Consider the following 57,671-nt stretch of genomic DNA (forward strand, 5'->3'; position numbering starts at 1 on the left):
GCGAGGTCCTGGTTGGCCGCGTCGACGGCGCCCATGAGGACCCCGGCCACCACCATCACCACGAGCGCGTCCAGGGTCCGACCCCAGAAGTGCGGCCACCCGGCCTTGCGGACGTAGTAGGCCCCGGTGTCCGTGTGCCGGCGTACCGGCAGGCCGTTCACGGCGTCGATCAGCCCGGTCGTGGACGGTGGTGTGGAGCGGCTCATGATGCCCTTCTGATCGGTTCGGCTGCCGTCCTCCGGCGGTCCGCCGGCTGGGCGAGCGGCCGTCACGAGAACGGGGCCGGGCCGCCGAGCCCACGGACACCATCGGCCGGGCCGGCCACCTCCTGCACGGCCGCAGCCAGCGACGGCGGCGTCAGACCTGGACGGTACAAGGTCGGACGGCCGGTCCGCCTTTCCCGCCTGCCCTCTGCGGCTCGGGGACCCGGCTGTGGTCAGCGGATCAATCGCCCAACCAATACCGAACGCGCCCGCGCCGGCACAGATCTCCCCGCGATCGCCGGCAACAGCCCACGCCGGATGACCGAACCAGAATCACGAACCTGGTGACGGCGCTCGGCGACATCGACACCGTGCTCCGCGACGCCGAGACGGCCGACGAGGCCGAGGTCCACCGGCAACTCGGGCTCCGGCTCACCCGCTGCCCGGAAACACAAACGGTGCGGGCAGGTGTTGACCTTGCCGCGCACCGTATTGGGCGAGGAGACGTCGAAGGCCCTACCGCTGGCTGAGTAGTCCAAGATCGGTGCGGTACCAGGATGTTCCGATGATGACGTGCAGCTCGTGGCCGCGGCAGAAGGTACGGGCTCCACGTACCTCCATGCCGTCGGGCAGGACGAGCCGAGTCGGTTCACCGGCAGGTGTCACCGTGGCGGCATCGATCTGGAACGGAGTGACCAGGTCGTACTCGGGTCCGTAACCCCGGATGAACGCGCCAGTGGTGCCGTCGGTCAGCAGGGCGTGCGCGCTGCGGTAGGGGGCCGGGCCGTGGTCGGTCGGCGTGTCGCCGGTGACGGAGACGAGGTGGAACTGGGTGTAGGCGCAGGTCCATGCCGTCTCGTCGGCGAGGTTGAGGGCGTAGCAGTCGAAGATCTCCGGCATTGCTGGTCGTTGCGGATAGAGCCAGTCCGGTTCGAGGTCTGCGGTGAAGCGGGCGAGGCCGTGCGTCTGGGGGCCGCTGCCGGCCATGGCCTCGTCGAAGTAGCCGGCCCAGATTGCGCCAGAGGGGGTGGTCAGCAGGTGCCCGATCGCGTCGCCGAGGTCACCCTGATGTTCTCGTCGCCCGTCGCAGGTCCATACCTCCGCGTTGGCGCCATCGCGGTTTCGCGAGCGGGCGAGCAGGATGCGGTCGCCGGGTAGGGGCTGCACGAACCAGGGTTGGACGCACCCGTCGAGCTGCACGGACCGGACCGGCTGCCGGCCGCCGTCATGCACCGTGATCAGACGCCGTTCAGGGTGCTCCCGGCTGGCCCAGACGGCGACGGCCCGATTGTCCGGGCCGACACCGACCGTCTCGGGTGTCCGCTCCCACTGCCGGTCGGTCCGGTCGGGGCTCAGGTAGCCGGCGTGGCGCAGCGGAGCAACGGGGAGCCGGAGGACCTCCAGCCGCCGGCGCAGGCTCTCCTGGTCATACTCATGTCTGGTCTTGGGCACGGAATGTTCCTCCTGATCGTTGGTACGGGTCTGTTCGCGTCGATGGCTCGCTGCTGCTGCGGCAGCCTTCAGGCGGGGACGGCGGTGATCTGGGCGCGGGTGGCCAGGGCGAGCTGCAGCAGTCGCTCGTCGGCGCGCATCTCGGCGTCGAAGTCGCCCAGGTACACCGGGACACGGTGCCGGGAACTGATCAGACGGTCGAGTACGGGGATCACCGGCTGCGCGTGTGGGCCCATCGTGGCGAGGGCCTCCATGGCAGGCCGCGCGTACGCCTCGATGATCCGCTCGATCGACTCCGGCAACTACATGACACCCTCGGCCGCTGCCCCACCAGGGCGTCGGGCGTCCTGGAAGCGGCCAGTCGGCAGAGGTCCGAGGGAGTGGTACTGACGTAAATCAATGTATCGTTTCATCGATGTGAAGTGATGGGTCGCTGGCGACCTGTCGGGGCAACGCCGCCTCCACCGTACGAAACCGACGATGTCTAGGGAGAACGACAATGAACGAACATCGGGAGGGGCGGCTAGGGACGCGGTGGCGGCGGGCAGCCCGAACCGCCGTCGCGGCGGCGGCCGCCGTCGGGCTCACCGTGCTGGCCCTCGGGTTCACGGCGGGCGCGGCCACGGCGGGCGCCAGCCCTGCCGACCGGGGCACGCCGGACGCCTCGCTCGCCGCCGCGTCGGTGTCCCGGGTCGCCGCGGGCGATCTGCACACCTGTGTGATCCGCACCGACGGCGCACTCTGGTGCTGGGGCAACAACTTCTACGGCCAGCTCGGCGACGGGACCACCACGCAACGGACCGCTCCGGTCCGGATCGGCGACGCCACCACCTGGGCGCATATCGACGCCAGCATGAGCACCACCTGCGGGGTACGCACGGACGGAACGCTGTGGTGCTGGGGCAGCAACCACAACGGGCAGCTCGGCGACGGGACGACCACGAGACGGAGCAGCCCCGTACGGATCGGCGACGGCACCACCTGGGCCAGCGTCAGCACCGCCGCCAATCACACGTGCGCCGTCCAGACCACCGGCACCCTGTGGTGCTGGGGCTCGAACCGACACGGGCAGCTCGGCACCGGCGCTACCCCCCATCTGGCGACCGCCCCCGTGCAGGTCGGCACGGCCACCACCTGGGCGAGCGTCACGACCGGGTACGCGCACACCTGCGCCATCCGCACCGACCGGACGCTGTGGTGCTGGGGCAGCAGTTCGGACGGGCAGCTCGGTCTCGGCATCCGGGACTACCGGGCGACACCGACGCAGGTGGGCACCACGACCACGTGGAGCGGCGTGACGGCCGGGTACGTGCACACCTGTGCCATCCGCATCGACGGGACGATGTGGTGCTGGGGCGAGAACGGGTACGGCCAGGTGGGCGGGGGCGCCGGCTTCCAGACCACCCCACTCCAGGTCGGCACCGCCACCATCTGGGCAAGGGTCGAGACCAGCGTCGACTCGTCGTGCGCGACGCGCACCGACGGCAGCCTGTGGTGCTGGGGCCACAACGCCTCCGGGCAGCTCGGCGACGGCACCACCACCCACCGGTCCACCCCGACCCGGGTCGGTAGCGCCACCACCTGGACCGACAGCATCGCCGCGTCCTACCACGCCTGCGCGATGCGCACCGATGGCAGCCTGTGGTGCTGGGGCGACAACTCGTTCGGGCAGCTCGGCGACGGCACCACCACCCACCGGTCGACCCCGGCACCGGTGGCCCTGCCGGGCTGACCGCCACCGGTCGACTGGGCCGTCGGTCCGCGCCGCTGCCACTTCGGCGACGGCGCGGACCGACCGATTTCGCGGAGCAGGTCCGGACATCCCGACCCCCAACCGCCCGGCCCTACGCTACGAACTCCCGGCCCGCCACCTTGCCATCCGCAACCATGACGCGGACGGGACAGTCCGTTCGGGTATCGAAGAGAGATTCCGATCAAGAAGGCGCCAGGCAGTTGATTCATGCGCGGGCTGGGGCCGTCGGAAAGCACCGACCGGCGACCGGGCTGCTAGCGTTCGGCGCCATGTGGACCGGGGAGATCGTGGCCGGGCGCCCGGCATGGCGGCACATCCCGTCGGGCGTGCTGTTCCGGAAGGTTCCGGGCGGCACGTTTCGGATGGGCCTGTCCGACGCGGAGCTGGACGCGGTACGCGCCATCGAGCGCAGCGGTGGGGTCGAGGACACCATCGAGCCGTTCCTCGCCAGTGCCGGAGACGCACAGCCGGTACGGGAGGTGCGGGTCGAGCCGTTCCTGATCGCCCGGCACCCGCTGACGGTGGCGCAGGTCCGGCACTGGCTGCCCGGGTACGAGGACGAGTACGCCGAGGCGGACACTGGCACGGCACGGCTCGAAGACGACCTGGACGACCTGCTCGAGCTGTTGCCGTTCCGGTTGCCCAGCGAGGCGCAGTGGGAGTACGCGGCCCGGGCCGGCACCACCACGCTGACCTTCCGCGGTGACGGAAAACCCGGCGAGGACCAACTGCTCGACGACTTCGGCGACGAGCCGCGGACGGCCGCCGGGGAGAACGCGTTCGGGCTGGCGGCGATGGGATCGGCGAACGAGCTCTGCGCCGACGTGTGGATCCCCGGGTTCGCGGACGCGCCGGCAGACGCGCGGCCCCGGACCGGCGAGGGGCCCCGAACCGTACGTGGCGGAGCCGCCGACGTCTACCCGTGGCAGGGCTGCGACGAGTGGCTGCTGCTGCTCTCCGCCACCCGGTACGTACACGCCCAGTTCACGGCGGTTCGCCCGGTCGCACCACTGCCGACCCGCTGAAAGTCGTCTCAGCCGATGCGGGGTGCGGAAGGCTCCTCGCTGCCCTTGCAGAAGTGGCTGCGCGGCAGCCCATCGCCCGTTCGAGGTAGGCAAGCCCGAGCCTCCCCGACGGCGTCGGATAGCCCGCACCGACCGCGACGACCACGGAGCCCGACCATGAAGCTGCCGCCCGGAGCCACCGGCTTCAACCCGCCACCCGGCGCCCAAGCGGATCTCAGGGCCTTCACCGCCGTCTGCCACCACGCCGCCCGAACCGTCGACGCCACCGTCATCGGCGTCACCCCCGCTGGCGTCACACCGAGCTTCCACACGGTCGACATCGCCGGCGCCCACGACCACATCGCGGTGCTGCGGCACACCATCCTGCCGCTCATCGCCTTCGCCCGCCCCCAGGGCGACGGCGACGTCATGGTGACGTTCGTCGACCACCCCGACCTCGCCGCCGCCCTCACCACCCGGACCGACGCCCAGTCCCTCACCGCCGAGCAGCTGCAGACCGCCCTGTCACAGGTCGACCTGAACGCCCTCAGCCCGCATGAACACGACCAGATCGACTACTGGAAACCGACCACGGTCGGCGAGCTGCTGTTCAACTTCTGGGACTGAACACCAGTGGGCTGAGACAACGAACAACAAAGATCTTCTAGCCGGACGGGTGACGGGTCTAGTGACAGCGATCCGTGACGCATCAACCGGCCGCCCATCGGATCCCGCCCAGCAGATGGGCCCGGAAGTCCGGCTCGTCGTACGCCTCGGCGGTGTGCCCACCCGCGGTGTAGAACGAGCGCCCACCCGCGATCTCGACGCACCACGCGTGCGGATGGTCGGCGCCCATCGTCCCGCCCTCGTACGAGGTCTCGTCCACCGACAACAGGACCCGCGCGGTCGACCGGACGCCGCACCGGTGGTTGTACCACTCGTCACGGCGGGTCCACGTCGATCCCAGATGGGCGGTCGCCGGGTGGTCGTCCGGCGGGCGACTGTGGTTCCGGACGAGCATGGCCGGATCTGTGGGCCGACCGTCGTTGCCGCGACCGGCGCCTCCTCCAATACTCGCTGCATGGGAGCTCCGCCTTCGCGCGTCGACGGCACCCGGGACGTGCTCATCGCGGCGGGAGACGGCGCGGTGCTGCTGGACGTTGCCGGGCCTTTGCAGGTGTTCGCGCTCGCGGCCAGGTGCGGGGGCGACTACCGGGTCCGGCTGGCCTCGCCCGGCGGCCGGCCGGTGCACACCCGGGAAGGGATACGCCTCGGCGTCGACACGGCCCTGGACGCGGTGACCGACCCGGTGCACATCCTGATGGTCGCCGGGTGCGACACCGCGCCGACCGGCAGCGCGCTGGTGCCGCTCGCGCAGGCGGTACGCCGCGTGCGCGAGCGGTGCACGGTGCTGGCCTCGGTGTGCGTCGGCGCGTTCGTGCTGGCCGAGGCCGGCCTGCTCGACGGCCGCCGGGCGACCACCCACTGGGCCTCCTGCCGGGAGCTGGCCGACCGGTACCCGCGGGTCACCGTCGAGTCCGACGGCATGTACGTGCGCGACGGCGACGTGTACACCGCCGCCGGGGTCACCGCCGGCATCGACCTCGCCCTGGCACTGGTGGAACGCGACCACGGCGGTGCGCTCGCCCGCCAGGTCGGCCAGTGGCTGGTGGTCTTCCTGCAACGGCCGGCCAACCAGTCGCAGCTGTCGGTACGCGGCCGCGCCCGGTCGTCGCGCCACCCGGCGCTGCGGGCGGCGCTCGACGCGGTCGCCGAGCAGCCGCACGCGGACCACTCGCTGGAGGCGATGGCCGCCCGCGCCGCGGTGAGCCCGCGTCACCTGTCCCGACTGTTCATCGAGGTGCTGCGCACCACGCCCGGCCAGTACGTCCAGCGGATCCGCGTCGAGGCCGCCCAGCAGCTCCTCGAAGCCGGTGACGACCCCGTCGAGGTCGTGGCCAAGCAGTGCGGCTTCCGCAGCCCCGAAACCATGCGGCAGGCCTTCCACCGGGTCCTGGGGATGGCCCCGACCGCGTACCGCCACCAATTCCAGGAAGGTGCGAATCATGCCTGACAATCCGAGCCGGCGGCAGCTGCTGACCATCGGAGCCGCACTCGCCGCGACCGGCCTGACCATGGGCGGCGCCGACCCGGCCGCGGCCCACCGCAGGTCACCGGCCAGCGACGAGGAGCCGCTCGACATCGCGTTCCTGGTCTTCGACGGGCTCGTCCCGCTCGACCTGGTGGGCCCGCAGAGCGTCCTCAGCGCCGCCCGGCGCGCGGGCGGACCACCGGCGCGGCTGCACTTCGTCGGCCCGGACCTGACGCCGATATCCGCCGGCGACAGCGGCATGCAGTGGGTGCCGACCGCCACCTACGACACGCTCCCCCGGCCGGACGTGCTCGTCGTGCCCGGCCCGGGACAGCCGAGCATCCTGATGCGGGACCCGCGCATCCTGGCCTACATCCGCGCCGCGCACCAGCACACCCGCGTCACGTTCGGCATCTGCACCGGCGTGCTGCTGCTGGCCGCCGCGGGCATCCTGCGTGGCCGCTCGGCGACCACCTACTGGGCGTTCGCCGACGAGCTGCCCCTGTCCGGCGCGCGGTTCAAGCGGCATCGCTGGGTCGTCGACGGGCGTATCGTGACCAGCGCCGGCGTCAGCGCCGGCATGGACGCCGCGCTGGTGGTCGCCGCGCGGTTGTGGGGAGAGCGCACCGCCGGGCGCGGGCAGGCGTTCCTGGAGTACGACCCCCAGCCGCCGTTCGACTACGGCAAGGTCGAGAACCTGCCGGACGCGGACGAGAGCCACCTCTGGAGCCTGTTCCAGGCGGAGCGCGACCGGGTCCGCGACGTGCTCACCTGAGCACCGCTCCCGGCACGGCGGGCGGTGGCCGGCGCCCGGCAGGACCCGTCCCGCCTGTACCCCGCCCGGTGCGGCACCGACCCGTGGGTGTCCCAGTCCTGTTGCCGGGCGATGCGCCACGCCGTCGCGAGGGACACCCGGTCGCCGAGGAGCCTCATCTTGAGTTCGGTGATCCGCTCGTGGGCCGCCAGCGCCGCGCGGTCCGTACACCCGCCGAGACGCACGTCGCGCAACAACAGTTGCAGCGCCTCCGACCGGATGGTGTTCGGCGCCACCAGCTGATGGCTGCCGTCGACGGCGAGCGCGTTGTCCACGAGATGCAGCAGGGTGGGCGCACCGGGCAACGGTGCCGCGGGCCGCCGGGGAGCATGTCGCGCCGGCTCAGCGGCCGGCGCACGGCGCGTCGGGCCTGGGTGTCTCGGCGGGCACCAGCAGCGGCCGGTACGTCCGCACGGAGTCGACGAGCACCCCGAAGTGCGAGGAGGCGTTCCCGTCGAGGTACCGGGTGGGCACCGTGACCTGCTCGATCGGGCAGCGGTTGCGGGCGGCGGCGACCAGGACGGCCATCTCGTAGTCGAAACGCTCGCCCGGGATCGTCAGCAGCCAGCGCACCAGCTCGTGCGGATAGGCCCGCAGACCGGTCTGGGTGTCGGACGCCGCCACACCGGTGGTCACCTTGAACAGGGTCCGCGTGACGGCGTTGCCGATCCGGCTGCGTAGCGGCACGTCACCGTCGAAGCGACGTACGCCGAGCACGATGGCCCTGGTGTCGCGTACCCGTTCGGCCAGGCGCAGAATGTCTGTCGCCCGGTGCTGGCCGTCGGCGTCGGCGCACACCACGTCCTTTCCCGGGTGGGCTCGCAACACGTACCGGCAACCCTCCTTGAGCGCGCTCCCCTTGCCGCGGTGACGGTCCAGGCGCCGCACCGCGCAGCCGAGGTCGCTCACCCGCCGCAGCAGTCGCGCCGAGTTCGGGCCGCTGCCGTCGTCCACCACGACGACAGCCGTGTGTGGTGTCGCCGTACGCAGCTCAGCCACGAGTTCGACGAGCCTCTCATCCGGCTGGTACACCGGCAGGACCACGACGGCATGTGTCATGCCACCCTCCTCGTCAGCGCGCGACGCGTGTCCACCGCGGACCCGGTGCCGGCACCCTTACCCCCGGCGGGCGATCCTCACTCCGTCCGCCCGCGCGCGGTCTCGGGCCGCCTCGGCGGTGCCGGCGGACGGCGTCGTCGGCGGGTGAGCGTCGCCACCAGCGCGACGAGCCGCCGCTCGCGGCGCAGCAGCGCGGCCGGGCTGCGTGCGCCCAGCAGGCCCAGCCACGCCGCGGCGTGCAGCGCACGCGGTGACCAGGAGGAACCGACAGTGCCGGCGTCCGGCACCGGGATGTCGAGCATCGCGCCGGTGGGAAGCCGAAGCAGCCGCCCGGCAAGGAACCTGACGCGGGGCAGGTGCCACGGGTGGGAGACCAGGCCCAGCGGCTGTCCCGGGCCGAACGGGACATCCGCGAGCAGTCCGTCCTCGACCGCGTAGAGCACGTTTTCCAAGGTGCTCGTCGACCGCGTCTCGGCCATCAGGTCCGCGTACCGGCCGAGCCCGGCTGCCCGGGCGCGGCTCAGCATCAGGTCGCCCTCGCGGCAGCCCGGCGGTGGCATGTCCTCGCAGCGGTGTCGCCCCGGCCAGCCACCGCTGAAGACGACGCGAGGTCGGGGAAGCCGCGCGGCACCGCTGCGGTAGGTGGCGACGTGGGCGACCGCCGCGTCGACGCGGGCGGCGCTCGCTGGCGTCAGCGTCCACCGCCCGTCGACCCGGTGCACGCCGCACCCGAACACCAGCAGCACCGGCGCGGTCGGGCGGTGGGCGGACGGAGCCGCCCGACGCCACTGACGATGAGTTGCCGACATCCTCCTGCCCATCCCGTGCAGGGGTGGCGTACCCGCTGACGGTCGACGCGTTGCGGTGCAGGCCACTCGCTGCGCGGCCCCACACCGGGCGAGGCTACTCCTCACCCACTGCGCGGCTCGGCCACTCCCGCCAGCACCGTGCCGGCGGTCGGCCCTCGTCGGCGGCCGGCGCGGCACCCGTCTGCGGGTACGGCCAGGTGGTGTGCGGCGGGCCGTACCCGACGGGGTCTTCCCTCGCGGACGTCTCGGCAATACCGTATGGGAGCGCTTCCATTTGTCCCGCTGGATGCGTTGCGAAACCGCCCACCACCGCCTGGAGGCGTCAGTGTCCATGAAACGAAGAGCTCTCGCCGCCGCCGCTGCCGTGCTGGCCGGCGCCGTCGCGGCCGGCCCCGGCGTCGCCGTCCCGGCCGGAGCCACCCCCACCACCGCACCCGCCGCAGCCGCGGTTCCCGCCAACGACTGGCTGCACACCGAGGGCAACAAGATCGTCGACGAGGCCGGCAACGAGGTTTGGCTGACGGGAACCAACTGGTTCGGGTTCAACGCCTCGGAACGGGTCTTCCACGGCCTGTGGTCCGGCAACATCACCCAGATCACCAAGTCGATGGCCGACCGGGGCATCAACATCGTCCGGGTGCCCGTCTCCACCCAACTGCTGCTGGAGTGGAAGGCCGGAACGTTCGGCCCCGTCAACGTCAACACCTACGCCAACCCGGAACTGGCCGGCAAGAACGGCCTGCAGGTCTTCGACTACTGGCTTCAGCTCTGCGAGCAGTACGGCCTGAAGGTCATGCTGGACGTGCACAGCGCGGAGGCCGACAACTCCGGGCACATCCATCCGATGTGGTATAAGGGCACGATCACCACCGAGCACTTCTACCAGGCGTGGGAGTGGGTCACCGCGCGTTACCTCACCAACGACACCATCGTCGCGATGGACCTCAAGAACGAACCGCACGGCACACCGAACCAGCCGCCGCGCGCGAAGTGGGACAACTCGGCCGACCAGGACAACTGGAAGCACGTCGCGGAAACCGCCGCCCGACGGATCCTGGCCATCAATCCCAACCTGCTGATCCTGGTCGAGGGAATCGAGGTCTACCCCCGCGAGGGCGAGAGCTGGAGCTCGCCGAACACCGACCCCGACCTCTCGCCGAACTACTACTACAACTGGTGGGGCGGCAACCTGCGCGGCGTGCGCACCCTGCCCATCAACCTGGGCGCCCACCAGGACCAACTGGTGTACTCGCCGCACGACTACGGTCCGCTGGTCTTCGAGCAGCCCTGGTTCCAGAAGGAGTTCGACAAGACCTCACTGACCAACGACGTGTGGCGGCCCAACTGGCTCTTCATCCACGAGGACGACACCGCGCCGTTGCTGATCGGCGAGTGGGGCGGCCGACTCGGCCAGGACGCTCGGCAGGACAAGTGGATGACCGCACTGCGTGACCTGATCGTCGAGCACGGGCTGCACCAGACGTTCTGGGTGCTCAACCCCAACTCGGGCGACACGGGCGGACTGCTGCTCGACGACTGGAAGACCTGGGACGAGCAGAAGTACGCCCTGCTCAAGCCGGCGCTGTGGCAACACAACAACAAGTTCGTCGGGTTGGACCACGCGGTCCGGTTGGGCGGCGCGGCCAGCACGACCGGCATCAGCCTGGCCGAGCGGTACGCCAACGGCGGGGGCGGCGACACCATCGCGCCGACCGCCCCGGGGCAGCCCGCCGTCAGCGGCATCACCGCCACCGGCGCCTCGCTGGCCTGGGCCGCCGCGTCCGACAACGTCGGCGTCACCTCGTACGAGGTGCTCCGGGCGACCGGGACCGGCGCGGCGACCGTGGTGGGCACCGTCTCCGGCACCAGCTACACCGCCACCGGGCTGACCGCGAACACCAGCTACACCTTCAGCGTCCGGGCCCGGGACGCCGCCGGCAACACCTCCGCCCCCTCGCCGGGACGTACCTTCACGACTATCGACGGCGGTGGCGGCGACGCCGGTTGCACGGCGACCTACCGGGTGACCACCTCCTGGTCGGGCGGCTACCAGGCCGAGGTGGCCGTGAGGAACACCGGAACCAGCGCGACCAGGAACTGGACGGTCACCTGGACCTCGCCGAGCGGCACCTCGATCGGCTCGCTCTGGAGCGGCCGGCACACCGTCTCCGGCTCGACGGTGACGGTGCGCAACGAGGCGTGGAACGGTGCCCTGCCCCCGAACGGGACGACCACCTTCGGCTTCACCGCCAACGGCCCCGACACCGTGCCCGGCGACATCTCCTGCGCCGCGTCGTCCTGATCGGCCTCGACCGGCATCCGTGCCGGTGACGCGACCGGCCGGTCACCCACGCGACGGGTGACCGGCCGGAAGCGCCGCAGCCGCGACCACGACACCCATCGCCATCCGCCGACCTGGCCGGGGTGCCGCTCCCAGCCTCTTACCTTGAGCCTTCCTCGAAGCTGATCTTGCAGCTCAGGGTGGGTGCGGCGCGCCCGGGGATCAGCGAGGGCGAGGCTCCAGGTAAGGCAGCGGTCATGCTGCTCGTAGCGGCACCGCTGGTCAGTCGTGGCGGCCGTCGAGGTCGGGTCGCCGACCCAGGTGCGCCAAGAAGTTCCTTCTAAAGTGTTCCTCGTTGCCGCGTCGGTGATCGGAGCCACCGATCTGGTACTTCCGGTAACCCCACTCGACGTGAACGGAACTGCCCTCGCCGCGGAGACCCTCGCAGATCGCCGGACGCAGTTGACCGGGCTGGCATTGCCGGTCGCTGACCGGACGGCGGCCTGTGCTGGAGGGTCGGAAGCCCGCACGTGCGGCATTGACGTAAATCATTGGATGGACGAGGGTGTCCAGACGGCCGATTGCCACACCACTGGTCGATCCGGTGCTGAGGTCATCGTCCGCCTCAGTCCTGGCAGGCCCCCAGGCCAGCCGGCACCTCTCATGCGAAGGAGTGCACCCCCCATGGGGCTTACGCCAACGCCAACCCGCAAGATCGCCATTGGTGCGACCCTCGCCGCAACCGTCGCAGCCCTCACCGGCATCGGTATCGTCGCCGCGCCGAGCAGCAGCGCCGCGGTCGGCTGCGGCGTGCTCTTCGATGACTTCAACTACTCGTCCCGTACGGACGCGGCCCTTGTCCAGCGGGGCTGGAGCATCCGGAGCAGTCCCGGCGGCCCGGGCGTGAGTGGTGCGCGCTGGCTCGCTGACAATGTGTCGTTCCCGACCGTCGACGGGCAGAAGGTCGCCCAGCTGCGAGCGGTCACCGACGGCACCGCGGGCGGTACGTCGCACGCCGAGTTCTCGCAGAGCAACCGCCGCTTCTTCGAGGGCACCTACCTCGCCCGGATAAAGTTCGCCGACGCCCCGGTCAGCGGCCCGGACGGCGACCACGTGAACCAGACCTTCTACGCCATCTCCCCGCTTGCCGCTCCGCGCGACCCGATGTACTCCGAGCTGGACTTCTCCGAGTACCTGCCCAACGGCGGCTGGGGTGAGCCGGGCCCGATCAACTACCAGACCAGCTGGTACACCTACGTGGCCGATCCGTGGTACGCCGACAACCAGCACAGCAAGCAGGCCGGCAGCATCAACGGCTGGCACGACGTCATGGCGACGGTCTCCGGTGGTCACGTGAAGTACTACATCGACGGCGCGCTGGTCGGTGACCACTCAGGCAAGGTCTACCCGCGGCAGAACATGTCGATCGACTTCAACCAGTGGTTCATCGACCTGACAGGGCGCACGGGGGTCGGCACCAGCACCTGGATCCAGTCGGTCGACTACGTGTACCACGCCAAGAAGCAGGTGCTGAGCCCCACGCAGGCGGCTGCGGCGATCAACGGGCACCGGTCCGGAGGCACCGTGCACGTGGACAGCGTAGTCACCACCAACGACTGCGACCCCGGCGTACCACCGGGCACCAACCCGCCGACGACCCCGCCGGTCACGCCCGGCGCGACGATGCTGCAGTCCAACTTCAGCGGTCGCTGCATCGACATCCCGGGCGGCGACCCGGTCGACGGAGCCCGCCTCCAGATGTTCGACTGCAACGGTAGCGCCGCGCAGAGTTGGGCGTTCCACGGTGACGGCACGCTGCGGGCGATGGGCAAGTGCATGGACCCGGCCGGTGGCGCCCTCGCCAACGGCACGCCGATCCAACTGACCGCCTGCAACACCAACCCGGTGCAGCGGTTCACCCTCACCTCCGCCCGGACCCTGGTGAACGTCTCCTCCGGCCGATGCGTGGACATCAAGGACTGGGTCGGTAGCAACGGCGCCGCGCTACAACTGTGGGACTGCGCCGGCACCGCCAACCAGATCTGGGGCAAGCTCTGACCGGCTGACAGCAAGAAGAAGGCCCGCACCGGCTCGGTGCGGGCCTTCTTCTTTCGGCGATGGGGGCGGGCTTGAAAACCGACCCGCACGCCGCCACATACCGCAGGTACGGTGCGCTCGCCTGCAACAACCACCGGCTCGGGTACAGCGGCTGCCTCTGCTGATGGTGAGCAGGTCCGCCAACCGGTACGCCCATCGCGTGTTCCGGTCGGCAGCCGGGGCCCCGCCGCTCTGGCGGTCTCCACCGATCGGATAGGTGGCATGACCGACCTGTAGCCGTTCAGCCGCAGGTAGTCGAGATGGTGGTAAGCAACGTGCTGGCGGGCGCCAAGGATCGAATCTGCACGGTGAGCGCGGACACCGCTGGTACCACCCTGGATCTCCTCAACATCCATCGTGAGTGGCGTCTTGCCGTGTCCGTGCTGCGGGCACCTGACCTTCGCTGAAGGACCGGGCTCCCCTCAGTCCCGCGGTCCCGGGTCGAGCATCCAGTGCTCCGTCGTGGTCCAGCCGAGCAGCCGTCGGCCGGTGCCCGCCCTGCCGTCCGCGTCGAACTTTCCACCGCTGATCACGTGCGCGAGTCCGGTCACGGCCGGCGCTAGCCGGGTCCGCACGTGGTCTGGCTGGGTGGCCAACCGCTTCTCGGCGTAGGCCGCGAAGGCCTCCTGCCCCTCCCAGGAGGATAGCGACAGGAAGAACAGCATTTGCCGCCACGCGTGCGCGTTGTTCTTGACGGTGCCCAGCGGCCGAGGGTTGTGGTGGATACGCGCCGTCAGCCGCAGCACCGTATCCATGCACCGCTTCGCTAGGTACGTCGAGGGCAGGTCGATGCCGAGCTCGGCGATCGTGGCCAGGTTGTGCGTGGTCAGAATCTGCGCCTGTTCGATGATGACCCCGTTGGCCGCGACGTTGAACCACGACCGCTTACCGGAGGCGCCGACCCGGTCGCGGCACAGGTGATCGAAGGCGTCCGAGGTCCGCGTACGCCGGATCAGCCGCCTGCTGGTGTCGTCGATCGCGGCGATGGCCGGGTAGTCGATGTCGTAGTACCGCGCGTACAGGCTGTCCGCGAGCCGCCGGCCAGCGAGTTTGGCCGCCTGGAGGAACTTCGCCGAGAACGTGCCCATGAAGATGTCGGCCGCGAGCTCCTCGACCCACGGCAGTTGCAGGCTCGCCTGCTTCGACAGCGTCGACAGTTCCCCGACGAGCGGGTTGGGCAAGAGCGTGGCCGGGAACCCGCAGACCGCGGCGGAGGCCAGCCGGACCAGGGTGCGACGCGCCTGGTTGCGGGTGTCGCTGGTGTCGGTCCGGGCGGACGCGACTGCCTGGACCCAGGGCAGCTCGGCCACGCGCACCTGGTGCTCCAGGTTCAGCAGCAACAGGGAGCGGCGATTCCGGAAGGCACGGTACGTGGCGTCCGTCAGAATGCGCAGGGCCGGGTCCGGGTACGCCGAAGCCGCAGTCGCCGCCGCCAACCGCGGGGTGAGCCGTGCCAGCTCCTCCGCCGAGGCGATGACGCCGCGGTCGATCAACTGCTCCAGGGTTCCGGCGGCGGCGCGGGTGACGACGCGGGCGACGGGGCGTGGTGTCGGCCAGCCCGCCACCACACCCGCCGGGTGGGCCTCGTCAGCGTCGACTGGGCGTAGCACGTGGTCGACGTCGCCGATCCCGATGTCCTGAGGTAGGCCGGCCAGCCGGGCGGCGACCAACTGCGCCAGCTGATGGTGGCGGGGCCGCGCCGCCTCGCGGGCCTGCTGCTCGCGTAGCGCGGTGTGCTCGGGGCTGCCTGGCTGGCCGCGCTTGCGCAGCATCGCATCCACCGCGCTTTGGACCAGGCCACGCTCCCGTGGCGTCAGCTCTGCTCCGGCCACGCGTCGCTCCAGCGCAGTTCGCAGTACGCCGATGCTGCCCTTCGGGTTGCGATGCTTGCTGCATAGGGTGTGCTCGGCGGTGAGCTGCTGGTAGCGGGCCAGCAGCTGCACGGCTCGCGGCAGCCAGCCGTCCAGCGTCACCGCGCCGATCCGGCCGCCGTCACGGGTCTCGCACCACAACGTCAACAACTCGTCGGCGAACGGATTCCACACCGTCAGCGCCTCGCGCATCGTCTCGATCTGCGCGTTCGGCTGCCGCTGCTCCAGGATCCGGCGCACGTCGCCCGCCGTCTGCCGATACACGACGTCCGGGTCGCCGGCGCGCTGATCGCTCGGAGCCGGGGTGAACCGCAGCCGTTCGGCGAACGGTGCGATCTCATCCAGAACGCCCAAGGCGGCGTCGCGCTCGCCAGCTCGCAGCAACCACGCCACCACCGGCAGCGCCGTCTCTTCCGCGTACTTCACCCGGTAGCGGCCGCTGTCGAGCAGCTCGCCCAGCTCTTCCAATCCCGCGTCGGTCAACCAGGACCAAAACAACGCCCGGCGGTCGGCGGGCAGGCCCAGCCGCTGCGCCCGGTCGGTCTCGTCCGGGCGCAGCGGACCGCCCGCCGCCGGCTCCCCGGTCGCGAACCCGCCGTGGACCACCTCCGGCGTCACCCATGCCGGCAGACCTCTCACCGGGGTACGCGAACCAATGTCCAGCCCTCCCCCGGCCATCCCGTCCACGACCTGCTGCCAGCGGCGTACCCGCAGCTCCGCCCGCTGACGGGTGGCCTCGTCCTCATGCGTCCCGGCGGTCGTCAGGGCACACGCCAGCTGGCCCAGGGGGAAACCCACGCCGACACGGATGTCGTTGTCGCTCACGCCAGCGTGGCGGGCCCCGCCCCCGCGCCCTCCGGGATGCAAGCCCGGTGCTCTCCTCACTGAGCTACACGCTGATGCCGCGACACACTACGCAAGTCACCGCCGCATACGCACCCGAGATCCGAAGCAGCGATCACCGACTGTCGCAATCCAACTCTCGCCAATGCGGAGGCGGAGGCGGAGGCGGAGGCTGTGGCAGCCCACGCTTCTCGGCGACCGGACGGGCTAACCCCCCGGCCCCGTCCTGCCTCTGGTCCGCGTGGAACCGCCAAAACGTGGTGACGCTACCCAGCGTTGTCCAGCATCCTGGTCGCCGTGCTCGTCGTGCAACGGGCCCCGCCACGCCCGGCGTCGTGGTGGTCGTGTGCACGAACACCGCGAGGAGTAGCGGGCCGCCTCAGGTCACCAGGCCCCGGCGGTACGCGTACACCACGGCCTGCACCCGGTCGCGCAGGTCGAGCTTGGTGAGGATGCGGGACACGTACGTCTTGACCGTTTCCTGGCTGATCACCAGGGCTGCGGCGATCTCGCTGTTGGACAGGCCCTCCGCGATGAGCCGGAGCACCTCCAGCTCGCGCGGGGTCAGCGCGCCGCCGTTCGGGTCGCCCTCGGCCGGGCGGATGCGGGCCGCGTACCTGCCCACCAGCTGCCGGGTCACCTCCGGGGCCAGCAGCGCGGCTCCCGTCGCCACCGTGCGGATGCCGTGGAGCAGCTGCGCCGGTGGGGCGTCCTTGAGCAGGAAGCCGCTGGCGCCTGCACGCAGTGCCTCGTAGACGTACTCGTCGAGGTTGAACGTCGTCACCACGAGGACCTTCACCGGCTCGGGGACCCCGGCGCCGGCCAGCAGGCGGGTCGCCTCGATGCCGTCGAGCACCGGCATCCGGATGTCCATCACCACCACGTCCGGCCGGAGCCGAACGGCCAGGTCGACCGCCGCGCGCCCGTCGCCGCACTCGCCGACGATCTCCATGTCGGGCTGGGCGTCGATGATCGTCGCGAATCCGGCGCGGATCAGCTCCTGGTCGTCGCAGACAAGCACCCGGACCGGCGCGGTCACGACGGGTTTCCGGCCGGGATCCGGGCCCGCACGAGGAAGCCGCCGCCGGCTTGCGCGCTCGCGCTGAAGTCGCCACCGAGGGCGGTGACCCGCTCGCGGAGCCCGGCGAGGCCGCGCCCGCTGCCGCCCGGGGACGCGCTGCCGGATCCGGAGCTGTCGGTGCTGATCTCCACGGTCGTCTCCCCTTCCCCGTGGTGAACGCGAACTTCGGTCCGGCTGCCGTGCGCGTGCTTCAACGCGTTCGTCAGCGCCTCCTGCACCACCCGGTACGCCACCACCTCGGCGCTGCCGGTGGCCGCCACCGACGTGCCCTCCCGGACGAACTCGACCGGCTGCCCGGCCTGCCGGGAATGGTCGACGAGGGCGTCCAGGTCGCCGACGGAGGGCGTACGCGGATCGCCTGTGCTGTGATCCGGGTTGAGCAGGTCGAGCAGCTGCCGCAGGTCGCCGACGGCCCGGCGGCCGGTGCCGGTGATCGCGGTCAAGGCCTGGTCCAGCTTGTCCGGGGCGCCCGTCAGGTAGCGCGCCGCCTCGGCCTGCACGACCATCGCCGTCACGTGGTGGGTGACGACGTCGTGCAGCTCCCGGGCGATGCGCGTGCGCTCCGCAGTACGGGTGGCCTCCTCGACATGGCGGCGGCGTTCCGCCTCGGCGGCCCGGTTCTGGCGCAGCCACGCCCCGATGCCCCAGGCGAGCGCCAGCAACAGGTAGAAGGTGGTGAACCCGGCGACGCCCTCACCCGATCCGAGCCGGTCGAGGGAGATCGCCAGGGGCACGTACGCTGCCGAGGCGAGACCCGCGACGACCCAGCGGCGCCGCTCCAGGTGGGCGCCGGCGCTGATGAGCGCGATGGCCAGTCCCGTACCCGCGATGGTGTGGTAGCCGCGGAGCTGGTCGATCGCGAAGCCGAGCGACACCAGCGCGAGGCAGACTGCCGGCCACCGACGGCGTACGGCCAGCGGCAGGCACTCCAGGGCGACGACACCGACGGTCAGCGCGTCGTACGGGCGGTCCGGCAGGTCGCCGAGCTGCGTGCCCTGCCGCTCCAGAGCCGGGACCACCGTCGCGAGGGCGAGGGCCAGGGCGAACGGGAGATCCCGGACCGTGATCGGCCACTGCCGCCACAGATCCGGGAGCCTCCGGAGCTTGATCACTGGGCGACTGTAGCGGTTGCCGGGGCCTGCGCCGTGCGGTGGCGGCGCGCGACGATGTGCCCGCGGCGCTTGGCCAGCCAGAGGAACACCACGGTCAGCACCACGCCGGTCAGCACCGCGTACAGGCTGCCCTCCGGCCCGAAAGCGCCGCCGCTGAGCGCGACCGGCCCCGACGTCGAGGCCTCGAGCAGCCCCTTCGACTCGCCGTTACCCGACACGGCGACGCTGAAGATGCCGCCGGCGGCGAAATTCCAGCCGAAGTGCAGGCCGATCGGGACCCACAGGTTCCGGGTGGCGGCGTAACAGGCGGCCAGCATGAACCCGGCCTCGATGGCGATGGCGGTCGCCCCCCACAGGCTGGCATCCGGGTTCACCAGATGCATCGCGCCGAACACCACGCCGGTCAGGGCGAGTGCGATCCAGGTGCCCGTACGCTCCTCGATGATGCGGAACAGCACCCCCCGGAACAGCAGCTCCTCGGTGACCGCGACGGCCGCCATGAGCCCGAGCAGACCCAGCGCTCGCGTCGGCGAACCCCAGCCCTCGACGTGGTAACCGCCGAGGAGGGCGATGTTGGCGATGACGGCCGCGAACATGGCGAAGCCGATGAGCGTCCCGCGGCCCAGCTTCCCGCCCCAGCCGTCCTGGCCGAGCTCGGTCGGCTCACGGCGCTCGGTGCGCCGCACGACCCACCGGTAGACGACCACGCCCAGCACCGCCGTCACAGCGCCGATCACCAAGGCGAGGAAAAAATTGCCCTCGACGGCGGCGACGCTCTGCCCGCCGATGAGGGCGACGGCGGCGACGGCGAGAAGCTGTTTGACGAAGCGCATGATGACTCCTTCGCAGACCGCGACCGGAGCGCCGCGGACACAAAGAAACCTATGGAGTTCCGCCGCCACAATCGTCCCCGTGCGGTGGACACTTACGGGTAGCTCGCATGGGGGACAAGACCCCCTCCGGAGTCCGGCCATCCGGTCGGACATGGCGGGATCCGCCGCTCGCCGCACCCCGTCCGGTCGTGGGACCTAGGTGACGTGGAGCGTGCTCATCTGAGCGGCACCGTCAGAGCCAGCCGTTGTCCCGGGCGGTGCGGAACACGTCCGCCCGGTTGGCCAGCGAGCACGATATCCACGAGCTCGCGGCAACGGCCGCTGTGGCGGTGCATAGCAGCTGCTGGCACGGCATTTGCGGAAGGCGCGGAGTGCGGGCCCGGGTGCGTAAGAGATCAGCGACGCGGCCGCCGACCATTGAAGGGCAGCCGAATGCAGCTCCGTGTCGCGGCGCCCTCGGCATGATCCCGATGGCCGCGACCGCGGCGACGAGGCCGGCGACCAGGACGAGGGCGGTCGGCTTGCGCATGGTTTTCCTTCCCTCGGGGCTTCCGGCCCCGGGCGTGCCGGCCGAGAAGGGTCAGCGGCGGGCGACCGCCGGGACGGTGCCGCGCCCAGCCGTCGGAGCGGCGCGGCGAACTGGGGCTCCAGCGCATCCGTCCGGCCCTCGGTCTGCGTCACAGGTCGATGGTGCGAACGTTCGTGGACGCCCGCAACCGGGACGGTCCTCGGCGCTCCCGGCTCGTCCGCGGCGGGTCCGCGGACGCCACCTACCACGGTGTGTCGAGACGGCCCGCGGGCCCACGGAGCGACCTCGAACGAGCTCGATCGATCCCGAACAACCAGCCGGGCCAAATCCTCGGGTGCCGTTGCTGTAATTGATTCTCACGGCAGCCGGAAAGGCGATCGGGTCGTCCGGTCTATCGGACGTGACCGGCCGAATCCCGTACCGAGGAGACACCCACATGCCGGACAGCCAGGAGATCCGCCCACCATTGTCGAGCGCCGTGTCCCGTCGGAGCACCCTCATCGGTCTGGCGTCGGCGGCGGCCTGGCTGATCGTTCCGACCACCGCCACCGCAGCCCCGTCACGGCTGCCCGGCCGTCCCCTGCTGGGGTTCCGGCCGGTGCCGATCAGTGACGCCAACTCGGCGGCCGTGCCGGCCGGCTACCGGATCCGCGTAGCCGGAAGGACCGAGGTGGGTGCCAATCCGGCGACTGTCCAGCTACCGGAGATCGTGACGCCCGATCGCACCCCGGTCACCTTCTCCGGTCCGGCTCGGGCCACGGATCCGGAGCTTCGGTCCGGACCGAGGGTGACGGCGCTGTTGGACGCCGCCTCGATCCGGCCTACTCCCTGGGGCACGTATCTGGCTTGCGAGAGGGACTTCGGCGCCTACTTCGGTGTCCGCGACACCCGGTGGCGGCCCACCGAGACCGATCTGCGCTACGGGCTGGGCCAGGCCCTCCGGCCACGTCCGGCGAACGAGCTCGATCCTCGGTTCGACCTCGCCGCTCACCCCACCGAGCCGTACCGGTACGGCTGGGTGGTCGAGCTGTCCGTCGACCCGGACGGCACCGCGCTGCGGCCGGTGAAGAGGACGGCGTTGGGCCGCTTCGACCACGTCGGCGTCACCGTCACCGTGGCCGACGGGCGGGTCGTGGTCTACAGCGGCGACCAGGAGGACGGCGGCTACCTCTACAAGTACGTTGGGGCTCACGACTGGCAGCACGAACGCGGCAGGGGACGTAGCCCGCTGGACCACGGTGTCCTGCATGTCGCATCGTTCGCCGACGACGGAGCAGGACGCTGGCTGCCCCTGACGCACGGGCAGGGCCCGCTCACCGTCGAGAACGGCTGGCGTGACCAGGCCGATGTCCTTCTGCGTGCCCGCATGGCCGCCGACGCGCTCGGTGCCACCGCCCTGGACCACCCGCGACACGTCGCGGTCGATCCCACCGACGGCACCGCGTACGCCGCGATGGCCGGCGGCGGCGGTGACGTCCGCTGTCGCCCCGACGCCGATGCCGGCCGGCCGGGACGGGCGCTCCCCCGCCACCCGAACCCGTACGGGCTCATTCTGCGGTGGCACGAGGACGGGAACGGCGCGAGCGCCACAAGCTTCCGCTGGAGCCTCCTGGTGTCGGGCGGTGATCCGGCTCGGGACCGAAGTGTGCAGCTCGACGCGACCAACATGTTCGGTCGCCCGAGCGGGCTCTCGGTCGATCCCGACGGTCGGCTCTGGATTCAGGCGGGCGGCGCCACCGGCGACCAGGGCCGATCGGCATCGGTCCACCGCGGTTTCGGCAACGATGCGATCCTCGCCGCCGACCCCGCCTCCGGGGAGATCCGGCGCTTCTTCACCGCCCCACGGAACCGAGAGATCACCCGTGCCGTCGTCGCCGCCGACCAGCGGAGCATGTTCGTCACCGTGCGGGCACCCAGGGGCACACCAGCCACCAGGAAGAGCCGGTCGAGCCAGGTCACGTTCGTGGTCACCCGCCGCGACGGCGGCGTGATCGGAGCGTCCTGACCGGATCGGTCAGATCACCCAGACGACCGGAGAGGCAGTAATGGTCTACATCGTTCCCCGCTCGACGTGGCGGGCCGTGCCCCCGAAGCGGCCAGTGACGGATCCGTGGACGCCCTGGCTGGGCGGCGTCGTCATCCACCACCACGGACCGGGCAGCGGCTTTCCCAAGGCAGCCCACCAGGAGTGCTACCAACAGGTCTGGGACATCCAGGACCAGGCCATGAACAAGTGGATCTGGGAGAAGCTGCTCGGGAAGGACGAGTTCGACGACATCCCCTACAACTACCTCGTCTGCCAGCACGGCTGGGTCTTCGAGGGACGGGGCGCCAAGGTCCGCTCTGCCGCCAACGACATCGAGACGCCCGGGGCGAACAAGAACTACTTCGCGATCATGGGCATGATCGAATCGGGGGACCAGCCGAGCCAGGCGATGCTCACCTCGATCCGGGAACTGATCGGACACCTGCGTCAGCATGAGCAGGCAGGCGCCGAGATCAAGGGCCACCGCGAGGTGGCCACCACGGAGTGCCCGGCCAATCTCTACCCCTACGTCCGCAACGGGTCCCTGGAACCGCCGTCCGCCCCGCCGCCCGGCGGCGGCGTAGGCGGGGGCGTGAACATCTACACCCGCAGCCAGTGGGGCGCCCGCCCACCCCTGGCCGTCGAGCGGGTGCCGCTGACCGCCCGCACCGGCTTCACCGTCCACTACTCGGCCGGCCCTCCGAGCCAGACCCCGAGACAGATCCAGAACTACCACATGGACTCGAACGGCTGGGACGACATCGGATACAACTTCCTCGTCGACCGGGACGGCCGCATCTACGAGGGACGTGGCTGGCAGACGCAGGGAGCGCACGCCACCGGATACAACACCAGCCATCTGGGCGTCTGCTTCATCGGGCGCGACGGGGAGGCCACCGCCCGTACGGCGTCGGCCGTCCGGGCGCTCTACCACTACGCGAACCGGCTCTGCGGTCGTACGCTCGACAAGACCTGGCACGGTGGGCTGCCGGGACAGTCCACCCAGTGCCCCGGGTCGGCGCTGCGGGACTGGGTGCAGGGCGGCATGCAGGGCGACGACCTACCGATCACCGACGGCACCGACGGGGCGTCCGGCGGCATGACGTCCGTGCGTACCGTCGCGGCGCAGCAGCGGGCGGTGAACGGGCTCGGCTACAAGCCGCAACTCACCGTGGACGGGTTCTGGGGGCCGCTGACCGAGGCCGGCGTGCGCTGGTTGCAGGCCAGGATCGGGGTCGACGCGGATGGCCTCTGGGGGCCGCGGACCGAGACCGAGTACAAGCGGCACACCGGCGAGGCGGGCGCCGGTGGCGGCATGACCTCCGTCCGGTCGGTCGGCTCCCAACAAGGCGCGGTCAACCGGCTCGGCCATACCCCTCGGCTGAGCGTCGATGGCGTCTGGGGGCCGCAGACGGAAGCCGGGGTGCGCTGGCTGCAGACGAAGGTCGGCGTCGGCGCCGACGGACTCTGGGGGCCGCAGACCGAAGCCGCCTACAACGGCCATGCCGACGAGGGGGCACGGATCGCCGTCGACGGCGTGTTCGGGCCGGTCACCATCGCGGCCGTCCAGCGCGCCATCGGCACGGCTCCCGACGGGGCGTGGGGTCCGGCCTCCATCCGGGCGCTGCAACGGCACCTCAACACCTGGTCCGACAGCGCCATCACCGTGGACGGGGCCATGGGCGCGGCCACCGTCAGTGCCCTGCAGAGGCATCTGAACCGGATGGTCGGAGCCGGCCTGACGACCGACGGGATCTGGGGACCAGCCACCATCCGGGCCATGCAGCATGCTCTCAACCTGGGCAAGTTCTGACGGGCCGCGACGATTCAGGCACCCGGGCCGCCCGTGGCGTCGACCAGGGCCGCCCGCGTAGCCGTGGCCTCCTCCTGGAACCGGGCGGCGGCCGCGTGGTCGCCGGCCATCCGGTGCGCCCTTGCGAGGGTGTCCAGGCCCGTCGCCAACCAGGTCCGCGAGCCGATCTGTCGCCACAGGCCGACGGCCACCTCGGCACGCCGAAGCGCCAGCGCCGTACGGCCGCTCGCGAGCTGCGCATCCGCGAGTGCGCAGAGTGTCGCCGCCTCGCCCCACACGTTGCCGAACTCCCGGTAGGTCCAGAGGCTGCGGGCCAGTAGCCGACGGCCCTCCCCGTGGGCGCCCTGGCGCACCAGGACGTCGCCAAGCCAGCAGGTGGCGTGCGCCGCACTCAGCCGGTCGCCGAGATGTTCGCTGAGCCCGGCCGCCTGCCGGAAGTGGTCGGCGGCGGCCGGGTAGTCGCCCAGGGCGCGGCGGCTCTGGCCCAGGCACCGAAGGGCCTGGGCCTCACCGGGTCGGTAGCCCGCCGACCGGCTCAACCGCAGGCAGTGCTCGAACCGCACCAGGGCCGCCTCGATCCGCCCCTGCTCCAGGTCGATGACTCCGACACCGTTCGTCGCGTAGATCAGGCAGTTGACGTTGCCAGCCACGCGGGCCAGCTCGGCGGCGCGTTCGAAATGGTGCACCGCCGAGGGATACCGGCCGAGCAGGCGGTGCACGTATGCCAGCCCGGCCGTGGCACTGGCACGGTCGACGGCGTCCTCACCGTCGGCGAGCAGCAGCGCCTGCTCGAAGTGACCGAGGGCCTCCGGATACCGGTCAAGGATGGTGGTGAGTTCACCCAGGCAGCGGTGGAGCTTGGCCGCGGCGTGCCGGTACCCGGCGTGCAGTGCGGACTTGAGTGCCCGGACCTGTACCCGCTCCCAATCGTCGAAGTGGCTGCGTACCTGGAATAACGTCGTCATCGCGGTCGCCAGGCCCGCGGCCGACTCGACCTCGGTCCCGTCCAGCATCTGCTCGACGATCGCGGTGAGGAACCGGCGCTCGTCGTCGAACCACGCCAGCGGGTCCACGAGCAGCTGGTCGGCGCTGGTCGGTGGAAGTCGCCAGGACACCAGTTCGGTCTGCGGGCTGCGCTGAAAATCGGCACGGAGGGTGTCCGCAGCGAGTTCGGCGAGGTGCAGACTCGCGCTGAGCAGCCGGGCGAGCGCCTCCGTCCGGCCCTGGTGCGGGACCTCTCGCTCGGCCCGCTCCCGGCCGAGCGACCGCACCAGATCGTGCAGTCGGTAGCGTATTCCGCCGGGCCCGACTGATCCGACCTCCACGAGGTGGACCTCGACCAGGTCGTCGAGCACGGCCTCCGCGTGGGACAGGCTGGTGTCCAGCATCGCGGCCAGGGCCCAGGCGGCGAAGTCAGGCCCCGGTGACAGGCTCAGCATCCGCAGGGCGTGCTGTGCCGCCGGGGTCATCGCCTGATAGGTGAGCTCCAGGCTCGCGCGTACGGCGACGTCGCCGACCGCCAGCTCGTCGAGCTTGCGCTGTTCGTCGGCGAGCGCGCGGGCGACCTTGGCCAGGGGCCAGTGTGGTCGGGCGGCCAGGCGCGCCCCGGCCACCCACAAAGCGAGGGGGAGACCACCGCAGGCCTCGACGATGAACCGGGCGGAGTCGATCTCCGCCGCGACCCGGTCCCGACCGAGCATCCCGCCCAGCAGGGTGAGCCCGGCGGCGGGGTCCAGGACCTCCAGCGGCAGCCGGCGGCCGCCCAGGTCGGCCAGGGTGGTCCGGCTGGTGACGATGGCGGCGCACCGCCTGCCACTCGGTATCAGGTCGCTGATCTGCCGGGTCGTCGCGACGTTGTCCAGCACGACCAGGACCTCCCGCTGCGCCAGCAGCGTGCGGTACAGGTGGATCCGGCCGGTCGGGTCCGTGGGTACGGCCCCACCTCGGACTCCGAGAGCGCGGAGGAAGGCACCCAGGACCGTCATGGGCTGGGCGGGCTCGTCGTCGAAGCCCCGCAGGTCCGCGTAGAGCTGGCCGTCGGAGAAGCGAGCGGCGAGCAGGTGCCCGCTGCGTACCGCGAGGGCCGTCTTGCCGCCGCCGGCGGGCCCGGTCAGCAGCACCGTCGCCGGCCCCGCGGCATCCTGGCCGAGTAGCCGGACGGCCTCCGCCAGTTCCCTGTCCCGGCCGACGAACAGTGGCAGGTCCGGCGGCAGCAGGCAGGGGGTCGGCGGTCGACCGGCCGGCACGTCCGAGCCGGGAGCGGTGCGGGTCGCGCGACGCTGCCTCGTGACCGCGGCCGACGGCTCGGACGCCGGTTCGGCAACCGGTGCGCCCCGGTCGGCTGGCGGCTCCGGCTGCTCGGACAGCGCCAGCGCCCGGCGCGCCTCTACCCACCGTTCCACGGCCGCGGCGTCCCCGCCGCAGGCCCGCACCAACGAGGCCACCAGCTCCTGGCTCGGCAAGGAGGTCCGGTTGAGGGCGGTGGCCATGGTGCTCGCCGGCAGCTGGTCGCCGGCTCTCCGCGCTCGCCGCTCCAGAGCCCGGTAGGAGAGCCCGGACCAGATCTTGACGGCACGTAGCCGGGCGACGAACTCCGCTGCCGTCCGCATCGCGTCGGGTGGAGGCGGTGGTGTCGTCACAGCGGTCACCATATCGCCGCTCGTCGTGGTCAGCCGTACCCGCGACGGCGGTGGGCGACCACGGATCCGCACACCGCGCGGAGTCCCTGTGCGGACGTGCTCGACCAGCCGGTCGTCACGTACGAATTCGTACGTGTTCGGTTGGCTCGCGGTCACCACCGCTCCGTCGCACCGTGTTCTGATTATTTGCATCGGCGCTACCGGGCCCCCGCAATTGCGGGGGCACCTTCTCAGGGTGCCGACCGATCGCGGAAAGGACTTATCGATGAGCCGAAAAATGCGACGCGGAATGTTCACACTGCTCGCCACGCTGGCCGCCGTCATCTGCACTGCGAGCCCCGCCGCCGCCGCAGACGGGAAGCAGCTCGCGACGGACGCGTCCGGCCCCAGTGACAGCCCCGCCTGGCACTGCACCTACGGCAGCGCCAACGCCCGTGCCTGTTTCGCCCCGCACGGAGAATGGTTCAGGATCTCGGACGAATGGGAGGACGGCTATCCCGTCGTCATCGAATGGCGGTTCTTCGACGACGAGGTGAGCCCGATCGGGGCGATCGTACGCCAGGGGACGATCTGGAATACCGCCGGAAGCGCCGCCGGTTGGCGCTACGTGAACAAGAGTTTCCCGGAGAACCAGCCGGGCGTCACGCTCAAGACCGTGGTGTTCCGGGCCTGCTCGGGGAACTACCCGAGCAACGCGATCTTCGGCAACACCTGCTCCGAGTGGGTCAGCATCGGCGCCTGACCGGTTCTCGCGGGTGATCCGGGTCCGGGTGCTGGCGACGCCGCCGGCGGCGGGCAGGCCCATGGCCGCCGGGGTGGTGGCGGCCGGGTCCATAGCCACCGGGGGGTGGCGGCGACCCGCTACCGGCGGTCCGTGCGCCGCCCTGGCGGGGGCTGGCGGTGGCCGGGCCGGACCGAGTCGACCGCCGCCGTCGGCGGAGCCGGGAGGGGCCTCGGGCCCCTCCCGTGCCCGTCAGAAGTGGTATGCGGTGTGGTATCCGGGCACGAGCATTCGGCTGCGCGGGGAGACCCGGCGCACCGACGCGACGAACGCGTCGAGCCGCTCGCGGTCGGCCGGCGCGACGGGCACGGGGTTGCGCAGCTCGGTCTCGACACGACCGGCACGTACTCGGCAAACGTTGGTGCGGGTGGACGGTCCGACGCCGCCTCGACAAGATCGGCAGACGAGATCCCCATCCGCGACGACAAACAACCGCGCGGCATCCAGCTCTGCCCGGCCCATGGTGGTGTCGCTCATGCCTGACCACCGCCCAGCAGATCGGCATGAACCGCGACCACCATCGTGTCCAAGGCGGCAGGAGGGTGCACCACAAGCAGGCCTTCAGCGGGGTTCGCGGCCAGGAGCACCCGGTCGTCGGTGGCCGGCACGAGCACCAGAAAGTGCGCCGACGGCGGTGAGAATCCGGGCACGTCGGTGGCGGTGTCGATGGTGAAAATGTCGTCGAAGGCGGTCCGCGTCGGCTCGGCCATTCCGATCGCGGCGGTGACGGTGACCGCGACGAGGACGGCGGCGTTGAGGATCACAGCAGGCCCAGACCACGGACGCGGCGAACCGGGCGGCACTCTAGCTGGCTGCCTCCGATCCCGCCGCGCGGCGGATGTCGAGCAGGTGGTGTTCGCCCTCGTGGAGGGTGTGTCGGCCGAGCCACAGCAGTGTGCGGGCCTGCGGTCGCGGCCACGGGTAGACCCCGGTGCGGGCGAGTTCCACGGGGCCGAGCACGCCGATCCGGGCGGCCAGGTCGTCGGCGGCCGCGCCCAGCGCCGCCAGCACGGTCGCGGGATCCTGCTCGTTGTACGCCTCCGCCACGGCGCGCTCGTCGCGCCCCATCGGGGCGAACTCCGGTTCCTCGACGCGCAGCGCCAGCGCGAGGCGTTCGGCCTGCACGCTGAGTACGTCGCGGACGTGGCAGGCGTACTCCAGCGGCGACCACACCCCCTCGGCCGGCCGTCGGCGCACCTGCTGCACCTCGGCGAGGACGGCTGCGTACCGCCCGCCCAGGGTGCGCAGGAGCGACGGCAGCTCGTCGATGGAGACGCCGGCATAGTCGAAGCCGCACTCGTCGCACCGGTCCACAGGCCGAGGCTAGCGGCGTTGCCGCCCGCCGTCATGCCCACGGGCACCGCGCGGCGCTCGGGGATGGGTCGGCCTGAGAAGGTGGCGGCCGGCACCGCCGACAAGCGCGGTCGAAGGAACGGACCGAGGTGGCCTGGTCAAAGTCGCGGGCTTCCGGCCCAGGGCCTTGACCGCACCCGAGCGCGGTGCATGATCAAACGCGGAAGCCGAAGACGTGCACGAGGAGCCACCCATGGGATGCGACATCCACGCCTACGTCGAAACCCGCACCAACGGCACCTGGGCCTACGCCGGAGACAACACCTTCCCTGACAACGAGTTCCCCAAGGAAAAGCAGTGCCCGTTTGACGGCGCCCGCGACTACGGCCTGTTCGGGTTCCTCGCCGACGTCCGGAACTACTCCGAGTCGCCGGTCATCGCCGAGCCGCGTGGCCTGCCCGCCGACGTGTCCGCCGAGGTTCGCGCCAAAAGCGACGACTGGGACGTTGACGGGCACAGCCACACGTGGCTGACCCTCGCTGAACTGCTGGCGTTCGACTACGACCAGACGTTCGCCGATCAGCGTGGTGAGGGTGAGCCGCAGGTGAAGACGGTTCGTGGGTTCCTCCACGACTGGTACTTCGGTCGGCTCGACCTGCTGGCGAAGCTGGGTGCCCCGGAGGACGTGCGCATCGTGTTCTGGTTCGACAACTAGGGCGTGTCCTGCCGATCTTGTAGTGGTTGGTCGTTGACGATGTGCTGGTGGTGCGTCGTGGTGAACTGACCGATGAGGCGTAGGCGGTGATCGCGCCGTTGCTACCCGAGCCTGGTGGTTCGCGGGGGCGGTGGCGGGATCACCGTCAGGTCATCAACGGGATCTTGTGGAAGCTGCGCACGGGTGCGCCGTGGCGTGACCTGCCGGAGCGCTTCGGGCCGTGAAAGACCTGCCACGAGCGGCTGCGTCGGTGGACCGCTGATGGCACGTGGGATCGGATCCTCGCCGCAGCGCAGGTGCATGACGACGGCACACCGGTGCAGTGGACGATCAGCATCGACTCGTCGATCGTGCGGGCGCACCAGCATGCCGCTGGCGCCCGCAAAGAAGGGGCTCCCCGACAAGTGCGGCGACGCCTGGTGCGCAAGATGGCGAGGCCATCGGCCGATCCCGCGGCGGACTGAGCACGAAGATCCACCTCGCCGTCGACGGACGCGGCCGTCCGCTGTCGATCCTGCTCACCCCGGGCCAAGCCGGCGACAACCCCCAACTCCTCGCGCTGCTGGACGCGATCCGGGTCAACGAGCCCGGACCCGGACGACCCCGCAAGCGGCCTGAGGCGCTGATCGCAGACAAGGGCTACGCCCACGACTCCACCCGCCGAGCCCTACGGCACCGCGGAATCCGGCACGTCATCCCCGAACGATCCGACCAGGTCGCCCGCCGTGCCGCCAAGGGCAGCGCCGGCGGGCGACCCCCAGCGTTCGACAAGGTCATCTACCGCAAACGCAACGTGGTGGAACGCTGCTTCAACCGCCTCAAACAGTGGCGCGACCTGGCCACCCGCTACGCCAAACGCGCATCCTCCTACCGAACCAGCCTCGTCCTCATCGCCGCCATCATCTGGCTCCCATGATCGACAAGACAGGCCCTACGAGAACTTGACCGAGCCCGCTCGGTTGCTCCAGCCGTCGCCAATGGTGCCGAGGTTTGGTGCCTGATCGATCCAGGTCGAGGAGGCGCCCCCGAAGTTCACTAGGCCGAAGAACTTGACGTCGCACTGGTTGTAGGTATGCACCGAGCTGACCCGGTTATTCCAGCCGATGCTGCTGAGATCGTCCCACTGCCATTCGCTGTCGTAGGTGCCGGTGCACTGGCGGGACTGGGTCCATGTGAATGTGCCCGCAGCAGTGTTGTAGCCGGTGTTGTCGTAGAAGATGGCGATCGTCAGGGCCGCTGCTCCGACATCGCTGAGTTGCCGGGCCTGCTGTTGGTCGCTGGCACAGGTGATTCGGCCGGTGTCCAGGTTGCCGATGCAATGCCGAGTGGAGGTTTGGTTGGGGGCAGAAGCCGCAGCAGGGTTCGAAATGCCCACGACAGCGATGCTCAATAGCAGGGCGAAGGTACCGATCAACTTCCTCATGCACGCCTCCCAGGCGAACAACGTTGGGGCTAGGGGCGGAACGAGACACGGTCGAGGACGACTCTCCACAACGGAGATCGACCCAGTAGCTACGTTCCGTCGATCACACTGCCACACTGAGTCACCAGGGGGTACCCTGGGTGAGCAGTTAATTGGATTAGGTCGATGAGGTCGATCGGTGGCCTGGCGTTGCTTGATGCGGATGTAGCCGGCGCTGGCGTCGTCGTCGCCGAGATGCACCATCGTGCCGGCACGTGGCGACGGCAGAACCGGCAGCGGCAACGGCGGGCGACGAGAAACTCCCCCCACGCGGCTCGCTCCGCCCCGGCTGTCGATCAGGCAGCAACACGGGCGGAATGACCGGAGCCACAGAACGCTCAGCCACGACAACCGCCCCCGCTCGAGACAGGCTCGATCGAGGGTGTTGCTGAGATCAGATTTGCGTGATCAAGCGTGCTTGACCACCAGTACGCGAAACACAGCATGGATGCTGCAATTGGGGCGACGAAGCGCACCCAACTGGACCGGTTGACCCGGGCCCTGGCCGGTCTCGAGCCGGCCCTGGTGAAAACCGACTTCGGCCAGGTGGCGGGCGAGTGCAGGCCCCGGTGGCGTGCCTGGCGTCCGAGGTCGCCGACCGGTACCTGAGCCTGAAGGCCGCCGGCCGGCTGTGACCGGCGGAGCCTTACCGTACCCGCCGGCACTGTGGACGAACTGCCGGTGGACCCGGGCAGGTGGATCGTCGGGTACCGGCAGACCAGCCGGTACCCGACGATCCGTCGGCGCTACGGTCAGGGCGTCGGTACGTTGAACCGCAGCCCGAAGCTCGGTCGCAGGACCGGCTGCCGGTAGGTGTACTGGATCGCGGAGCTACCGTCGCCGTTCTCGATACCGATGGTGGCGCCGCCACCACGCTCCAGGAACGTCCCGTCGTTGTCGGTGTAGGCGAAGCTGTAGCCACCGGCCTCGTCGATGATCACCTGGAAGGTGACCCGGGTGAGCGGGTCCTCGTACGAGTGCACGTTGCGCCACTCGATGACGAACTGGCGGTTGGGTGCGGCGCCCCGGACCGAGGTCCGCACGCTGGCGCCTGCGTCCACCACCCAGTCGTGCCAGAACGGGTAGAGCGCGGCGTTCGGTTCCTCCGGGCTCTCCACCGACGGGATCGGCCAGGCGTCCGGCGACGGCTCACCCGGGTCGGCGAAGGTCACCAGACCGTTGATGTCCACCCAGCCGGTGGTGTACGTCTGGCCGTACAGGGTGACCGGGAAGGGCAGGCTGACCTGGGTGTACGCGTCGTCCCCGGTGATCGGCAGGACCGTGGTGTCCGCCGGGGTGTACGCCACGGGCTGCTCGGTCACCGTGTAGCCGGCCCCAGCCATGGTGGTTGCCAGGGCGAAGTCGACAACCTGTTGGGTGTTGGTGCCGACCACGACCTGGTGGACCGAGGAGCCTTTGCAGGCGCCAGCGGATACCGTGCTGATCACGGCGTACGATCCGGCCGGCACGTTGTTGACCTGGTAGGTGCCGTTTGCCGCGGTGATGGCCGACAGGCCGGCCACCGTGACGCTGGCCCCGGAGACCGGCGTGCCCTGGCAGGTGACGACGCCGGTGACCGAACCCAATCCCGGCGGGTTGGGCTTGAACGTCACGCCCTGCCCACTGGCCAGCCACGCCTCCCTGTGCAGGTACTGGAAGCCGAGCGACCCGCTGGCGTTCTCGATGCCGACGGTCGCCTCGGCGCCCTGCTCGACCGGCTTGGCCGGGTCGATCCCGCTGTAGGCGAGGGTGATGTCCCCGCCCTCACTGAAGATCACCTCGAAGGTGGCCCGGGTGTTGGTGTCCCCATAGAGGTGGACGTTGCGCCATTCCACCACCCACTGCCGGTTCGGCGCGCTGCCGCTGATCTTCGTGGCGATCTTCGCCTGCGAGTCGACCACCCAGTCGTCCCAGTGCACGTAGACGGCGGCGTTCGGGGAGCCCTCGGCGGCCGGCGACGGGAGGGTGCCCGGCACCGAACCGATCCACCCGAAGTACGCCGGGTCCTTGAAGCTGATCAGACCGTTGGCGCTGATCCAGGCCGACGTGTACGACTCGCCGTAGAGCTTGACCGGGAACGGCGGGTTCTTGGGCCACACCGTCTCATCACCGCTCCACCCCTCGACCACGTCACCAGGGACGAAGGTCTGGGCGCCGGTGGTGCACTTGTAACCGAACTCGTCCCCGTCGACCATCACCGACAGGTCCACCCCGGAGACCCCGCCCGGGTGGTTGACGGTCTCCTTGGCGTACCGCCCGGCACAACGGTTGTCGCCGGTGGACGCGGCGAGCGTGTACTCGCCGACCGCGACGCCGGTGAACTGGTAGCTGCCGTCGGCGCCGGTGGTGGTGCTGCGGTTACCCGGGTTGAGGGTCACTGTCGCACCGGAGACCGGTTGTCCGGTCACCGCCGTGGTGAGCGTGCCGCTGACCGAGCCGACCGGGGCCGGGGTGTAGGTGATCGAACTGTTGCCGGTGAGCGCCGCCTCCTGGAAGGAGTAGAGCGCGGCGACCGTGCCCGAGCCGTTCTCCAACCCGATGGTCGCGGCCGCTCCCTGCTCGGTGGGGGTGGTCATGGTGCCGTAGTGGAAGGCGATCCGGCCGTCCTCGTGGAAGATGACCTCGAAGGTCAGCCGCCCGGCGTTCGGCGGTCGGAAGTTGACGTTGCGCCACTCGACCACGAACGACCGGTTGGGGGCGGTGCCGATGGACTGGGTACGCACGCTCGCCGAGGCGTCCACCTCGAGGTCGTCCCAGAACGGGGCGACCAGCGCGTTCGGTGCCGTAGCCGTCGGCATCGTCGGGTTCGCCCAGGTGTCCGGCTCACCGGACGCGCTGCCGAAGCTGATCAGGCCATTGGTGTGCACCCGGCCCTGGCTGTACGACCGCCCGTGGAAGGTGACCGGGAACGGCATGGTGACCATGGTGACCGCGTCGTCGCCGGTCAGTGCGAGCACCGTGGAGGCCGCAACGTAGCCCGAGGCACCGGTGGTGCAGGCGTACCCGAGACCACCGTGGTCCGGGCCGAGCTGGAGGTTACGGACGGTGTCCGCGGCCAGCTCGACCTGGCTGCGTGCGGCGGTGCCACACCGGCCGGCCATCTTCACCGATACGGTGTAGCTGTCGGCGACCAGACCGGTGAAGCTCCACGCCCCACCCGCGCCGGTCGTGGCGGTCAGCCCACTCGGGTCGAGGGCGACGGTGGCTCCGACCACCGGGTTGCCGGCCGCGTCGACCAGGGTGCCGGAAAGGTTGTGCTTCTCCAGCGGGTCGACCGCCGCAGGGCGGGCGAAGGTGATCGTCCTGCCGGTGGTCAGCACCGGCTCGTCGGCCGAGTAGGGCAGTCCGTCCTCACCGGCGGGGGCCTCGATGCCGACCAGCGCGTTGGCGCCGCGCTCGGCATCGTTGTCGAGCTGGTCGTAGCTGGTGGTCACGGTGCCGTCCGGGGCCAGGACGACCGCGAAACTCAGCCGCTGTGCGGTATTGCCCTTACGGTGCACGTTGCGCCACTCGACGGTGAACCGCTGGTCGTCGCCGGCGCCGGTGGTCGCGGTCCGCACGCTGGCCGAGGCGTCGACGACCAGGTCGTCCCAGAAGGGTGCCAGCAGCGCGTTCGGGTCCGCCGGGGCCGGGAGTTGTCCACCACCGGTGTACGGGTGGGAGCCACCCGGGTCGGTGAAGGACAGCAGTCCGTTGGTGTCCACCCAGGCGTTGCGGTACGCCGATCCGTAGAACGGGAAGGCGAACGGCAGGTTCACGCTGGTCACCGCGTTGTCACCGGTCAACGCCAGGGCGTTGCCGGCCGTGCTCAACGTGGCCGTCTGCTCCGAGCAGGTGTGGCCCAGGTCGTCGGTGTGCGGGAAGAGGTACAGCTCCAGGTAGTTGCCCTGGCCGTCGATCTCGACCGACCCACTGCCGGCCAGGCCGCACCGGCCGCCGACGGTGGCGTTGATGGTGTAGATGCCGGGCGCGAAGCCGGTGAAGGAGTAACCGCCATCGACGGCGGTGACCGTCTGCAGCCCGCCCGGTTCCATCCTGACGATGGCGCCGGCAACCGGGAGGAAGGTGGTGAAATCAAGTACCTGTCCGTTGAGGAACGCGGTGGGCTTCACCGTGAACAGTCCCCGGGACATGCCACCGACACGGCCCCCGTCGTCGACCGCGACCACATGGATCGGCCGCTCACCGTTGGTGGTGCCGACGTTGAGGGTCACTGTGGCGGTCCCGCCTGCGGCGGCGGCGATCACTTCGGTGTCCAGCGCGGTGCCGCCGACGCTGTACCGGAACTTGGTGATGTTGGTGTCGCCACCGGCGTTGAAGGTGACCTGGAGCTGCCCACCGGCCGTCGCCTCGGTGCCGTTCGGGAACGACACCGCCGGCTGCAGGGGCACAGCCAACTCGGCCAGCTTGGTCGCGGTCTCCTTGAAGTTGTAGATGTGCACGTCGTCGACCGCGCCGTTGAAGAAGCCGTCGTCGACGCCGTTCCACTTACGCTTGCCGATGGTGATCGGGCCGGTGGCGTTGAACCCGCCGACCTGGTTGGCGGTCGCGGTCTGGGCCACGCCGTTGACGTACAGGGTGAGTTGCTTGGTGCCACCGTCGTACGTCGCCGCGAGGTGGGTCCACTTCCCGGCGGTGGGGGCCGCGTTGGACAACACCGAGTAGACCCCGGGGTTGTCGACATCGGTGCCGTTCATGGAGAACCGCCAGCGGTTGTCCGGACCGGAGTAGCCCAGCGAATAGCTGGACACCCGCGAGCCGTTGCCAGCCACCACGGTCCGCTGGCCGGTCACCGAGGTGGTGGAGGTGACCTTCACCCGCGCCGTCACGGTGAAGCTGGCGTCGGTACGCACCGGTGTGGCGACCCCGGTGTCCGGGTGCGGGGTGGTGATCTGGCCTGCGGTGGCCGCGTAGGCGGTCGAGCCGTTGAGGGACAGGGCGCTGCCCGCGCCACCCCGGCCCGTCGTCCGCCCGGCACTGCCGGCAAGCGTGGCGGTGTTGTTGTGGGTGGTGACGTCGGTGGCGTTGCCGCTGGCCTCGTCGAAGTTCCACTGCGCGGCCGGCCCCGAGCCGGCGCGGACGCTGAACGTGTGGGTGACCGGGGTCGAGTACCGGCCGGCGTGGTCCCGGGCCCAGACGTAGAGGGTGTTGACCCCGTCGTGCAACGGCACGATCGGCAGCGAGGCACCGTAGTCGGTGGTCCGCGCCGGTATCGTCCTGGCTGCGGTCAACACTCCCGAATCCAGGCTGTAGGCGTACTCCTTCACCTCGTACGCCCGGACAGAGGGCGCCACGATCGTGAACACGCCCGACACACCGACCCCGCCGTGCGGCGTACCGTTGTCCGGGTAGTCGGTGGAGGCGACGTCACTCGGCGGTGACGGTGATGTCGCGTCGACGGTGAACTCGCAGGTGCCCGACCAGCCGCCGTAGTGCGTGCCGTCCCAGGTACGCGCCTGCCACACGTAGCTCGAGCCGTCGACCAGCTTGCCCGACGGAATCGCCTTCGACACCGCCGACGGATTACCCGATGCCTGGGAGATCTTGTTGGTCTCGTTGCGGGTCCCGCCCACCGGCCACCAGTAGAACCAGGTGGTCAGCGACTGCTGCGCGGTGTCCGGGTCGGAATGCTTCGCGGCCAGCACCGGCGTGGTGGACAGCACGTACGGCCGGGCACTGCCGGTGGCACACACCTTGCCGTCGGATTTGCGGTCCGACGGCGCGTTCGGGTTGGTGTTGTAGGTGATCGCCAGCTTGGGCGAGGAGTGGTTGAACCGCTTCCACTGGCCCTTGGTGCCCTCGTCGATCGCCCTGAGCCCGACGGTCAGGGTGGACCAGTTGCTCGCCGCTGCCTTCGTCACCATCGTCTTGACGTTGAACTCGATGGTGCCGGTACCGAGACAGCCGTGCGCCGCCCCGTACTTGCGGTTGCCCGGGGTCTGTGCCGTGTAGCCGCTGTACCAGGTGGGCTGGTTGTTCCAGGTCGTCGACGACGAGATCGACCCGGTCATCCACAGCTTCGCGTTGGTCTTCGGATTGCACGTCCAGGCGTGCCGCTGCTCGACGCGGAACTCCGCGGCGAGGATGTGCTTGCCCCGCACCGCGCTGGTGTTCATCCGGAACATCGAGCGGATGATGTGGTCACTGCACCCGGAACAGTCCTCGGTGCGACCGGCACCGGCGGACCCGTACGTCGAGCCGTTGTTCAGTGCCGACGAGTTCTTCCAGAACGAGCTCGACTTGTGCTTGCTCCACACCGACGTCCACGCGTTGTCGACGATGCCGCCGGTCCAGGACGGATCGATGTAGATCGGCAGCTTCGTACCCGGGTCTGCCAGCATGGCCTGGTCCGGCACGATGGTCAGCGCACCGTCACCCACCTTGACCGGCATCACCGACCGCCGGGAGCCCTCCGGCGGACCGGCCTGGCCCGGCGCACCGGCAGATCGGTTCGGCTCGGCTTCCCCGGCGGTCGGCTTGGGCTTCGGGCTGAGCTGCCGCTCTTTCCCGTTCCTGGCCTCCGCCGGGCCGCCCGTTGCCGACTCGGGGTCGGAGGAGTCCCACATCAACGGGGCTGGCGAAGTGAAGATGGTCTTCCCCGCACTGTCCCGCGCGGCCAGGCCTCCGCCGGAGACGGCGGCCACGGCGACTCCCCTAGTGGCCAGACCGAACCGCAGGGACGCGAGCTTCGGATTCGCCGCCGCCTGCCGGGTGCGTACCACCAGCACCTCGGAGAAGCCCATCGGCTGCGCGGTGACCCGCAGGTCCACCTCGGGCAGCACGTCCCGGTAGATCGCGGTGGCGCCCTCCAGCACCGGCGCCGGCAGTTTGCCGGGCCAGGTCATCGACAACTCCCGGTCGCCGTCGCGCAGGCGTGCGAACGGGCCGTCCCCGCCGGTGGAGAAGACCATCGGCAGGACCGTCGCCCGCGGCGCGATCCCGTCCGGGGACGCCTTGAGTGTGGTGTCCACGGGAGACCACGAGTTGCCATTACGCACCCGCACCGGCTCGATGCTCTGCTCCAGAGTGCGCGATCCGTCGACGTTGAGGAACGTCTGCGCGTACTCGGTGCGCTCCGACAGGATCTCCACCGGCCGCCCGCAGGCGGCCAGCATGCTCCGCGCGGCTGCGGCGTCGGGCTGCGCATCGACACAGCGCGGGGCTGGCGGCTGCGCCGCAGCAGGTGTGGCCGGCACGATCAGCGCCGTCCCCGCCACCGCCGCCGCGACCGCCGCCGCAGACCACCTGGACCGTTTCCACATCCGCGCAGCGGACAGCACTCTAAGCACACCGAACATGAGGGGCCCCCGTGATCATCCCAACGTCATGGCGCGCTCAACGTACAGAGATAACCTCATCAGCGTCAATGTCTAATCTTTGCGGATTTCAGAAGACACGACGCGGCCGTTGACAACCACACCGGCGCCGCAACGTTTCGGACCCGGAACAGCCCGAGAAATCAGCGGCGCCCGTTCAACCAGCGGGGCAGACCTCATCCAGCTCTTTTTGCACCCTGATCATATCGCGCCCCATCCTATCAGCGCCGCCCGACGCCTGCTGGGTAAGCAGGTCGATGTAGTTGCGCAGAACGGTGCGAAGTCGCTCGTCGCTCACTTGCTCCACGAGTGGACGGAGTTGCGCGGCCCAGGCTTCGAAATAGCGGCGACGCAATTCGGCCACGTCAGCCGCGCCGGGGGCACCGGTGTACGCCGCTTCTACCGCCTTGAGGTAGGCGCGACCCTCCGGCGTACCACCGGCGACGTACCGCTCGTTAACCACCCTGGCGTCCCCGCAGATCTGTGCGGAGTTATCGGGTGGAACCGGGCGGTCCCCCGACTCCGCCCGCCCGCAACCGGCGACTGCGAGGACCACCGCCGCCACCCACCACCAACGTCGCCAGCTAGCCATCAATGCCATCACAGGTCCTCAACTCATATGATCTGGTCCGGTCCGTCAGCGGCTGACGGACTTCGGGGAGTCTGCTGCATCGAACCACATGAACCTACATTCATCAAAGATCCAGTGATGTCCCCACCTCAGGGACCAAAGCGGGACTTTCTCGCCAACGGCGCTACTCACATTCGGTGGTGGCTCAACGTGGTCGGAGTGGATCCCTCCGCGGGTCTCTGCCAGAATCGGTGTCGTTCCCTCCGATCGTCAGGCGCAACTCCTTGCCGTTTCGCCCTCGGCCCATTCGTGCGGCCACGCGGCAGCCGCGACCGTGCACCGAAGTAGTAAGCCAGCCGGACCAAGGCCCTCGACCAAGATCCGACTGGCTCAAAACTGCTGTACAGGATCAAGAGCGGCCCGGCACAAGGCCGGGCCGCGCGCACGCGCTTTCGGCCTACGGCCACGCGCGCACGCCCACCACTACTGAGGCGACGGACCAGAAGGACGACGATACGCGCGCCTCACCTCGCCCATAACATAGTCCCACTTGGATGTAAGGCTCATCCTGACGGCAACCCATGCCAACGACCCACCAACCTGGGCGAACCGTCCGTCACTATCCGCAGTTGATCGGGATACTGAGGCATACTCAACCGACCGCCGGAACCGCATCATGCCCGAAACCCGAAATTTGCCCAACGCAACGATCACCGCCAACAAATGGCAAACATGCTCAGATCTTGAAATATCCGGTCAGCGCGAACATTGGCTCAGCCGACAGGCTATCCCGCGTTGGGAGGCCTTAAAAAGGTACGACCAGAATTGAACGCTTTGCTCAGCGCCCGAATCTTCTCCTGATCTGGCCCCTCCCTCGATGCCCGTTCATTGTCCACCAAGAAGTCCCTCCATGCGCTACGCTCACGCTCCATCAAGCCGTCATTGTGCGAAGGGCTTTCAATCATGCTGCGGTATCCCCACAGCGCACTGATTCCATGTATCCCTTCTTCTCGCTGAGCGAAGCTCCAGTCAAAAGGAAGTGCGGCATCGGTAAAATAGAACAGTTCGACGTGAGCCCAGATCGGCCGAACATTGTCATTCAGGACAAGGAGCATCAGATTTCCTCGACTGATCGCCATTGCGTAAACCGCATAGGCGCCGCCGACCGTTAACTGAAACTTAGTTGACTCGAAGTTCCCGCTGAGGCTTAGGACTGGTTCCGGCAAGTCGCTGCCACGATTTCCAACACAGGTGACCTGCATAGCCATCAGTCGGCCGCTCCCGGAACCCAGTCCTTCACCTTGAGGTCGTCAACTACACCTGTTGTAGCTTGGTACTGGTAATGAATTTCCACGCCATCAATCGTCTGCGTCATCTTTTGCCAACCCTTATCAGCCGGCCATCTCGGATCCGTCTGTGGAACCTTCACCAATCTTTCACCGGCTGCCGGATCATGTCTCACCTCCAGCAGCAAATCCTCCTCCCAATCGACGTGATCTCGTCGTGCGGTGCTGCCACGCGATGGGTTTTGCACCGGCCCAAGACACGGGCCTGTGTTGTGTACGAGTACCGAGGTTTTGCCGGCTACCACATAGTACGTGTGGATGTCACCGACGGTCAGGTTGTAGGCCAGTGCCACCCGGCTGCTGCCCTTGACGAAGCCGATGACCTCGATCTCTGAGCCATCCGCCGCACGCAGCAGATCACCGGGGTCCAGTTCGCTGGCGAACTGCCACTGTTGGTCGGTCACGTTCCAGTAGGGATGGTCCTCGGTCGTGCGGAGGCGCCCTCCCGTTACGTCCAGGTCACGGAGTTCGTCGTCGTGCACCCAGACCGCAGTGACGGTACGCGGCCCCTGTTCGCCGGTCTCCGGGTCGGTAGCCAGTACGACGTCACCGACCTCAATTTCTTCAATCGGTTTGGCGTCCCCGGAGGCCAGCAGGACTTCCGTGTCGCCAGCGAAGCTGTTGCACCCGTGTACCCGCGGACCAGGTCCTCCCCGGGGCCCACGTGGACCGACCACGCCGTGCATGCCGCCCAGTTCCGGGGTGATCTGGCCGCTGATGCCCGCCACCCACAGCTTGAACTGGCCTGATCCCTTGATGTATCCGTTGTTGGTAGCCAGCAGCAGGCCGGCCCGAGTCACCTCATCGCTGTACCGGTCGACCCAGCCCTCCTCCAACACGGGGTGCTCGGAGTGGTAGCGGTCGAGACCGGCTGCCATCTGGTCGACGGTCGGGGCGTCCGGGACGTGCCGAAGGTCCTCTTCGGGCACCTCGAAGTCATTGATCCAGGTCCGACCGCCACTACGCGTCACCGTGGTGCCGCCGGGATAGGTCTTGATGCTCGTGTGGTAGCCGCCGGTGGAGCCGGGACTGATCCCGGGGCCGTTCTCGTTGCCGGTACAGGCCCCGGGACCACCCACCATGCCGGGGGCGCAACTGGCCGAACCGAGCAGGCCACTGGGGTCGCTCATGGTGACCGGCGTGTTGTTGGAATAGATGTAGCCGTTCCACTGCACCGGATCGTTGAGATCCTGGATCGGGTCGACCGAGATGAAGCGTCCGATCGTCGGGTCGTACTCGCGGGCTCCGAGGTGGGTCAGTCCGGTGTTGTCGACGGTGCCGCCGACGAATCCCCGGCTGTTGGGCCACCCCGGAACGCCGCCACGCGCGGTCCCATAGGGCGTCTGCCTGCGGTGGGTGACTTGCTGCGACCCGGCGTCGACCGCGACCAGCGAGGTGCCCTGATGGTCGGCCGAGAGCCAGGTCAGCCCGGCAGCGGTACGGGAGGCGATGGTCGAACCGGCGAAGCCGTAGTAGCGGGTGCAGGTGGTGGTGCCGCTCGCGGTGTTGTAGCGGATCTCCTGCCCCGGCAGGTAGAGGGTCCGGCCAGTGGGATCCCGGCGGACCAGGCGGTTGCCGTCCGCGTCGTAGATGTACCGAGTCTGCCCGGTGGTGTCGGTGGACGTCTCCAGGTCCCCTTCGGCGTCCCAGACCAGAGTCTGGGTGCCAGCTCCCGCAGTCGGACGGGTGAGGGTGTTGCCGGACAGGTCGTAGGTGTAGCTACCGCTCTGAGCACCGCTGGTGCTGGTGAGACTGTGCGGTCGTGCGCCACCGGCGGCCGGGTAGTGGTAGTCGGTGACCGCCGCACCGTTCGTGCCGTGTACGGACTGGGTCTTCCGGTTGCCGCTGCTGTCGAAGGTCCAGGAGTGCCAGTACGGTGCGGGCCCGCCGAGCAGGGACGCGTTCGGAGCGGCGGAACAGTCACCGGAGGCCGGGGTCCACGCCTGGCTGAGCCGGCGCAGGTGGTCGTGGCCGAAACACTGGGTGTCGTCGACCGGGTCCGCAGCCACGTCCTTGACACCGGTGACGTTGCCGGCCGGATCGAAGGTGTAGCGGCGGTCCGCGACGATGTTCGGGGTCGCCGAGCCTCGGTCGGTACGGGCGCCGGTCAGCCGGCCGGTCTCCAACTCACGGGTGAACGCCTGGAACACCCGACCACCGGTGCCGGTGTACAACTCGTACTGATCCGGCTGACCGAGCGCGTTGTAGTCGGTGTCGGCGACGTACGAGGAGTTGCTCGCCCCGTAGAGCGTGCTGAGGGTGGTGGGCAACCCCAGGCTGTCGTAACCGTAGGAGAGGGTTTCGGCGGGCAGGTCGTTGACGTTGGAGGCAGGCAGCGTCGTCGAGGCCAGCGAGCCGTCCACGTTCCAGCTGTTGTCGGAGGTGTACGTGCCGGCCAGGCCGGTTTCCGACGCCGGGATGACGACCTCGGTCGTCTCCGGCTGGTAGGTGTCGCTGTAGGCGGTCACCTTGTAGACGTACTGGGCCGAGCCCACGTACCGGACGGACTGCGACAGCTGCCCCTTGGCAACGGTGTCGTAGAGCCACTGGGCCCGCGGCGTGCCACCGATCTGGTTTTCGTAGACAGCGCGCTTGCGGTTCAGCGGGTCGTAGCCGTAGGCGAGCTTCCGGCTCCGGGCGTCGGTGCTGAGGGTGATCCGCCCGGCGTTGTCGTAGGTCAGGGAGGTCGAACCGGTGTCCGGGTCGACGGCTCCGGTCTTGCGACCACGGATGTCGTAGGTGTAGGCCCAGTCGTTGCCGGCCGGATCGGTGACCCCCTCCAACTGGCCCTTGCGGTTGAAGGCGTAGGTGCTGGCATCCCAACTGCCCGCGGTGGCCGGCGTGGGGACGGCACCGTGGTACTGCCGCAGCTCCACCGTGCGGCCGCGTACGTCGGTCACCGAGGCCCTGGCGGTACCCCCCGACGGTGGGGTGGTGTCGGTGCGGTCCCCCGCGTAGTAGGTGGTGGTGCGCCAGCGCTCGGCGGCGTAGGGCTGGAAGACCGTGGCGGTGATCCGGCCGGCGCCGTCGTAGACGTTGCGGCTCTGGTTGGGCACGAAGGCGGCTTCGGTGGCGGTCACCAGCGTGGTGCCCGGCGTTCCGGCCGCGTGGTAGATCCCGTAGGAGCGCCCGGGGCGCCCGGCGCTGTCGTAGAAGGTGTCGGTCAGCAGCCGCCCAGCGGAAGGCGAGGGCGCCTGGGTCTGCCGGGGGCGCAACAGCCCGTCGAACATCGCGTACGAGGTGACGTACGCCCCTTGGGCGTTGAGCCGGTTGGTGGCGAGCACGGTGCTCGCGTCGTTGCGGATGGTGTAGCCGAAGGTGACGTTGGCGCTGTCGGTGGCCTTCTCCCGGCCGGGCAGCCAGACCGCGGTGAGCCGGCCGAGTCCGTCATAGGTCAGGTCGGTGCGCTTGTCGTTCGGGTCCAGCACCGAGGTCTCCGACGCCCACGCCGGGTCCAGTGTCGTGGTCGTCTTGTGGCCGAGCGGGTTCGTCAGCGTGGTCGCGGTGACCGGTCCGCCGAGCGTCGGGGTGTACGCCGTCTTCGTCTCGTAGTTCATCGCGTCCCAGACCGAGGTGACCCGGCCGTGGGCGTCATAGGCCCGGCGCTCGACGGTGGTGAAGGTCGGCGTCCCCGAGTTCCAGGCCGCCATCTCCTCGGACCTGGTTGGCAGCCCGGTGGTGGGGGTGGCCTCGAACGCCGAACTATTGTCGTACCAGGTGCGGGTCTCGCCGATGACGTCCGCCTCGGTCAGCGTGCCACCGGTGTCCGCGCACTTCAGCGCATACTTCTGCGTGCGGTGCACCCGGTCCATCAACCAGTTCGTATCGTTTCGTGGGGTGTAGTCGGTCTTCGTGCACTGCTCGTCGCCGGGCTTGCCGTCCTCACCGGAGTCGTCGACGCTGACGGCCATGCCGTGGCTGTCGTACCCGGTGGTGACCGTGGTGGCCCGCTCACCGCGCCCCGCGTCGAGCGTGGTGTAGCTGGTGACGGTCGCGACCCGGCTGAACCGGGCGGTGACCGTGTCACCGTTGATCGTGCGGGTTGCGGTCGCCGGGGAGGAGGCCCAGGGAATCATGGTTTGACGGGAGACCGTGGGACCACCGACCCCGTTGAGCGTCCGGGTTTCCCGGGTGACGCCCGCATACCAGTCCTCGTCGTTGATGCCGTCCACGGTCGCCGTGCGGGTGCCGCCGGCCGGTGCCGCCCGGTCACCGTGCATGCCACGGAAGTAGCGGGTTTCCGTGTACGTTTGCTCCCCTGGATCACCGATGGTCTCCGTGACCTTGCCGTAGCCCCGGTAGTCGGACCAGGTTTTCTCCTCCTTCTCGATCAGCCCGTCGTCGTCGGCGTAGTGCCAGGCCACGCCGTCGAGATAGTCGTAGGTCCGAATGACGCGTGGGCTGCCCTGCGGTGCCACTCCGCCGGTGTGGTCGATTTCGAAGATCGTCTTGATGACGTACTTGTGGAACCAGTCGGTGAGCGGACCCGGATACCCCTCCGGGGTCCAGATCACCGGGTAGCAGAGCCGGTTGTTGGTGTGCGGCGTCGGGGTCTGGCCCGCCACGCAGTCCGGCGCCGAGTACGTCAGGTTCAGTGTGCCGCCGGTCTCGTTGCGGATCTTCGCGATGCGCATCCACTTCATCGCGGCGGCGAAGTCCCGGGTGTCGACCCGGTTGGCGAGCTGGACGGGGGTGAACTCCACGTCCGGCAGAGTGGCGGCGGTCCCGCCGGCCAGGCCGGTGTGCGAGATCCGGTCCAGCCACAGCCCGGCGCGGGTGCCATCCCCAGGGTCCGGGAAGGTGTGGATCAGGTTCCACCGTTCGACATCGGCGTAGCCGGTGCCGCTGCGGATCTGGGTGGTCACCGTGGACAACCGCTTCGTACGCCAGAAGGTGGGTGAGAAGTTCTCCGGGCAGGAGGTGCCGGTGCACTCCCTGTCCCACGGGGTGTCCGGCCAGTGCGTCTCGTCGTGGGTGGTGCAGTCGCTCAGGCAGCGGTTACTGTCCCCGAGATCGATCCGGAACGGGGCGGGCGTGTCCAGTACCGAGTCGACATCAGCGACGCGGCGGGTGCCGTAGTCGATCCGGTCGAGCCAGCCACCCCGGTCGTAGCTGACCTCATCGTCCGGGTCGAGGTTGCGGCCGTACTTGTTGGTCTCCTTGGTGTACCAGTAGGAGTACGAGTTGCCGGAGAGGTCGACGACGTAGTCGAGGTTCCACCGCCACGCCTGGCGGCAGTCCGAGTCGGCGAACGCGGTGGCGTGGCACGGCTCGTTCGGGTCGTTGCCGAAGACCGGCACGGTCCAGGTCGAGTTGGTCTGCGGATCGTCGGTGACCCAGCCGGGCAGCCGGTTTTTCCCGAACCAGTACTGGATGCCACTGGTCGTGGTGACCACCCAGTGCTCGCCGTTGTTGTCGCCGTTGCTGCCCCCGGTCTTGCGCTCGATCCGGGATCCGTCGTCGTTACGCAGGTGCCAGCGCTGCTCGGTGGCGTTGTAGATCAGCTCACCGGAGCTGCCGCCCAGGGTGAGGGTGGCGTTGTCGGTCTCCCAGCACAGGTCGCCGGTTTCCTCGTCGTTGTTCGCCGATCCGTCCATGTCGTCGAGGCACGGCTTGTAGCGGCGCTCGATGAACCCTTCACCCGACAGCTCGAACCCCTCGCCCACCCAGGACGGCTGGTTGTTCGAGGCGGCGTGCCGGCCGTCGACCGACTGGGACGAGTAGGCCAGGGCCAGTTTCGGGGTCAGTCCGCTCATCGCGGGCGGCACCCGCATCGGGTACGACCAGGTGAAGGCGCCGGAGTTACCGCCAGCGGACCAGGTCGCCGACGCCTGCAGGGGGGTGGCCGCGTAGTCCCCGGACGGCCCGGAGTCGGCAGCGGTCAGCGCGAAGAGGCTGCCGGCGCCCACCGGTACGTCAGCTGTCACGGTCCGCTTGGCAAGGTCCTTTGTCGACCGCAGGGGCGTACCGACGCAGTTGCGGTGCTGCGGGGTGGTCAGGGCACATTCGGGCAGGCTGACCAGCCGTAGCCGGCTGGACCAGTCGGCACCGTAGGCGGTGGCGAAGGGGGCGTAGTCGATGCTGACCCGGGTCGGGCCGGAGCCGGTGATCCCGTCGGCGCGGGCCAGGCGCAGCGCTAGTCCGCGCAGCCCGGCACGGGCGGTGGTGGCCCGGTCGAGCACGTCGACGCGTACCCGGGCGGGTGGACCGGCCGTCGAGCCGGCAACGGCCGGGGCAGCGGCGACCCGGACCGGCAAACTCCCGGCCCGGGCCGGTGCGCGCCCCGTTCCGGCGGGCACGGCCACCACGGCGCTAGCGGCCGCCGGCCAGACCGGCGCCGGTTTGGCGCTGGCGTCCGGCCTGGCCGGTGCCGTCGAGGGTGACCGCACGGGAACCTCGGTGACCGGCACCTTCGGGACCGGAACCGGCGTTGGCCGCTGGTACGGCGCCGGGCCCGCCGCCAGCGCCGGCACCTGGAGCAGGTTCAGGATCAGCACCGCCGCGAGCGAGGCGGCGAAGCCGCTACGAGCGGCCCGGAACGGGCGGGAACGGGTGAGCTTGGACGTGTTTGTGCGCAGCAGTACCCGCACCGGTACCTCCGAGGTCCGAGATCAGCGGAATGAATGGTGTTGGCCGTGGTGGTCGGTGCAGGTCAGGGCAGCGGTTGGCTGCTCCACAGCCGAGAGCCGGGCCGATCGGCCGAATACCGATGGGTACACACAGCGGCGCTGACAGTGACGAACAGAAGGTCTGGAGTGCCTCTCACCTGATGGAGGCAGCAGGAACCACACGCACCGAACATGCGAACCCCCGTGGTGACTCAGTGCAAGGCGCGATCACCGTAGCGCGACAATAGGCAACAATCAATACTGAAGATCGTCAGACGGTCGGCGCGTACGCCTCACGGTCCGGCCAGTCCTCACCGCCAGCGGACTGCTTGTCCGACTCGACCGCGAAGATCCTTCGTAGGAATACCGGCGTGTCGGACAACGAGCGTGACGATCTCGAGGATCCCCTGACTCGATGGCTCAACAGTCAGCCGCAGGCCGACTCGCAACTGCCTACCCAACGGCGGCGTGGTCTGCGGTTTGCGTTCTACGGTCGGATGTCGACCGTCGAGCACCAGGACCGGGTGACGTACCGGCACTGGCAGCGGGACTGCGCAAGCGAGCTCGTCGCCGCTCACGGGGTGATCGTCGCCGAGTACTTCGACGTCGGCTGCTCCCGCCGCCGCGGCTGGCGGCAGCGCCCGCAGGCCGCCGCGCTGCTGGCCGCGCTCGACGACCCAGATCGCGGGTTCGACGCGATCGTGGTCGGCGAGTACGAGAGGGCGTTCTCCGCCAATCAACTGCAGCATCTGGCGCCCGTGCTCGAACATCGCGATGTGCAGCTGTGGCTGCCCGAGACAGACGGGGCCCGTCGACCACCACAACCCAGCCCACCAGGCGCTGATCATGATGCTGGGCGCCCAGTCGAAACGTGAGGTGCAGCGCGCCCGGTTCCGGGCCGTCACAGCAATGCGAGCCCAAGCCCGGGAGCAGGGACGGTATCTCGGAGGCCGGCCACCCTACGGCTACCGACTCACCGACGCCGGCCCTCATCCGAACGCCGCGCACGCCCGCTGGGGTCGCCGGCTGCGACGCCTCGAACCGGATCCGGCCACGGCCGGACACGACCGGTGGATGTTCGCCCAACGCCTGACCGGCCAAAGTCTTGCCAGCATCGCGCGTGCCCTCAACGACGCCGGCATACCGTGCCCATCGGGCATCGATCCCGGCCGCAATCCCCACCGCAGTGGCGACCGGTGGACCCTGCGAACGGTCGCGGCGATACTCGGCAATCCCCGCTACACCGGCCGGCAGGTCTGGAACCGGCAACCCGCGCACACCGACACCGACGCCAGCCGCGCGGAGCGAGAACTCGTCCGACGGAACCCGACCGCGGACTGGGTGGTCTCCACGCAACGGGCCCAAACCGCGCTGGTCAGCGAGCAGGACTTCGTCGCCACCCAGGCCGTTCGCTCCCACCGGAGCGCCCACGACGGCACCACCCGCCGCTACCTTTTCACCGGCCTACTGCGCTGCGGACCATGCGGCCGAAGAATGGAATCTCACTGGATCAATCCACGCCCCGGCTACCGATGCCGCCACGGCCACACCAGCACCCAACAGCCCACCAACCGCCGGCGCAAGATCCTCTATCTCAGGGAAGACCACATCATCGCAAGGCTCGCCGACCATGCCCGCATCCCCAGCGGCATCCAGACTCCACACGACCTGGTCACGCTCCTGCAAAGGAGGACGATCACCATCGTCTGCGACCAGGAACACTGCACATCGACCATAGAATCATCCGCGCAGGGCAACCTGCTCGGATGATGATCGATATGTGGTAATGATGTGTCCGAGGGCGACACGGGACCATTGCCCCACCGCCGATGACAATCGGCAAAACCTTGAAGCTCGCGCAAGTCTAGCCGCCTTGGTGACCTTTTCGGGATCGCCGAAGAGGTCACCAAGCCGAAGAGCCGGGTCAGGGCCCGGCCCCTCCGGCCGCGGTTCATTCGGCGCCAAGGCTGCGGCGGTACGTCCGTACGTGGTCACCGTCGGGCGACGGCTGCTGAGTTCCAGCTTCCCAACCCAGCCGCTCGTAGAACCCGGTCGCCCCGACGGCCCCGGTCGACGTCTGCGCCTCGACCCAGTGAACGCCGCCGTTGCGGACCTGCTCGACGAAGCAATCGACCAGCAGCACCCCGATGCCGGCCTTACGCCACTCTGGCCGCACCGCCAGCGCGGTCATGACCCCCACGTGTGCAGCCGCAACCGGTCCCGCCCGCTGCGGTGTCACCAGGGCTGGCCGGCGGTGGGCCACCCGACGGGCCCACGGCCGGACCCGCGTTCGCAGCACACGGACAGCGACACGGGGCCGGAGCACCAGCGCGACCAGCCCGGCAAGTGCGAGGGACGCCATTGCGCGCCGGTCCTTCGCCAGCTCGGTCATGTAACCGGCGTGATCGCTCGTGCCCAGCACGAACCCGACGAAATTGTCCTGCGAGCCTGCGGTGTCGATGGCCACAACACCCACACCGTGCGGTGAGTCCAGCACAGTGCGGTGCCAGCGGCGGACGAAGCGGGCTCCGAGCGACGGAAACAGTCCCATCGGAAGTAACTCGATGTGGGCGCGGGACATCGCGGGGAGATCTTCACCCCTCGCCGCACGCAGGACAAGCCGGCCGCCAACCCGATCGGCAGCCACTGGACCGGGGGTCGGCGCCGCCACAATGCTCCTGCGGGGGTCATCGACTATGAGGCGAGGAATGCGCACGACATCGCTCCCAAGTGTCAGGGCCAGACACTCCTGCTCGAAGACCTGACCTTGCCCCGGACGGCGCCCCTGGCAGACGCCCCGCCGCCTTGGCTCGGGCCATGGGTGCTGTGCTCTGCCGGGTCCGGTGATTGGAACGTGGTAGGCGCCGTCGGCGGCCACCACGTGGGCAGCGAGGGCTGGCTGGCCACTGGCCGATCGGATCGGTCAGCTCTGGTTACCGGAACGCCGGCCTTCCGGACGCTCGGCCACCTCACCGTTCTTCATCTGGGGCAGGTTCCGCTGGCTCATCCTGCCTCCTCGTAGCCTCGACCAGCCTCTCGGCCACGCCTACCCGTCTGGGGTGCCCGGACACCGGGAGGCCAGGGACAGTGGGTGCCCGACCGGCGTAAGGGCCCAGCCGGGGCCGCACTGATCGTGGTGGGGTGTGCAGCCCGAATGGTACGAGTCCCGTCTCCGGAGGACATAGAGACGAATCGCCGGACGCGCCCAAGTGAATCGGCTCTCCCGGCCCATCGGGATCGCGGAGAGATCTTCTGGGGCAAAGCCCAACACCAACGGCCAGCAGCCTTCTACCAGCTGATCCGCCAGGGCACCCGGCTCGTGCCCGCGGACTTCATCGCCTTCAGCGAGCCGAACCACGACATCGGCGACATGCACGACCTGTTCATGCCGAACTTCTTTGCCCAGACCGCGCTGGTGCAGGAGTCGCATCGTGATCGTCTCCCCGGTCGTCGTCCGGGCGTCGGCGCGGTCGTAGCGGGCTCACGCTCCGGTCGCGCCGATATTTCGTCGACGCAGGGCGGTACCCGGCGCCCGTGATCCAAAACTCCTGCTCAGCAGCCCGCTCGCCAGCAGCGAGCATCGTCACACAACCGTCATGGTTTCGCGGTAGCGCCGCCACCTGCCGGGGAAGTTCTTGAACAGGCGGCACCACGGAGGGGAGGGTCGGCGACGGGCGGATGGCACGACAGGATGCGTCCGGCGCTGGCGGTTCTCCCGGCGGTGGTCCTGCTCGTAACAGCCTGTACGAGCCCACCCGCGGCTCCGCGGCCCAACCCCCGAGCCGCTGCCCACCACCCGACCCGGCACGGTCGCCCGGGCGGAGGTGGGCGACCGGCTCACCCTGACCGCCACCGTCGACCGGGTCATCACCGACACCGCGTTCGTCGTACGCGACGCCGACCTGACCGACGGGACCCTGCTCGTGCTGACGACGGGCCCGTCGGCGCCGGCTCCACCGCAGCTCGTGACTGTGCGGGGCACCGTGATCCGGTTCTCCCACCGCGACCTCAGCGACCGCTACCGCCTCGGATCCCCGGGACCGTACCGGGCCTTCGAGGGTGGGCGGGCGCTCGTCGCGCAGGAGTTGACGGTCCGGGAGTGAGCCACTTCGACGCGGCGGGGGTTCCTGCGCGGGGTGCCGACCCGAGCGGCTTCCCGGTCGCCACACCCACTGAGGAGCAGGATGACAGTCAGTGCCCTTGTCAGCGCCATCGTCGTCAGTCTCGTCGCCGGCGCGCTGGGTCGCCCTGCGGTGCCGGCACGCGACGCCATACCGCGCTGGTTGGCGCTGGTCCTGGGCGTCACCACTGCCCTGCTCGCGACCATCCTCGCCGTGCTGGTCGGTGTCGACGCCCGCAACATCGGCCTACTCGGGGTCGTCGGCCAGGCGGGTTGCGCCGGCCTCGCCGTCATCCTCGTCGCGATCGGCGCCGGCCGCCGTCAGCCTTCCCGCTAGCCTTCCGTACCAGGCGTTTCCGGGATTCCGCCGCCGGCAGCCACCTATGGTGGAAGCGACGGGACGGACACCGGTCGGTCACCGCCGGGGACGATGGGCGAGCAGCATGGATCGGTTCCTGGAGGCTGTCTGGGACACGAGCAGCGTGAGCGGTCGCCTCTTGACCAGCGTCGTCCTGATCGTGCTGGCCGTCGTGCTCGCCGCTCTGGTCGGCCGCGTGGCCACCCTGCGGGTGGACGACACCACCAACCGCTACTACCTGCGCAAGGCGGTGCACTACCTCACCGTCGTAGCGTTGCTGTTCGCGCTGGCACTGCTGTGGCGGCCGTTCGCCGGCCGGGTCGGTGTGGTCTTCGGCCTGCTCGCCGCCGGTCTCGCGCTGGCCATGCAGGAGGTCATCGGCGCGTTCGCCGGGTGGATCAGTATCCTCACCGGACGGCAGTTCCGCGTCGGTGACCGGATACAGATGTGCGGGGTACGCGGTGACGTCCTGGACATCACCCCGCTGCGCACCCGCATCCTGGAAAGCGGCTCCTCCTCCGACCCGGAATCCTGGATCCGCGGCCGCCAGTACACCGGGCGGGTGGTCTCCCTGTCGAACCGCTTCGTGTTCAGCGCGCCGGTCTACAACAGCAGCACGGTGCTGGACCACCTGTGGGAGGAACTGACCCTGCCCGTCCCCTACGAGGCTGACTGGCACCTGGCAGAGCGCATCCTGTGCGAGGAGGCGGAGAACACCTCCTCGACGGTCGAGGCGCGGCGGGCCATCGACCAGATGCGCCGCCGCTACCCGGTCGCCGAGGCGGAGGTCGATCCGCGCGTGTTCGTCCGCGCCACCCCCAACTGGGTCGAGCTGTCGGCACGGTTCGTGGTGCCGGTGCGCGCCGCCCGACAGGTCAAGGACCAGGTCACCCGGCGGGTGCTGGACCGCTTCGCCGAGAACGGCATACGGGTGGCGTCGGTGACGCAGGACATCACCGTCCACCCGCCCCAGACGTCAGCTACCGGCGCCGCCCCGGATGGTCACCGGTGAGGGGCGCCAACCGCCGGGTGTACCAGCGACGGCCGGGCGTGGCGGTGACGCCGTGCAGCACGGTGCTCGCGACCACCACCAGGCTGCCGGCGGCCCACAGCCGGGAATCCCGGGCTCCTCCTGCTCGCTGTGCGTGAGATAGAACAGTGCCGACACACCGATCGGCCCGAACCAGCCCAGGAACACCACATCCCGCCAGGACATCTTCAGCACGGGCCTCAGGGCGAGCACCACCGGCAGGCGGCGCAGCACCAGCACCGCGATCGCGAAGGCCGCCAGGGGCCAGCCCAGGTCGCGCCAGTCACGCCACGGCACCTCGATGCCGAGCAGAAAGAACAACGGCAATACCAGGTAGCGGGTCAGCGCGTCGTCGAGCTTCTGCTCCGACGCCCGCGACCGGTTCCCGATGACCCCGTTGTAGGCGAGACCGGCGACGAACACCGCGAGAATCCCGTCCGTGCGGGCCACGCGGGCGACTCCCAGTGCCGCGACGCCAAGCACGAGCGTGAAGATCAGCAGGGAGCCCTCATCCACGTCCTCCCGCGCCTCGGCCGTCATGATGGCCCGGCCGGCTGCGTAGCCGACCGTCACACCGACCACCAGCGCCCCCAGCACTGCCCACACTGCCTCCCCCAGGTGGCTGCCGAAGGATCCAAACGTAACGGCGGAGAGCGCGAGCACGACGAAGAGGAAAGCGAGCCCGTCGTTGGCACCGGACTCGCCGCTGATCACCTGCCGCAGCCGAGCCGGCAGTTGCCGCTCGGCTGGTCCCCCGGAGACGACGCTGGAGGCCAGGACCGGGTCCGTCGGTGTCACGCAGGCGCCCAGCAGCAGTGCCAGGGCGACGGGGAGACCGAGGACCAGCCAGGCCAGGCCGGCGCTGACCACCGCCATCGCGGCCATCGCGACGGTGAGGAGCACGCCGACCGGACGGATCACCGACCGGTAGTCCGGCAGCGGGAAGCGCAGCGCGACGGCCATCAGGGAGATGGCCAACAGGACCCGGCTCGCCTCCAGCGTCAGGACCGACGCCTCGTGGTGGGGTAGGTCGATCAGTCCGAGAACCGGACCGACCAGTACGCCCACCAACAGCGCGAGCAGCGGCTCACTGACCGGTACCCGACGGATGGCGCTGGACCAGAAGGCCAGCAGCACCCCAGGAGCCCGACCAGGGCGTACGCGAGATGCAGCGGATCCATCCTCGGCCGCTACCCCGTTCCCCGCCCCTCACACCCGCCGGCGCCGTTCCCGCACCGGGCACCTGGACGCGGCTGGTCACGTCGAGCCGGAACTCTGCACCAGCGACCTGCCGGATCAGGATGATCGACAGCCGTACCGGTACGAGGCCCGGGAGACGCCGCTCCCGCAGCGACGACGAACCGCACCAGTGCCACCACCGCCGCGACGAAGATGAACTGCCGGCATCGACGGACACCGCGCGGGGAGTCCCGGGGTGCGCCACGATGAGCGGGTGATGTCGAAGAACCGGGCACCGTGAGCCGGCCCCGCACCGTGTCCGCGCGGCTCGCCGAGGTGCGGGAGAGCTTCTGGCTCGTGCCGGCGGCGTTCGCGGTGGGCGCGGTGGCGGCGGCGGTCGGCCTGTCGATCCTGGAGCTGCAGGTGGCCCTTCCCTTCGAGGGGATCCTGCCCAGCGGCCCCGCCGGTGCCCGGTCGCTGCTGTCGTCGATCATCACGGCGATGATCTCCTTCACCGCGCTGGTCTTCTCCATCACGGTGGTGGCCCTGCAACTGGCCAGCAGTCAGTACTCCCCACGTGTCCTGCGGACCTTCCTACAGGATCGGATCATCCAGGCGACGCTCGGTACGTTCGTGGCCACCTTCCTGTTCGCGATGGTGGTGCTCGCCGCGCTGCCGGCCCGGGACGGAGAGCGGTTCCCGGAACTGTCGCTCGCGGTGTCCATGTCGCTCGTCCTGGCCAGCAGCGGCACTTTCATCTACTACCTGCACCACATCACCACCGTGATGCGGGTGTCGCACATCATCGCCTCGATTGGCGCGCAGACCCGGCGGTCGATCGCCCGCCTTCCCCCGCCGGACGAGCTGGAGGCGGTGGTGCCCGGCGGGGTCACGCAGACCGTGCTCGCCCCGGAACCCGGGATGATCAGCAATGTCAATCTCGCCCTGCTCGCCCGCCTGGCACGCGAGTACGACTGCGCCTTCGCCGTCGTTCCCGCGCCGGGTGACTTCGTCGCCGCGGGAGCACCCCTGGTACGCGTTCACCGGACAGCCAGGGGTACGGCCCGTCCGGTGCCGACCGATCGGGTCGAGCAGGGCGTGACCATCGGCGTGGAGCGCACCCCGGGGCAGGACGTCGCCTTCGGCTTCCGGCAGTTGGCCGACATCGCCGAACGCGCGCTGTCCCCGGCGGTCAACGACGTCACCACCGCCGTACGGGCCGTGCAGGAGACACACGACCTCCTGCGCCGGCTGGCGACCCGCCCCGATCCGACCCACGTGGCCCGCGACGACGACGGCACGTTGCGCGTCCGCGTCGACGGCGTCCCGTACGACACCCTCCTAGCCATGATCGTCGACGACATTCGACTCGTCGCCAGCCAGCAGCCGCGCGTCGCGCGACTGCTGGACGCCGTCCTGCGCGACCTCGCGACCGTCGCGCTTCCCGTTCACCAGACCGCGATCGGACGTCGACTACCGCCGCCGACCGCCGACCGTCACTGACGACCTCGTCCGGGCGGCGCAGGGCAGCCGGCGTTCTCCCTGCTCGTCCGCCCCGGTCGCGGTGATGGCCGCCATGCGAGGCGGTCAGGACGGCGTCGACCGAGCCGTGTTTCACTCCGCCGAGCAGGCCGGCGGCGTAGAGCTAGTCAGACGAATGGTGCGAGGTTTGCCAGCCGGCACTGCGGGACAGCCCGTCCTGCCGCACCGACACCACCAGCACCCGTGGTTTGCGATTCGCTACGGGCCGTCGTCGACGACGTCGGCGAGGCTGCTGCCGTCGCCCAGCCGGGACCGGGTGAGGACGCTCAGGCTTCCGTCGGTTTCCAACACCACTGCCGCGAGGTCGTGAAGGTCGCCCACCCCCTGGCTACGAGCGGCCTGCCGGATCTCGCTCTCCACGACCCGGCAGCGCCGCATGGTGGCGTGCCGCAGATGCCCATCGCGTAGCAGAATGGTCGGTCGTGCCTTGATCAGCCGCTGTGACGGCGGCCAGCGGACGCCGAGCAGCGCGACCACATACTGCAACGCCACCAGCAGCGCCAACGCGAGGATTCCCTCCACCAGGGAGACGTCGCGCGACAGCAGGATCGTGGCCAGGGTAGAACCCAACGCGACAGTGACCACCAGAGCGAACGCGTTGAGCTTGGACAGGGTTCGTTTGCCGGACAGCCGAAGGATCAAACCAGCGCCGGGTAGACGACCATGGCGACGACGAGCAGCCGGAGCAGGTCGGCAGGGTTCTTCAGCACCATCGCGGTGCCGTACCCGCGATGTCCGCCTGGCACGCGCAGGTAGGCCGATCGAGCGCTCCCGTCGGTACACCGCAGAAGGTGGCGGTGCGCGTTAGGGGCCACCGAGGACGGGTAGCGGCGAAACGACCACACAGCCGACGCGAATGCCGCATCTTGGTACAAGACCGTGTAGTAGTCGCCCATCTGCCCGCCCGTCAGACAGAGGACGCCATGCGCAAGTCACGCCGCGAGTTCACTCGATCGGTGGGACCGTCCCGCCCCAGCCGAACCCGACGACAGGCGGCCGGCGTCGTACGGATGATCATCGCCCTGATCCTGGCCGGTGGCGCCTACACCCTGTTCACGCCGGCCGCACAGGCTCAGGAGGAGCCACGGTTGAGTGCCGCCGCCGCCGAGGGCGAGGCGTTGTTCGAGGTCGGCTGCATCACCTGCCACGGCCGCAGCGCCGGGGGCGTCGAGGGGCGCGGACCCAGCCTGATCAACGTTGGTGGCGCGTCGGTGGAGTTCCAGGTCGGCACGGGCCGGATGCCCCTGGCCCGGCAGGAGGCCCAGGCGCAGCGCAAGCCCCCGCTGTACACCGACGAGCAGGTACGTCAACTCGCCGCGTACATCGACTCCCTCGGTGTGGGCCCGGTGGTGCCGGACAACGTGAAGGCCTTGGTCGACGACGCCAACCTCGCCCGTGGCGGCGAGTTGTTCCGAGTCAACTGCTCGCAGTGCCACGCCTTTGGCGGCGGTGGTGGGGCGCTGTCCTCCGGCAAGTACGCCCCGAGCCTCTATCCCGCCAGCGACCGGATCATCTATGCCGCCATGCTCAGCGGCCCGCAGAACATGCCCATCTTCGGCGACAGCACTCTGACACCGGAGCAGAAGGCCGACCTCATCGCCTACATCCAGCAGGTCATCCAGACCGACCACGACCCCGGCGGATTCAACCTGGGTCGCTACGGACCCTCCACCGAAGGGTTGGCGGTCTTCCTGGTCGGCATCGTCACGCTGGTGTTCGCCAGCCTCTGGATCGCGGGCAAGTCATGACCGAACACACCACCCAACAGAGCCGCGCACCGGTCGATGTCACCGATCGGAGGCTGTCCCGGTTCGAGGTGGTGCGCGAGGGCGCCCGCCGCGACGACATCGAGATCGTCCACTACGAACCTCAAGTCCTCGCCGGCTCCAAGGCCGAACGGCGGCTGGTCCGCACCACCGCATTGCTCTTCCTCATCGCAGGACTCGCCAGCATCGCGTTCCTTGCCGTGTTCATCTGGTGGCCGTGGCGCTACCAGCTCCTCGGCGAGATCGAGGAGTACTACACCCCTCTGCTCGGGACAACCATGGGCACCGCCCTGCTGGGAATCGGGTTCGGCATCCTCGTGTGGGGCAAGAAGCTGCTGCCCAAGGAGGTGTCGATCCAGGACCGCCATGAAGGTGCGGTCTCCCCCGACGACCGACTCATCGCTGGCCAGACCATGCTGCACATGGCCGACGAACTCGGCGTGCGACGCCGTCCCTTGCTGGGTGTGTCCCTGCTCGCGAGCCTCGTCCCCGTCGGCGCGGTCGCCGTCGCGCCCCTGGTCGGCGGTCTCATCTCCAACCCCCACAAGGACAACCAACTGTTCCGTACCGGCTTCGCCCTCGCCGACGACCAGGGCGCCGCCACCCGCGTACGTCTGGTCCGCGAGGACGGCCGGCCGGTACGCCCCGCCGATCTGCTCCCCGGAGGGCAGGTCACCGTCTTCCCCGGCATCCCGCACGGCGTCAGCAACCAGCACGCCGACTCCGTCACCCTGCTCATCCACCTACGAGCCCAGGACGCCCTGCGGGCACGCGAGAACAACGAAGAGGCCGGCAAGCAGGACTGGATGTGGGGCAACTACATCGCCTACTCCAAGATCTGCACCCACGCCGGCTGCCCCGCCAGCCTCTACGAACAGCAGACCAACCGCCTGCTCTGCCCCTGCCACCAGTCGCAGTTCCTCATCACCGACAACGCCAAACCCATCTTCGGCCCCGCCAGCCGGTCCCTCCCCCAACTCCCCATCGAGGTCGACGACGAGGGCTTCTTCGTCGCCTCCTCCGACTACCAGGAGCCCATCGGGCCCGACTTCTGGGAACGCCCCTGACAGCAACTACCGGAGACCTTTTCAATTATCGATCACCGCCACGCCGTGACCCCACTCGGCCAACACCCACTTACGAAACGCGCCCTAGTAGTGCTTTGTTAGATTTTGTGGCGTTTGTTGCGGTGTAACGGTTTCACGGGCTGGTGTCAGGTGATGCAGGCGCCGGTCCAGGTCGCGAGGAGTCGTTGCAGCTCGCGGATGACTGC

44 protein-coding genes, 1 tRNA gene and 1 pseudogene (1 of these 46 only partly in view) are annotated in these 57,671 nt (G+C 69.7%); 22 read left to right on the plus strand and 24 right to left on the minus strand.

Annotated features, from left to right (window positions below; genetic code table 11):
- The 4 genes from AB0G08_RS02285 to AB0G08_RS02300 form a co-directional block, all read right to left on the minus strand.
- Positions 1 to 206 carry the 5' portion of a hypothetical protein gene (locus tag AB0G08_RS02285; RefSeq protein ID WP_358081909.1) on the minus strand. 409 nt of this gene lie to the left of the window's left edge, so the window shows 206 of its 615 coding nt (coding positions 1-206); the start codon lies at positions 204 to 206; the stop codon falls past the left edge of the window.
- A gap of 230 nt (positions 207 to 436) precedes the next feature.
- Positions 437 to 742 (minus strand): hypothetical protein, encoded by a 306-nt coding sequence (locus tag AB0G08_RS02290; protein WP_358081912.1) that lies wholly within the window; start codon positions 740 to 742, stop codon positions 437 to 439.
- On the minus strand, positions 720 to 1,655 hold the full coding sequence (locus AB0G08_RS02295; RefSeq protein ID WP_358081915.1) for a hypothetical protein: 936 nt from the start codon (positions 1,653 to 1,655) through the stop codon (positions 720 to 722). The genes AB0G08_RS02290 and AB0G08_RS02295 overlap by 23 nt, the downstream gene beginning before the upstream one ends.
- Positions 1,656 to 1,723: 68 nt before the next feature.
- Positions 1,724 to 1,957 (minus strand): hypothetical protein, encoded by a 234-nt coding sequence (locus AB0G08_RS02300; protein WP_358081917.1) that lies wholly within the window; start codon positions 1,955 to 1,957, stop codon positions 1,724 to 1,726.
- A 197-nt stretch (positions 1,958 to 2,154) separates the two neighbouring features.
- Between AB0G08_RS02300 and AB0G08_RS02305 the strand changes: the two genes are divergently transcribed.
- From AB0G08_RS02305 to AB0G08_RS02315, 3 genes are all read left to right on the plus strand, one after another.
- Positions 2,155 to 3,387: a hypothetical protein gene (locus tag AB0G08_RS02305; RefSeq protein WP_358081919.1), complete on the plus strand. Its 1,233-nt coding sequence runs from the start codon at positions 2,155 to 2,157 to the stop codon at positions 3,385 to 3,387.
- A 290-nt stretch (positions 3,388 to 3,677) separates the two neighbouring features.
- Complete coding sequence (locus AB0G08_RS02310) at positions 3,678 to 4,433, plus strand: SUMF1/EgtB/PvdO family nonheme iron enzyme (RefSeq protein ID WP_358081922.1); 756 nt, start codon at positions 3,678 to 3,680, stop codon at positions 4,431 to 4,433.
- Positions 4,434 to 4,589: 156 nt separating this feature from the next.
- Positions 4,590 to 5,039, plus strand: a complete 450-nt coding sequence (locus AB0G08_RS02315; protein WP_358081924.1) for a hypothetical protein — start codon at positions 4,590 to 4,592, stop codon at positions 5,037 to 5,039.
- Between the two features lie 82 nt (positions 5,040 to 5,121).
- On the opposite strand, the gene AB0G08_RS02320 is transcribed toward AB0G08_RS02315, so the two are convergent.
- A complete protein-coding gene (locus tag AB0G08_RS02320) occupies positions 5,122 to 5,433 on the minus strand; it encodes a ThuA domain-containing protein (protein WP_358081927.1) in 312 nt (103 codons plus the stop codon).
- Between the two features lie 60 nt (positions 5,434 to 5,493).
- Here AB0G08_RS02320 and AB0G08_RS02325 point away from each other — a divergent pair, with 60 nt between their 5' ends.
- The 3 genes from AB0G08_RS02325 to AB0G08_RS02335 all read left to right on the plus strand — a co-directional run bounded on the left by AB0G08_RS02325 (position 5,494) and on the right by AB0G08_RS02335 (position 7,561).
- Positions 5,494 to 6,486: a GlxA family transcriptional regulator gene (locus AB0G08_RS02325; RefSeq protein ID WP_358081930.1), complete on the plus strand. Its 993-nt coding sequence runs from the start codon at positions 5,494 to 5,496 to the stop codon at positions 6,484 to 6,486.
- Positions 6,479 to 7,279, plus strand: a complete 801-nt coding sequence (locus AB0G08_RS02330; protein ID WP_358081933.1) for a DJ-1/PfpI family protein — start codon at positions 6,479 to 6,481, stop codon at positions 7,277 to 7,279. The genes AB0G08_RS02325 and AB0G08_RS02330 overlap by 8 nt, the downstream gene beginning before the upstream one ends.
- Before the next feature lie 159 nt (positions 7,280 to 7,438).
- On the plus strand, positions 7,439 to 7,561 hold the full coding sequence (locus tag AB0G08_RS02335; RefSeq protein ID WP_358081935.1) for a hypothetical protein: 123 nt from the start codon (positions 7,439 to 7,441) through the stop codon (positions 7,559 to 7,561).
- Positions 7,562 to 7,660: 99 nt separating this feature from the next.
- On the opposite strand, the gene AB0G08_RS02340 is transcribed toward AB0G08_RS02335, so the two are convergent.
- Together AB0G08_RS02340 and AB0G08_RS02345 are read right to left on the minus strand one after the other, a co-directional pair.
- Positions 7,661 to 8,377 carry a glycosyltransferase family 2 protein gene (locus AB0G08_RS02340; protein WP_358081938.1) on the minus strand — a complete coding sequence of 239 codons (717 nt, stop codon included), beginning with the start codon at positions 8,375 to 8,377 and terminating at the stop codon, positions 7,661 to 7,663.
- Positions 8,378 to 8,454: 77 nt separating this feature from the next.
- Complete coding sequence (locus tag AB0G08_RS02345; RefSeq protein WP_358081941.1) at positions 8,455 to 9,186, minus strand: YdcF family protein; 732 nt, start codon at positions 9,184 to 9,186, stop codon at positions 8,455 to 8,457.
- Positions 9,187 to 9,517: 331 nt separating this feature from the next.
- Here AB0G08_RS02345 and AB0G08_RS02350 point away from each other — a divergent pair, with 331 nt between their 5' ends.
- The gene (locus AB0G08_RS02350) at positions 9,518 to 11,488 is read left to right on the plus strand and encodes a cellulase family glycosylhydrolase (protein ID WP_358081944.1); all 1,971 of its coding nucleotides are present in this window, start codon (positions 9,518 to 9,520) and stop codon (positions 11,486 to 11,488) included.
- A gap of 663 nt (positions 11,489 to 12,151) precedes the next feature.
- Positions 12,152 to 13,525, plus strand: coding sequence for an RICIN domain-containing protein (locus AB0G08_RS02355; protein WP_358081947.1), 1,374 nt, complete (start codon positions 12,152 to 12,154; stop codon positions 13,523 to 13,525).
- Positions 13,526 to 13,986: 461 nt separating this feature from the next.
- Here the strand turns inward: AB0G08_RS02355 and AB0G08_RS02360 are convergent, their stop codons facing one another.
- From AB0G08_RS02360 to AB0G08_RS02380, 5 genes are all read right to left on the minus strand, one after another.
- Positions 13,987 to 16,260, minus strand: coding sequence for a hypothetical protein (locus AB0G08_RS02360; RefSeq protein WP_358081949.1), 2,274 nt, complete (start codon positions 16,258 to 16,260; stop codon positions 13,987 to 13,989).
- 1 nt (position 16,261) lies between these two features.
- A tRNA-Ala gene (locus tag AB0G08_RS02365) sits at positions 16,262 to 16,334 on the minus strand.
- A 323-nt stretch (positions 16,335 to 16,657) separates the two neighbouring features.
- Positions 16,658 to 17,317 carry a response regulator transcription factor gene (locus tag AB0G08_RS02370; protein ID WP_358081952.1) on the minus strand — a complete coding sequence of 220 codons (660 nt, stop codon included), beginning with the start codon at positions 17,315 to 17,317 and terminating at the stop codon, positions 16,658 to 16,660.
- Positions 17,314 to 18,471 carry a histidine kinase gene (locus tag AB0G08_RS02375; protein ID WP_358081955.1) on the minus strand — a complete coding sequence of 386 codons (1,158 nt, stop codon included), beginning with the start codon at positions 18,469 to 18,471 and terminating at the stop codon, positions 17,314 to 17,316. Before AB0G08_RS02375 ends, AB0G08_RS02370 begins: the two co-directional genes overlap by 4 nt.
- Complete coding sequence (locus tag AB0G08_RS02380; protein WP_358081958.1) at positions 18,468 to 19,304, minus strand: CPBP family intramembrane glutamic endopeptidase; 837 nt, start codon at positions 19,302 to 19,304, stop codon at positions 18,468 to 18,470. Before AB0G08_RS02380 ends, AB0G08_RS02375 begins: the two co-directional genes overlap by 4 nt.
- Before the next feature lie 965 nt (positions 19,305 to 20,269).
- Between AB0G08_RS02380 and AB0G08_RS02385 the strand changes: the two genes are divergently transcribed.
- Together AB0G08_RS02385 and AB0G08_RS02390 are read left to right on the plus strand one after the other, a co-directional pair.
- Entirely contained in the window at positions 20,270 to 21,838 is a 1,569-nt protein-coding gene (locus AB0G08_RS02385) for an alkaline phosphatase PhoX (RefSeq protein ID WP_358081961.1), read from the plus strand.
- A gap of 94 nt (positions 21,839 to 21,932) precedes the next feature.
- Positions 21,933 to 23,672, plus strand: coding sequence for a peptidoglycan-binding protein (locus AB0G08_RS02390; RefSeq protein WP_358081964.1), 1,740 nt, complete (start codon positions 21,933 to 21,935; stop codon positions 23,670 to 23,672).
- 14 nt (positions 23,673 to 23,686) lie between these two features.
- Here the strand turns inward: AB0G08_RS02390 and AB0G08_RS02395 are convergent, their stop codons facing one another.
- The gene (locus AB0G08_RS02395; protein ID WP_358081967.1) at positions 23,687 to 26,311 is read right to left on the minus strand and encodes a tetratricopeptide repeat protein; all 2,625 of its coding nucleotides are present in this window, start codon (positions 26,309 to 26,311) and stop codon (positions 23,687 to 23,689) included.
- Positions 26,312 to 26,600: 289 nt separating this feature from the next.
- On the opposite strand from AB0G08_RS02395, the gene AB0G08_RS02400 reads away from it, so the two are divergent.
- Complete coding sequence (locus tag AB0G08_RS02400) at positions 26,601 to 27,053, plus strand: hypothetical protein (RefSeq protein ID WP_358081970.1); 453 nt, start codon at positions 26,601 to 26,603, stop codon at positions 27,051 to 27,053.
- A 231-nt stretch (positions 27,054 to 27,284) separates the two neighbouring features.
- Here the strand turns inward: AB0G08_RS02400 and AB0G08_RS02405 are convergent, their stop codons facing one another.
- From AB0G08_RS02405 to AB0G08_RS02415, 3 genes are read right to left on the minus strand one after another with little or no spacing between them, the layout of a single operon-like run.
- Entirely contained in the window at positions 27,285 to 27,569 is a 285-nt protein-coding gene (locus AB0G08_RS02405) for a hypothetical protein (RefSeq protein ID WP_358081972.1), read from the minus strand.
- Entirely contained in the window at positions 27,566 to 27,856 is a 291-nt protein-coding gene (locus AB0G08_RS02410; RefSeq protein ID WP_358081974.1) for a hypothetical protein, read from the minus strand. The genes AB0G08_RS02405 and AB0G08_RS02410 overlap by 4 nt, the downstream gene beginning before the upstream one ends.
- Before the next feature lie 40 nt (positions 27,857 to 27,896).
- Positions 27,897 to 28,406, minus strand: coding sequence for a DinB family protein (locus AB0G08_RS02415; protein WP_358081977.1), 510 nt, complete (start codon positions 28,404 to 28,406; stop codon positions 27,897 to 27,899).
- Positions 28,407 to 28,638: 232 nt separating this feature from the next.
- Between AB0G08_RS02415 and AB0G08_RS02420 the strand changes: the two genes are divergently transcribed.
- Positions 28,639 to 29,100: a hypothetical protein gene (locus AB0G08_RS02420; protein ID WP_358081980.1), complete on the plus strand. Its 462-nt coding sequence runs from the start codon at positions 28,639 to 28,641 to the stop codon at positions 29,098 to 29,100.
- 86 nt (positions 29,101 to 29,186) lie between these two features.
- Positions 29,187 to 30,016: pseudogene (locus AB0G08_RS02425) on the plus strand (IS5 family transposase).
- A 15-nt stretch (positions 30,017 to 30,031) separates the two neighbouring features.
- On the opposite strand, the gene AB0G08_RS02430 reads toward AB0G08_RS02425, so the two are convergent.
- From AB0G08_RS02430 to AB0G08_RS02450, 5 genes are all read right to left on the minus strand, one after another.
- Positions 30,032 to 30,523 carry a hypothetical protein gene (locus AB0G08_RS02430; RefSeq protein WP_358081983.1) on the minus strand — a complete coding sequence of 164 codons (492 nt, stop codon included), beginning with the start codon at positions 30,521 to 30,523 and terminating at the stop codon, positions 30,032 to 30,034.
- A 791-nt stretch (positions 30,524 to 31,314) separates the two neighbouring features.
- Complete coding sequence (locus AB0G08_RS02435; protein WP_358081985.1) at positions 31,315 to 37,677, minus strand: carboxypeptidase regulatory-like domain-containing protein; 6,363 nt, start codon at positions 37,675 to 37,677, stop codon at positions 31,315 to 31,317.
- A gap of 358 nt (positions 37,678 to 38,035) precedes the next feature.
- A complete protein-coding gene (locus tag AB0G08_RS02440; protein ID WP_358081987.1) occupies positions 38,036 to 38,341 on the minus strand; it encodes a hypothetical protein in 306 nt (101 codons plus the stop codon).
- A gap of 893 nt (positions 38,342 to 39,234) precedes the next feature.
- Positions 39,235 to 39,717: a hypothetical protein gene (locus tag AB0G08_RS02445; protein ID WP_358081990.1), complete on the minus strand. Its 483-nt coding sequence runs from the start codon at positions 39,715 to 39,717 to the stop codon at positions 39,235 to 39,237.
- Complete coding sequence (locus AB0G08_RS02450; RefSeq protein ID WP_358081993.1) at positions 39,717 to 46,385, minus strand: RHS repeat-associated core domain-containing protein; 6,669 nt, start codon at positions 46,383 to 46,385, stop codon at positions 39,717 to 39,719. Before AB0G08_RS02450 ends, AB0G08_RS02445 begins: the two co-directional genes overlap by 1 nt.
- A gap of 389 nt (positions 46,386 to 46,774) precedes the next feature.
- On the opposite strand from AB0G08_RS02450, the gene AB0G08_RS02455 reads away from it, so the two are divergent.
- Together AB0G08_RS02455 and AB0G08_RS02460 are read left to right on the plus strand one after the other, a co-directional pair.
- Positions 46,775 to 47,278, plus strand: coding sequence for a hypothetical protein (locus AB0G08_RS02455; protein WP_358081996.1), 504 nt, complete (start codon positions 46,775 to 46,777; stop codon positions 47,276 to 47,278).
- Positions 47,250 to 48,173 carry a recombinase family protein gene (locus AB0G08_RS02460; protein WP_358081998.1) on the plus strand — a complete coding sequence of 308 codons (924 nt, stop codon included), beginning with the start codon at positions 47,250 to 47,252 and terminating at the stop codon, positions 48,171 to 48,173. Before AB0G08_RS02455 ends, AB0G08_RS02460 begins: the two co-directional genes overlap by 29 nt.
- A gap of 181 nt (positions 48,174 to 48,354) precedes the next feature.
- Here the strand turns inward: AB0G08_RS02460 and AB0G08_RS02465 are convergent, their stop codons facing one another.
- Positions 48,355 to 48,954 carry a GNAT family N-acetyltransferase gene (locus AB0G08_RS02465; protein WP_358082001.1) on the minus strand — a complete coding sequence of 200 codons (600 nt, stop codon included), beginning with the start codon at positions 48,952 to 48,954 and terminating at the stop codon, positions 48,355 to 48,357.
- 603 nt (positions 48,955 to 49,557) lie between these two features.
- Between AB0G08_RS02465 and AB0G08_RS02470 the strand changes: the two genes are divergently transcribed.
- The 4 genes from AB0G08_RS02470 to AB0G08_RS02485 all read left to right on the plus strand — a co-directional run bounded on the left by AB0G08_RS02470 (position 49,558) and on the right by AB0G08_RS02485 (position 51,893).
- Positions 49,558 to 49,941, plus strand: coding sequence for a hypothetical protein (locus tag AB0G08_RS02470; RefSeq protein ID WP_358082004.1), 384 nt, complete (start codon positions 49,558 to 49,560; stop codon positions 49,939 to 49,941).
- Positions 49,942 to 50,227: 286 nt separating this feature from the next.
- Positions 50,228 to 50,506, plus strand: coding sequence for a hypothetical protein (locus tag AB0G08_RS02475; RefSeq protein WP_358082007.1), 279 nt, complete (start codon positions 50,228 to 50,230; stop codon positions 50,504 to 50,506).
- Positions 50,507 to 50,587: 81 nt separating this feature from the next.
- A complete protein-coding gene (locus AB0G08_RS02480; protein WP_358082009.1) occupies positions 50,588 to 50,860 on the plus strand; it encodes a GlsB/YeaQ/YmgE family stress response membrane protein in 273 nt (90 codons plus the stop codon).
- A gap of 145 nt (positions 50,861 to 51,005) precedes the next feature.
- Complete coding sequence (locus AB0G08_RS02485) at positions 51,006 to 51,893, plus strand: mechanosensitive ion channel family protein (RefSeq protein ID WP_358082012.1); 888 nt, start codon at positions 51,006 to 51,008, stop codon at positions 51,891 to 51,893.
- Here the strand turns inward: AB0G08_RS02485 and AB0G08_RS02490 are convergent.
- Positions 51,858 to 53,048, minus strand: coding sequence for a cation:proton antiporter (locus tag AB0G08_RS02490; protein ID WP_358082014.1), 1,191 nt, complete (start codon positions 53,046 to 53,048; stop codon positions 51,858 to 51,860). The two genes, AB0G08_RS02485 and AB0G08_RS02490, sit on opposite strands and share 36 nt — an antisense overlap.
- A gap of 339 nt (positions 53,049 to 53,387) precedes the next feature.
- On the opposite strand from AB0G08_RS02490, the gene AB0G08_RS02495 reads away from it, so the two are divergent.
- Positions 53,388 to 54,593 carry a DUF2254 domain-containing protein gene (locus tag AB0G08_RS02495; protein WP_358082017.1) on the plus strand — a complete coding sequence of 402 codons (1,206 nt, stop codon included), beginning with the start codon at positions 53,388 to 53,390 and terminating at the stop codon, positions 54,591 to 54,593.
- A gap of 237 nt (positions 54,594 to 54,830) precedes the next feature.
- On the opposite strand, the gene AB0G08_RS02500 is transcribed toward AB0G08_RS02495, so the two are convergent.
- Positions 54,831 to 55,274, minus strand: a complete 444-nt coding sequence (locus tag AB0G08_RS02500) for a YetF domain-containing protein (RefSeq protein ID WP_358082019.1) — start codon at positions 55,272 to 55,274, stop codon at positions 54,831 to 54,833.
- A 281-nt stretch (positions 55,275 to 55,555) separates the two neighbouring features.
- Here AB0G08_RS02500 and AB0G08_RS02505 point away from each other — a divergent pair, with 281 nt between their 5' ends.
- Positions 55,556 to 56,380 (plus strand): c-type cytochrome, encoded by an 825-nt coding sequence (locus AB0G08_RS02505; protein ID WP_358082022.1) that lies wholly within the window; start codon positions 55,556 to 55,558, stop codon positions 56,378 to 56,380.
- On the plus strand, positions 56,377 to 57,465 hold the full coding sequence (locus tag AB0G08_RS02510; protein ID WP_358082025.1) for a Rieske 2Fe-2S domain-containing protein: 1,089 nt from the start codon (positions 56,377 to 56,379) through the stop codon (positions 57,463 to 57,465). The genes AB0G08_RS02505 and AB0G08_RS02510 overlap by 4 nt, the downstream gene beginning before the upstream one ends.
- Positions 57,466 to 57,671 lie beyond the last annotated feature (206 nt).

This window comes from Micromonospora sp. NPDC023644, from assembly GCF_040640115.1.
Taxonomy (GTDB): Bacteria; Actinomycetota; Actinomycetes; order Mycobacteriales; family Micromonosporaceae; genus Micromonospora.

Coding starts and splice junctions, on each gene's coding strand:
- AB0G08_RS02305 (WP_358081919.1), top strand. CDS start 2,155: ATGAACGAACATCGGGAGGGGCGGCTAGGGACGCGGTGGCGGCGGGCA.
- AB0G08_RS02310 (WP_358081922.1), top strand. CDS start 3,678: ATGTGGACCGGGGAGATCGTGGCCGGGCGCCCGGCATGGCGGCACATC.
- AB0G08_RS02315 (WP_358081924.1), top strand. CDS start 4,590: ATGAAGCTGCCGCCCGGAGCCACCGGCTTCAACCCGCCACCCGGCGCC.
- AB0G08_RS02320 (WP_358081927.1), bottom strand. CDS start 5,433: ATGCTCGTCCGGAACCACAGTCGCCCGCCGGACGACCACCCGGCGACC.
- AB0G08_RS02325 (WP_358081930.1), top strand. CDS start 5,494: ATGGGAGCTCCGCCTTCGCGCGTCGACGGCACCCGGGACGTGCTCATC.
- AB0G08_RS02330 (WP_358081933.1), top strand. CDS start 6,479: ATGCCTGACAATCCGAGCCGGCGGCAGCTGCTGACCATCGGAGCCGCA.
- AB0G08_RS02340 (WP_358081938.1), bottom strand. CDS start 8,377: ATGACACATGCCGTCGTGGTCCTGCCGGTGTACCAGCCGGATGAGAGG.
- AB0G08_RS02345 (WP_358081941.1), bottom strand. CDS start 9,186: ATGTCGGCAACTCATCGTCAGTGGCGTCGGGCGGCTCCGTCCGCCCAC.
- AB0G08_RS02350 (WP_358081944.1), top strand. CDS start 9,518: ATGAAACGAAGAGCTCTCGCCGCCGCCGCTGCCGTGCTGGCCGGCGCC.
- AB0G08_RS02355 (WP_358081947.1), top strand. CDS start 12,152: ATGGGGCTTACGCCAACGCCAACCCGCAAGATCGCCATTGGTGCGACC.
- AB0G08_RS02380 (WP_358081958.1), bottom strand. CDS start 19,304: ATGCGCTTCGTCAAACAGCTTCTCGCCGTCGCCGCCGTCGCCCTCATC.
- AB0G08_RS02385 (WP_358081961.1), top strand. CDS start 20,270: ATGCCGGACAGCCAGGAGATCCGCCCACCATTGTCGAGCGCCGTGTCC.
- AB0G08_RS02400 (WP_358081970.1), top strand. CDS start 26,601: ATGTTCACACTGCTCGCCACGCTGGCCGCCGTCATCTGCACTGCGAGC.
- AB0G08_RS02405 (WP_358081972.1), bottom strand. CDS start 27,569: ATGAGCGACACCACCATGGGCCGGGCAGAGCTGGATGCCGCGCGGTTG.
- AB0G08_RS02420 (WP_358081980.1), top strand. CDS start 28,639: ATGGGATGCGACATCCACGCCTACGTCGAAACCCGCACCAACGGCACC.
- AB0G08_RS02430 (WP_358081983.1), bottom strand. CDS start 30,523: ATGAGGAAGTTGATCGGTACCTTCGCCCTGCTATTGAGCATCGCTGTC.
- AB0G08_RS02435 (WP_358081985.1), bottom strand. CDS start 37,677: ATGCTGGCCGCCTGCGGGCGGCCGGTGGAGATCCTGTCGGAGCGCACC.
- AB0G08_RS02445 (WP_358081990.1), bottom strand. CDS start 39,717: ATGGCTATGCAGGTCACCTGTGTTGGAAATCGTGGCAGCGACTTGCCG.
- AB0G08_RS02460 (WP_358081998.1), top strand. CDS start 47,250: ATGATGCTGGGCGCCCAGTCGAAACGTGAGGTGCAGCGCGCCCGGTTC.
- AB0G08_RS02465 (WP_358082001.1), bottom strand. CDS start 48,954: ATGGGACTGTTTCCGTCGCTCGGAGCCCGCTTCGTCCGCCGCTGGCAC.
- AB0G08_RS02470 (WP_358082004.1), top strand. CDS start 49,558: ATGGTACGAGTCCCGTCTCCGGAGGACATAGAGACGAATCGCCGGACG.
- AB0G08_RS02480 (WP_358082009.1), top strand. CDS start 50,588: ATGACAGTCAGTGCCCTTGTCAGCGCCATCGTCGTCAGTCTCGTCGCC.
- AB0G08_RS02505 (WP_358082022.1), top strand. CDS start 55,556: ATGCGCAAGTCACGCCGCGAGTTCACTCGATCGGTGGGACCGTCCCGC.
- AB0G08_RS02510 (WP_358082025.1), top strand. CDS start 56,377: ATGACCGAACACACCACCCAACAGAGCCGCGCACCGGTCGATGTCACC.